Consider the following 44,339-nt stretch of genomic DNA (forward strand, 5'->3'; position numbering starts at 1 on the left):
AACGCATCTTCTTTTATGATACCTAAAAAAACTTACACACTTAACTTGACAAACCCTTTGCCTCATTCATGTTTCATATGTCTTTCATTTAAAACATTTTATTTCATTAGTTTCACACATCTGAATTAACATTTTTCATTTTTTTATCGTCTGCAAGTCTAATAAAAAAATTATAGAGCGAATTCCAAGTTAACTTTTTCTATACTTGAAGTTCGCTCTATAAGATAAATCCTTCACAATATAATAGTATGGATAAAGAGATTTACATGAATGTATCCCCGCCTATAGAAGCGGAGGCTTTTTCCTGTTACGAGAACAGTACAGTAACATGAACCTACGACGGCTTACGTGCTCTCATCAGGCATATATTCTCATACACCCCATTTTATTTTTACGAGATTGCCTAGGCAAATTCCATCTAGTTTCTTCTCAACTATTTACAATCATCACTTAAACTGTTTCATCTTCCGCCACAACGTCGTCCGGCTCATGCCCAGGAGTTCCGCCGCTTTGCCATAATGATAATGCGTTTTTTCCAGGGCTGCCCGAATGCGTTCGTATTCATCCATGCCTGAGCCGGGAGGCGCTGCTTCTGATTCAGGCATAGCAGCTTCTGCCTTAGTATCTGTTTCTACGGATACGGGTTTGTCTGCACTGCCGTATACGCCGCCCGTGAGGGCTACGCGCAGGTCGCTTTCCTGCAATTCCCGTCCTTCTGTGAATACGGCGACGCGTTCGGCTACGTTGTACAGTTCTCTAATGTTGCCGGCCCAGGGCTGCTGCAGGAGGCATTGTTCTGCCTGGGCTGTCATCCCTTTCCAAATGATGCCATTCCGGTTATAAATGGTCGTAAGAAAGCGTTTAAACAGAGTCACTACGTCAGCTCCCCGTTCACGCAAGGGTGGCAGGACCAGGTGCAGTGTATTGAGGCGATAATAGAGATCCAGGCGGAACAGGCCTGCCCGGCTCATTTCGGCTAAATCGCGGTTCGTCGCGGCGATGACCCGTACGTTGACGGGAATAATCTGATCGTCGCCGACACGCATGATTTCGTGTTCCTGCAAAACGCGCAGGAGCAGGCCCTGCATGCGCGGCGAAATTTCAGCAATTTCATCCAAAAAGAGGGTGCCGTTGTGGGCTGCTTCAAAGAGGCCGAGTTTCCCGCCCTTACGAGCATCCGTAAAGGCCCCTTCCACGTAGACAAAGAGTTCACTTTCCAGGAGGTTTTCCGACAAGACGGCGCAGTTGATGGCCACAAAAGGTTCATTTCGTCTGCGGCTGGCGTTATGAATACTCTGGGCGAACAGTTCTTTCCCAGTCCCTGTTTCCCCATTGACGAGGACATTGGCATCGGACTTGCTGTATTGTTGTGCCAAGTGAATCGTATCCTTTAACGCAGGACTATCGCCAAAAATATCGGCAAACGTCGCCTTGGCTACATGGCCTTTTTTATTTTTCTTACGCCGTATTTCGTTGCCCAGATTTTGTACCTTCAGGACCGGCTGAAAAGCCGCCACGGCACCAATGGTCTGTTCACCTGCCTGCATAGGGACGCAGTTCAGGTTAATATCCTGGTCGTTCACGCGCACGATGTGGTTGAGCACGGGCTGGCCTGTTTCCAAGACCATTTGCAGTGGCAGTTGGGGCAATAGGGAGACGAGGCGCTGTCCGCCGCATTGTGGCGAAAGGCCTGTAATATTGGCGGCTTCCCTGTTGATCATGAGGATTTCACCATTGCGGTCGACGGCAATCATACCGTCACTCGTATAGTTCAAAATAACCTGAAACAGTTCGGCCCGCCGCCGTTCCTGCAGGGAAAGGTGATAGGCCCGCTTGGCTTCTACCAGTGCCTGATAGACTGCTTCTTTACCGGAGCTGATGCGCACGACAGAAAAGCCCAGCTGGCGGGCAATGATCGTCGCCGTTACGCCGCCTATGACAGCGCGGATGCCTTGGTCGCGCATGCGTACTAATTGCGCGTGAATTTCTTTTTCTTCATCGGCTTCTGCCGTTACCAGCTCTACCGGGATCAGCTGGGAAATATTTTGGGTGCCATAAATCATTTCCTTGGTGCCAATAAAACCGATACGCCCGTCACCATATTCTTTTTTACAGGCCAGCGCCGCCCGCATGATGTCATAGCCACTGATTTTTAGTTCCGTTACCGGCACGTGATGCAGTATTTTCTTTAGTTTGCGGTACGTCGCGCCGCGGGCAATGACGACATCACCGGATACGGAAATGTCGCCTAAAATCTGCGTGCCTAATTTTAAAATTGTTTCCAGCTGCCACGCTTCTGTATCCTGCTTTTGCTGTTCCACAAAGGTCTGGGAGACGACATCCTTCATTTCCATATATGGCAAGAAAAAGGTGATTTTCATGCGTTTTTCTCCTTACTTACACGTTTCCTGCCAGCCTGCGCTTAGCGGCAAAGATTATTCCGTACATTGACGACGAAATCCTGTACATTCGTCACGATGGAGCTGACACTGAGACTGCCCCGGTCGCGCAGCTTGTTGACGGCAAATTCCGAAATATCGACACAATAGAAATACGTTGGCCGTACGTGTCCGTCGACGACCCGATAGGACGGGAACATGTTGCCCGTAGCAATGGAGTGCAGCATCGTTGCCATGCAGATGACCGTCGTGGCATTGCGGATCATGTCGCGCATAGCATTTTGGGCTTCATACACGTTGCCAATGACTTCCGGCAATGGCCCGTCATCGCGGATGGACCCGGCCAGGACAAAGGGGATGTGGCAGCGGTCCAATGCGGCAATGATGCCGTTATCCAACTTTTCCTTTTCGATAAATGTATGGATGGAGCCATATTGGCGTACCTTGTTGATCGTATCCAAGTGATTATAATGGCCTAAGGGAGCCAGTTTTTGCGTATACACATCCTGTCCTAGGGCAGTACCCAAATAGGCAGCTTCCAGATCGTGTGTTGCCAGGGCATTACCGGCCATGAGGCCGTCGACATAGCCGGCCCGGACGAGATCGGCAAAGGCCGCACGGGCATCGGCATCGAACGCGCAGGCCGGCCCCATGACCCAGACGATTTTCCCATGCTGCTTTTCATACTCGAGCAGTTCATAGACAGAATCGTAATCTTTAGAATATGCCGTTTCCCGCGAGCGGCCGGTCCGGAAGATAAAGGAATCATCCGTGTCTTCCCGGTCTGCCAAAAAGCCTGTATCATGGACGTAGATTCCTTCTTCGCCCCGTTCCTTACGGCCAACGACGACGAGATCGCCTTGTTTCAAATTGCGGAATTCGACGACGGCAATGCGGCCGCCGGCATAAACAGGTACACAATCCATGCGGCTTTCTTCTGCCAATAGCCACGTGCCGTGGACTTTAAAATATTCCGGGAAGATCGACATGGAATGGTACCGGTCCGGCGCCACACCATCCCGTGGTGCCGGTACCAGCGTCGCATCAGGCGCAGCTGTAAATAACGGCAATGTAAAATCTGGTGCTGTATACGAAGGCATAGACCAAGTCATAGTAATTCCCCCTAACGACAATTCCCTATAAAGACGCTGATTATATATGTTCTTTATATATTCTATCATGCTCCGGTAAAATCAACAACGACACGGTGCGCTGACAAAAATATGCCTCTTTACAAGGCTAAGAACGTCTTTTATAATAAGGCGTAATTAGAAAGAAGGAGGTTCTCATGGCCGAAGAACATGTAAAGCGTGGTTTCATTTGTGCTACTGCCGGTGCCCTCAGCTGGGGTATGTCCGGTACGTGTGGCCAATACTTATTTACATACTATACAATAGATGCCCTGCTGCTCACCAATATGCGTATGATCGGTGCCGGTGTCGTACTGCTGGCATTGGTCTTAGGACTGCAGCGCCCGACGCTGGTTCACGTCCTGCACAGCCCGCGCGATATGCTCCATATCGTTATTTTTGCTGTTTTCGGGCTTATTACCTGCCAGGCGACCTATCTTTCCGCTATTGAATACGCCAACGCCGGCACGGCAACGGTATTACAATCACTCAACGTCGTGCTCATGTCGACCATTGCGGCCATCCATCTCCGCCGTCTGCCTAATGCCTGGCACATGCTGGCCATCCTGCTCGCCTTAGGCGGCGTCTTTCTCATCGCTACAGGCGGCGATTTCCACCACTTGATCATTTCACCGCTGGCCCTGGTCTTTGGCTTTGGCTCGGCTGCCTGCTCTGTTTTATATACGATTTTGCCCAGCGCCCAAATCCGCAAATGGGGCACCTTGCCGGTCAACGCTCTGGCCATGCTGATCGGCGGCATGGCCTTAGGCCTGATCATCACGCCGTGGCACGCCTCGCTTAATCTGGATTTCTCCGGCTGGATGGCCATTGCCTTCATCGTCCTCATCGGCACGGTCGCTTCGTTTACCTTATTTTTGCGCGGCGTCGGCGATATTGGCCCCGTAAAGGCCACCTTTATCGGTACCTTAGAGCCTTTATCGGCTACGGTTTGCTCGTTTCTTCTCCTCGGTACGCCCTTTACGGCAACGGATATTACAGGTTTTGCCTGTATTCTGGCTACAGTGTACTTGGTTACCATGAAAACGGCCTGAGGTCATTCTCAATTTTATTTTCAATTTCATTGACACACTCCCAGGGCTGCTATATAATAGCTGTATTGCTTCAAGGGAGTAATCAGTACATACACATGTACAATAGTATCAACATCCTGGTGTATACACCCGGTGCTATTTGAAATGATGAGACTTGGAGACAGTATTCTTGCTGTCTTCAGGTCTTTTTTTTGACAGAAAACGAGGGAGATATTGTGACTACACTGGAATTATTCATCCTGGCTTTGAGCCTCTCTATGGACGCTTTTGCCGTCTCTGTCTGTAAGGGCCTGTCCCTGGGGCAGACAAGAGTCCGGCATATGCTCATTGCCGGCGCCTGGTTTGGCGGCTTTCAGGCCCTCATGCCGACGATAGGCTACTATTTAGGCAGCTTCTTTTCCGCCTATATCATGCGCTACAACAGCTGGATTTCCTGTCTCATTCTCGTTCTCATCGGCGCTAACATGATCCGCGAGGCCGGTGGTGAAGAAGAGGAAAATGCGTCTCTCGCCGCAGGTACTATGTTCTTCCTGGCCATTGCCACGAGCATCGACGCCCTGGCAGTCGGCGTAACGTTTGCCTTTATGGGCGTTTCCATCGTCTACGCCGCTGTCTGTATTGGCCTGACTACCTTTGTCTGTTCGGCTGTGGGCATCAAGGTCGGCAGTCTCTTCGGCCTGCGTTATAAGGCCGGTTCGGAACGGCTGGGCGGTATCGTCCTGATTCTCATTGGCCTGAAGATTCTCTTCCAGGGTCTGGGCCTGATCTGATCCGTATTTCGTGGTAAAAAAAGACCGTATAGGCAACAAAAGCGCTGCCCATACGGTCTTTCGTTATGCTTTTCTAATTGCTGCCTGCTGCGTATCCCAGAGGACGATATGGCCTTTTTCAAGGGACGCCTGCACGTCAATGGTGCGTTGGTTGCGCGAGCCCTTAAAGAGGAGTGTGACATCCTTTTCTGCCAAGATAAATTCGCCGTCTACGAGAACGTCGATGTACGACAGGAGTTCCTTCGTTTCCGGTACGGAATGTGCCATACGGCCCAGGAGATCCCTGTCAAAGAGATAGCCTGTAAAGCACCAAATATCCTTTTGGGGATACTGTGCCTTAACCTGGCGCAAGAGCGGCAAAAGGCCCTTTTGGTTGACCGGTTCCATAGGTTCGCCGCCTAAGAGGGTCAGGCCCTGGTAGCAGTCTTCCCCCAGTTTTTCCAGAAGCTCCCCTGCTACGTCTGCCGTAAATGCCTGGCCGTAATCAAAGTTCCAGGTCATCTCGTTGAAGCAGCCCGGGCAATGGTGGGTGCAGCCTGAGACAAAAAGACTCAGACGCACGCCGGGACCATTGGCTATATCGTATTCTTTAATTTCTGCGTAATTCATAGTTCATCCTTTAGAGATGGAGAACGCGGTCCTTGATTTCCTGGGTCCGGCCCTGATTCCAGAACTGAGTGCCGATGTAGCCGCACGTACGGCGGGCAACGGACATCTTTTCCTGGTCACGGTTGCCGCAGTTCGGGCATTCCCAAATCAATTTTCCCGTTTCATCTTCAATAATCTTGATTTCACCATCGTAGCCGCAAACTTCACAATAGTCGCTCTTCGTGTTCAGTTCGGCATACATGATGTTGTTGTAAATATATTTCATGACCGTCAGGACGGCAGGAATATTATTCTGCATATTCGGCACTTCTACGTAGCTGATGGCGCCGCCTGGCGAAAGGCGCTGGAAGTCGGCTTCAAACTTCAGCTTGTGGAAGGCATCGATCGGTTCCGTTACGTGGACGTGGTAACTATTGGTAATGTAGTTCTTGTCCGTTACACCTTTGATGATGCCAAAGCGTTTCTGCAAGGCCTTGGCAAAGCGGTACGTCGTCGATTCCATGGGGGTGCCATAGACAGAATAACTGATATTTTCGGCATCGCGCCATTCCTTGCACTTGTCATTCAAGTGCTGCATGACCTGGAGGGCAAATTCGCGGCCTTCCGGCGTCGTATGGGATTTGCCGAGCATGCGCATGCACATTTCATAGAGGCCGGCATAGCCCAGGGAAATGGTCGAATAGCCATTAAAGAGCAGGCGGTCGATGGTTTCGCCTTTCTTCAGACGGGCCAGGGCGCCATACTGCCAAAGGATCGGTGCTACGTCAGAAACGGTGCCCAAGAGGCGTTCATGGCGGCAGCGCAGGGCCCGGTGGCAGAGATCCAGGCGTTCATCCAAAATCTGCCAGAATTTTTCCATATCACCATAGGACGAGCAGGCTACGTCAACGAGGTTGATCGTAACGACACCCTGATTGAAGCGGCCGTAGAATTTATGCGTGCCGTCAGCCTTGCGCTGGGAATCTTCTACGGTCAGGAAGGAACGGCAGCCCATGCACGTGTAAACGTTGCCCTGTTTCAGCTGCTTCATGATTTTTGCCGAAATATAGTCCGGCACGAGCCGTTTGGCCGTGCATTCTGCAGCCTGTTTGGTCAGATACCAGTACGGTGCATCTTCTGAGATGTTGTCTTCATCGAGGACATAAATCAGTTTCGGGAAGGCCGGTGTAATCCAGACGCCCTTTTCGTTTTTGACGCCCTGCATGCGCTGGCGCAGGACTTCTTCGATAATGAGGGCCAAGTCGTCCCGCGTCTGTCCTTCCGGTACTTCGTCGAGGTACATGAACATGGTGACGAACGGTGCCTGGCCATTACAGGTCATGAGCGTAATGAGCTGGTACTGGATCGTCTGGATACCGCTCTTTACTTCTTCCCGCAGCCGGCGGGCCACAATTTTATGAATGACTTCCGGATTCATGCTTTCGCCGCAGAGCTTGCGTTCTTCTTCAACCTGGCGGCGGATCTTTTGACGGCTAATGTCGACGAAAGGTGCCAAATGGGCCAGCGTAAAGGACTGGCCGCCATACTGGTTGCTGGCCACCTGGGCGACGATCTGCGTCGTTACGTTGCAGGCCGTAAAGAAGCTGTGCGGTTTTTCGATGAGTGTTTCGCTGATGACCGTGCCGTTTTGGAGCATGTCTTCCAAATTGATGAGGTCGCAGTTGTGTTCCTTCTGGGCGTAGTAATCCATGTCGTGGAAATGGATAATGCCCTGTTCGTGCGCCCGGATGATGTCTTCCGGCAAGAGGACGCGCCGGGTCAGGTCCTTGCTGACTTCACCGGCCATATAGTCGCGCTGTGTCGAATTGATGACCGGGTTTTTATTGGAATTTTCCTGTTTGACTTCTTCATTCATCTGTTCAATGAGGGCCAGGATGCTGTCATCTGTCGTATTCGTCTTACGGGAAATTTCCCGTTTATAGCGATAGCGTACATATTTCTGGGCCACTTCGTAGCCACGCATTTCCATAATGCCCTTTTCTACCATATCTTGTATATCTTCTACGTTGATGGCATGGGGCAGGGAGGAAATATTCTTGGCAATCGTATCGGCAACGGCCCGGATTTGATAGGGGTTCATTTGATGAACATCGTCTACTTCATTATTGGCCTTCGTAATGGCATTGATAATTTTCTTAATATCAAAGCCTACTTCCTGGCCATTCCGCTTGATGACGTTGACCTTTACGTGTACATTTTCCATGGGTTCCATCTGCTCCATTACCAATCTCCTCATTTCCTTTAAAAATTCATAATCTTCTTATCTTATACCAAATATGGTTATTATCTTTATCCGTACATACAACATATAGTGTTTGGTGACGTGTTCTATGATACTACAAAATAGAGGAAATGGGAATACCCTAATTTTTGAATTGCCAAATCGTCATAGACAGGTCCTCTTTGATGCCGTTGCTTTTCGTACAGACAAGGGCCAATTTTTTCGTGTATACTATGATAAAACTTGTTATTATAAAAAGAAAGGACTCGCCATGACCCTGATCAACCAAAAAATGAAAGACCTGTTATTACAGCTTGTCCCGAAATACCGCCAGCTTAGTGATGATTTTTTTAGCGGCCGTATTTCGCCGATACAATATATGGGCGCTTCCGGCAGTTTCGGCAGCTATGCCGAACGGGGCGGCCAGACAGCCATGCTGCGCCTGCGCTTTATTGCCGGTGCCATAAGCCATGACCAGCTGGCCTACCTGGCAGACTGCATCGAAACCCATGCGATCCAAAAGATTCACTTCACGAGTGGCCAGGCCCTGCAGTTTCATCACTTGAGCGGGCCGGAGGTTCTCGACATTTATGCTGAAGCCCTGGAGCACGACGTCTTTGGCACGGCCAGCGGCGGCAGCCATTTCAGCAGCATTGCGGCAGACCCGTTGCGCGGCATCGACCCGGCAGAAACGTTCGACATCAGTCCCTACGTACGGGCCGCCGCTGCCTACAGGCTGGCCGTGTTTCCGACGCTGCGCCTGCCCCGTAAGTTTAAGATCGCCTTTACGGCTAGCCGGCGCAACGAAACGCATGCGACCTTTAAGGATCTGGGCTTTGTCTGGGATGGTAACGGCGGCTTTGACGTCTATGCTGCCGGCGGCTTAGGGCCGCGTCCGCAAATGGGCCTTTGCCTCGCCCGTCATACGGAGCCGTCCCAATGCCTGTATTACCTGGATGCTATGCTGCAGCTCTTCAGTGAACACGGCAATTACGAAGCCCACGCCCGGGCCCGCAGCCGCTATTTGCTCCTGACCCTGGGCGAAGAGGAATTTCGCCGCCTCTTTGCAGAGTACCTGGAAAAAGCCCGGAAAAAAGAGCTGGACATCGTGCCGGAGCCAGGTGTCGCTGCGCCCGGGGCGATGCCGCCGGTCGTACAGGCTGACAGCCGCATACAGCCACAAAAGCAAGACGGCCTCTATTATATCCACTATCAGCCCCGCGGTGGTCTGCCTAAAAAAGAAGTCTTTACGGCCCTCCTGCGCTATGTATCCACCTGCCCTGAAGCAGCAGGACGCCTCGGCATGGACAGCTCCTTTTACGCCATCAACCTGCGGCCTGACGAAGCAGCCCGGGCCCTCGCCATCATAGACGGCGATACGGCCAAAGATGCCTTCCACGCTTCGGTCGCCTGCATTGGCGCTACGACCTGCCAAATGGGGATCCGCGACGCCCAGGCCTGCCTGACAGCGTTGCTGCAAGCCCTGGATGCATCCGGCGTGGCAACGCGCTATTTGCCGCAGCTGCATATTTCCGGCTGCCATTTCTCCTGTGGCGGCCATCAGGCAGGCCGCATCGGCCTGCGCGGCGCCTTAAAGATTGTCGATAAGCATCCCTACCCGGCGTACGTCGTCAGTGCCGGCGGCAACAGCCACCTCGGCCAGGAAGCCTTCGGCGAGGAAGTTGCCACCTTGAAGGAAGAAACGCTGCCCCCCTTCTTTACGGCTCTCGCAGCCGTCCTGGAAGAAGCCAGGCAGCCTTTTACCGACTGGTATCCCCGGCATATAGCAGAATTTACAGCGTTGGCCCGGTCGTTTGAGTAAAAAGAATCCGGTTTCTCCCGCGGAGAAACCGGATTTTTATTACGCTTTCGTGTTGGTTGTCTGCGCCATCGGTGTCAGCGTACCACCACCGGGCAGTTTTTTTGTCTGGCCCTGAAGCCAGGCATTGGCTTCATTAGCCGCATCATAATATACGGTATGGCCATTACTGTGAATATTAGCCAGGCTTGTATCCGTATCGGTAAGAGCCGTCACGTACGAATCTTCCGTTACGTCCCATACGGAGTCCTGATCCAGGCTGAGTGCTGCTGCGTGTGCCTTTTGGCCGGCGTTAAAGGCGCCTTTAAAATGCGTGCCATTCTGTAAGGATAAGGTAAGTGTGCTGCCCTGATCAGCCGTTACATCACCCGTCAGATTTTGCCCGCTAATGGCATAGGCTACATTCGCCTGGGCCGGTGTGCCTGTACCCCACGAGCGGCTCGTCACTTCTACGCCGCCGGCGTCACCAGCACCGCTGGTCAAACGCAGACTGCTGCCTATACCGTTACCGGCCAGGGCATTTTTCCCAAAGGCTGCCTGCAGATTTTCCAGATTCTGCTGCTGATCCCGCCACATATTGGCAAACGGATCGGGAGCCGTCAGGGACTGATTCATCCAGTTTGAAAAGAAACGGCGCTGCGTCTGCCAGTCCTGGTCAATCCGTTGTTCCATCCGGTTCATTTGGCGCAAAAGCGCTGCATTGGAAGCAGCCAAATCATTGCTGCTGGCCTGGGAAACACTAGGATTATGAACCAAGGTCAGGGATAAAGCAAAGACGACAGCAAGAAATTTACAGGTTTTGTCTTGCATTGGCATCATCTCCTAGTATTGATTGTACTATATCTATGTCACGGTTTTGTCACAATCTGCACCGGTGTGTTCCCGGCCGTCCCGTTCTGGGCTCTGCCTGCCAAGCCTTTGAGATTCCCCTTTTTTTCTGCCTCAGCCGATGTTTCCCGTACAGCCTGGACCTGCTTTTGTACAGGCGGCGCCGCAATGGACGCCTCATCGATGACCGTACCATCATTCTTATAGGCAGTGACGACAAACGTGTCTGGTTTGACCTGCAGTGTCAGGTACATGGGCATATCGACGGGATTATAATAGACGGCATCACAATAGCGCTGCACCGTATCGGTATACGATTCCGTACCGGACCGGCCTGTCGTCACATAGGTCGTGCCGCCGGCAGCAGGCTTACCGTCCTGGAAGGGCTCTGTCCGGGCATAGCAGTGCTCATGGGCCGTAAAGACCAGGGGCACATGGTACTTATCAAAAAGGGGCATGAACCACGTCCCATTGAGATCCGGTATAGCCCAGGAGGTCGCCGTAATAGCCGGCCGGTGCATGAGGACGATGAGGCGTTTAGCCCGTTTTTGTGCTGCCGCCAGATCCTGATCGAGCCACTGGGCTTCCTCTTCCATCATCTGCGGATAGTCCGTATGGAGTTCTTCATAATCCGTATTCAGGGACACGTAATGAACGTCGCCGTAATCAAAGGAATAGGCCAGGCGGTTTTGCCCCTTCGGTGCATCATAGGGTACAGGAAAGAGTGCTTTATACGTATAAGGTTCACAAAAGGTCCAGTTCAGGGAATAGGCTTCATGATTGCCTAGTACGGGCGCAATGGGCATATGGGATGTCAGGATGTCGGCATTTTCATACCACTGGCGCCATTGATACCAGGACTGGCCGTTATCGCTGAGGTCTCCCATCATGATAAAAAAAGCAGCCTCCGGATGATGCTCATACGCTGTTCTGGCCGTACTGCCCCAGACGCCGTAATCGGTCGACTGGGAATCACCGAAGATGAGGACCTTGTAGGCATTGAGCTGTTCCGTCGTCGTATGGAAGGGAAACCAGCCGCTTTCCCCATCAGCCGTGGCGATTTTATATTCATATGCCGTATCGGGCTTAAGGCCCTGCATATAGGCACCATATGTATAGGGCGGCACCCAGTCTGCATCGTACACAGGCGGCCGCTTCGGGCTGGTAACGAAGGCCCGCTGTGTATCCGTATTTCCTTGCTGGCGGTATACGACGGTATAGTCACGGCGGCCGCTGTCGTCCTGCCAGGCTACCGTCTTTGCCGTAGCTGCATCACTGGCAACGATTTGTACCAGATTCGTAATGGGAATGGCTGCACTGCTGGCCAGGCCGGGCAAACAGGCAGCCACGAGGGACAGGAGCGTGCCTGTCCATTTTTTTATATCTATCATGGTATTGTCATCCTTTCTGTCGCAAAAGTAATTCTAGCACGAAAACAGAAAGTGGCAAGTTTTTTTCCTGTTGCCTGCCTATTAATGATATAATAAATGGTACATACAGCACGGATCGTGCAACATAACGTATTCTCATGCAAAGGAGCTTTACTATGACTGATATGACCTTGATGAACCAGCAATTGCGGGCCCTCGCAGACGCTGATGCCACATGGCTGCCCGTTTTTGCGAACGCTTCGGCCTTGCTCATGGATCACTTGCCGTCCATTAATTGGGCCGGCTTTTATCTGATACAGAAGGATCACCTCTTACTGGGGCCCTTTCAAGGAAAAGTCGCCTGCATCCATATTCCTATGGGAAAAGGCGTCTGCGGCACGGCAGCTGCAGAAGACAAGACACAGCGTATCGACAATGTCCACCTGTTTCCCGGCCACATTGCCTGTGACAGTTCGTCTAACTCGGAAATCGTCATCCCTATCCATAATGGAGACCACATCGTAGCCGTCCTCGATATAGACAGTCCTATTTATAACCGGTTTACACAGACCGATCAGGATAACCTGGAAGCCTTCGTGGCCACACTGGAAGAGATTACAGACTTTTCCCCGCTCGCGCTATAAGCTCGCTACAGCAATAATACAACGTAAGAGATTACGCTTGTTATTATATATTTTCCATCAAAAAAGAGGGATGTCCTATGAAACTGTTCAATTTCTATGTAAATGGTCACATTCATCTGGGGGTCTTACAAGACGGTACTGCCCATGATGCCACAGCCGGCGGGTATCCGGCTATTCCAGCAACGATGGAGCATGCCTTAAACGGGACTTTGTCCTTGCAGGCACTGGAAACAGCGGCTGCAAACGGTCCGGTCGTCGACGTGGAAACCATTCATTTTGCACCGGCCGTTACGGCACCAGAAAAAATTCTTTGCGTCGGCTTAAACTATGCCGCTCATGCCAAGGAATCCCACATGGAATTGCCAAAATATCCGACCTTGTTCAGCAAATTCAGCAACGCCCTGCTCGGCCATAAAGAAGCCATCCGCTTGCCGGAAACTGCCGAAAAATACGATTACGAAGCAGAACTGGTCATCGTCATCGGCAAGGAAGCACGACAGGTATCCAAGGAAGAAGCGCCTGACTATATCTTTGGCTATACGGCAGGCAACGATTTTTCCGCCCGGGACCTGCAGCTGCGCACAACCCAGTGGATTATGGGCAAGAGCTTCGACGGCTTTGCTCCCTTGGGACCGTATATCGTACCGGCCCAGGAAATCAACGCCAATCAGTTACAAATACAGAGCTACGTCAACGGCACGCTTCGTCAAAACTCTAATACGAGTGATTTGATCTTCGATCCCGCTACGATCGTCAGCTATATTTCTCAATACATGACCCTTAAACCGGGCGACGTCATTTACACAGGTACGCCTTCCGGTGTTATTCTCGGCTATCCGGAAGATAAGCAGGTATGGCTCAAGCCGGGTGATACAGTAACCATAAAGATTGAAGGCATTGGCGAACTGACCAATACGCTGACGCGGTAAGACCGGTCATTTCAGGGACAAAAAAAGTGCGGCAAGAGCAGAAACACCTGCTTTGCCGCACGCCCGCGGATTTCATTCTTCATGAACGGCTGCTTCGTCCTTTCCCAGGATTGCCGTGATATATGCCCGCGTATCGAGGACACGCCCCAGGCTTTTATCATAGTGCTTGACACCGAGAACGCCGATGAGCACACCTATAGCAGCGCCGATAACGCCCCAGAGGACGGTCGTCGTCAGCATGTAGCCTGCGAAACCGCCTACAGCTGCCAAAATCAACGGCATGATAAAACAGATAAAGGAACTGAGTACCAAGTGTGAGTCATCTACTTCGTAACGTACATAATTTCCTTCTTCTGCCCCTACGGTGTTGTAAGCTGTTATTATCACGTGTTCTGCTGCGGCACAGGCACTGCAAGCAACGTATAAGTGATCACGGTTTACTTTGATTTTTACCAAACCATCTTCATTTACTTCTTCGATGGTCCCTTCACCAATCCGCATAAGAATCACTCCCTTGTTTCTAATCAATAATAGTTATTGTTTATATCTATAGTATATCATGTATTGTCAACATGTGCAACGGAACGCCCGAAAAAAGGCACGTTCTTAGCGTTCCCTTAAGGAGAGGTTATCATGAGTTTAATCAAAGGTATTCATCACGCAGCCATCAAATGTTCCTGCCCGGCAGAATTCAAAGAAGTCCTTCACTTTTACACGGAAGTTCTCGGTTTGACCGTACTCCGTTCCTGGGGTGAAGGCAGCAAGGCCGGTGCCATGATCGACACAGGCTGTGGCGTCGTCGAAGTGTTTGCAGCCGGCAATGTATCTCATGCTACCGGTTCGATCCACCATCTGGCCTTGGCGACCGATGATCCCGATGCCTGCATTGCTGCCGTACGGCAGGCAGGCTATACCATTACGGTTGAACCGAAAGACGTCGTCATCGCTTCGGAACCGCCGTTCCCCATCCGCGTGGCCTTTGCTATCGGCCCGTGCGGAGAAGAAATCGAATTCTTCCACGAAAAATAATACACCTATGGCAAAGCCCGGACTTTTTCAGGTCCGGGCTTTTTTCTTACTGATTCACGACATTAATGGGTTTCCCCTGTAAAAACTGTCTTAAGTTATCTACAGCAATATCCATCAGACGCTGTCTGGCTTCCTTAGGTGCCCACGAAATGTGAGGCGTAATCAGGCAGTTAGGGAGCCCCAAAAGGGGATTGTCTTCCCTAATGGGTTCTGTAGAGACAACGTCTAAAGCAGCCGCAGCTACTTTACCAGACTTCAGGGCCTGTGCCAGATCTGCTTCTACGATCAACGGGCCGCGGGAATTGTTGATGAGGATGACGCCATCCTTCATCTTAGCAATTGTTTCCGCATTGACCAGTCCCTGCGTATCAGGGAATAAGGGACAATGGAGAACGATAACATCAGACTGGGCAAAGAGCGTATCCTGGTCTACGTACGTTGCTACAGCCTGCCCGGCTTCACTAACGAAGGCATCGTTCGCTATGACGCGCATGTTCAGGGCCCGGGCAATTTGTGCCGTCCGCTGGCCAATACGTCCCAGACCGATGATGCCCATCGTTTTTCCAGCCAGCTCAATCAAGGGATATTTCCAAAAGCTCCAATCGGCATTATGAGCCCATTCGCCACGCTGTACGGCCTCGTTGTGAGCACCTACGTGATGGCACACTTCCAGTAACAGGGCAATCGCCATCTGTGCTACAGAATCGGTTCCATACGTAGGAATATTGGTGACTACAATGCCACTTTCTTTCGCCGCTTCTACGTCTACGACATTGTATCCTGTTGCCAGAACGCCAATAAACTTCAGTGTCTGGCTCCCTTCCAGTACCGTCCGGGAAAGGGGCGTCTTATTCGTAAACACAGCGGTTGCCTCACGTATACGTTCAGCAATGACAGCGTCATTAGCGGGCGTTCTGTCATAGACAACCAACTCATCGCCTAGTTCCTGCAAGGCCTGCCAGCTAAGATCACCGGGATTTTCACAATATCCATCTAAGACAACAATTTTCATCCTATGCTTCCTCCTCAATTTGCAGTCAACAGCTGTTTCCAAATAGTAATAGAACGGCGAATAGCCGCATGGGCCTTTTGTGGATCCTTTTCCTTAATAGCCTGGATAATCGCATCGTGCGGGTAGCCCGCTTCTTCTATGACCGTAGCCGGGTTCTCTATGCCCCTCTGGATATAAGGCTTAAAATAATCCAGCACAAAGATATATATTTTTTCAATCAGCTTATTTTGCGCGATCCGCACTAACAGCCAGTGAAACTGCAAATCATAATGAAGAATTTCCTCTGCATGCTGCGGGTGTCTTTCTTTGCACTGCTTAAGCTGATTATTACAGGCCTCCAAGATTTGCAGATCGTTCACACTATACCGCTGCAGGACGAGCTGCAAAATATAGTCCTCCAGCATAAAGCGCAGTTCCTGCAATTCCCGAAAATCCGGCTGCGTAAGAATAAAGCTGAACAGGAGCGGCTTAAAGACAAAGGTATCATTCGCTTCCTTGGCAACGTACGTACCGTCGCCCCGTTTGCTCTCTACGACACCAAAGGCCGACAAAATCTTTATGGCTTCACGAATCGAGCTGCGGCTGACAGAAAACCGCCGCGCCAGTTCTGTTTCCGAAGGAAGCTTATCGCCTGGTGCAATCCGTTTCGCAATAAGAGCATCCTTTAAGATTGCAATGACATAATCAGCTGACGAGTGCACCTCCTGCGGCCCATACAAGAGCTTATCTTCGGTCTTATCAAATAAAGCCATGGGAACCCCCTCCTCTGCCACGTTGTACCCTCATTATACAATACAGACGTAGTTTAGGACAGCACCTGCATCATTCTGTTTTAAAAAAACTGCGCAGCCTCAATCATAAAAGACGCTACGCAGTACATTGCCCCAGTGGCGTACTTTTTCCGGATCACCCGGCCAGTACTCCGACAGGAGAGGCATAATTTCGTAATCTACAATTTCCATGAGCCATTCTTCCGAATATTCGGTCTGGCCACAGAAGTAGCCATGACCAATGCGATAGCCCCGGCCCAAATGGGGGTCTTCGGCAATTTCCTTATTCAAGTCTTTCACGCGCTCGATGAGGGCATGAAAGGTGTCGCTGTCAAAGTGCCGTTCATAGGCCCGGAAGCCGTCAGAGTCGAATTCCGGAATCAGTTCAAAGAAGCCAAAGCGGCGGCGCAGGACGTAATCGCGGATCGGTACGGTATCGGCCATACTCATCATACCGATAATATAAATATTCTTAGGTACAGAAAAGGGCATGCCGTTACAGGAAAGGGTTATCAGGGTGCCCCGGTACGCTTTTTCCACGAGCAGCATGAGTTCGCCAAAAATCTGGCCTACGTTGCCGCGGTTAATGTCATCAATGATAAAAAAGAACGATTTATTAGGCATGTTCGCTGCGCGCTGGCAAAACCGATAAAAAATACCGTATTGCAGCTCATAGCCTGCGCCTTGCGGTTTATAGCCGGCAACGAAGTCTTCGTATGTATAGTTTTCATGGAAATGGACAAATTCTATACGGCTATCATCCTGCTCCCGCATCATGGCGTAGGCAATACGCTTTGCCGTATAGGTTTTGCCAACACCCGGCGCCCCTTGAAGGATAATATTTTGCTTATGCTTTAAAAGGGAAATGAGCGTATCGAAGTGTCCCCGCGTCATGTAGACTTCCCGGATAAAATCATCCCGTGTATAGGGCTTGATGATCCGTTTATGATCTACCGGATTTTCTTCCCGTATGAGATCCATAATACACGTATACTCATTGCGCGATAACTTAAAGAGGTTCCCCTGGGGATTGGCAAAATATTCCATGTCCTTTAGTTCCGGTATATTTTCCAGGGTATGGAAATCGACAGGATGGACAAGGCCTTCAATTTTCTCCAGGTACAGGTTTTCCCCATCGCTTTCCTTGACAATTTTACCGATAGCCACGATTTTGCGCACAGGTATGGCTTCATAGCAGATGAGGAAGTCACCGCTTCGGGCTTCCAGGAAGTGATCGAAGATCCGCCGCTTATTCCCGTTTTCATTATATAGGGAAAAGCTCAGCGTTTCCCCTACATCGAGGGACGAAAAGCTCCAAATGACCGGATTGACACTAAACCACCAGGCCGCATGAGGGCCCTTGAGGACAGATACGTAAGCATAGAGGCTGACGCGGGACAGGTCGGTCTGTTGCAGGGCTTCTTCCAGCTCTGGCCGCAGCTTCCAAATATAGCCGCCTTCATGATCCTTTTCATCCCGTTTGCCCATGTAGAGAATCGGCCACCATTTAGCCTCTTCGTCGTCTGTATTGAGGACGTTGCAATCGGTCTTTTCTGCTACCCGTTTGGCCAGGGCTACAGAGCAGAAATTATAGAAATTTCTCGGTTCACCGTATTTATTGGATAATTGCCGACACGTTGCCATACCGCCATAATCGAGGAGACGGCGCATAACTTCCAGGCTGCTTTCTGTAAAAACGGCATCGTCCTGCAAGAGATCCAGCCAGTCTGCTACGGTCAATTCCGGCGAATAATCGATAGGCAGCCAGTCGCTGTCACTGCGGCCAATGCCTTTTTTCGAGTACACCCGGCTGATATAGCGGCAAAAATCGATGGTCAGCGTCCGTGCTTTCTTATCGGGCCAGCACTTATCCTGCAGCTGGCTGTGAAAGAGCTGCTGTAATTCCAGGTCGGCGCCTACGACGTCGCAAATTTCATCATACAGAGCGTAAGCGCCGATTAAATTACCGGCATGGGCGCCGCGGCGGGGAATAAAGGAGCTCCCCAATTCCTTAGCGACGACACGGCATTCGGAATAGTCGTAAATATAATACGTATCGGGATAGCGCAGCCAAAGGTAGATACTGATGGCGTTGAGTTTTTGGTAATGCTGTTTCCAAATACCTTCGCCGTATTCCCGGCGGATCTGTTCGGCAGCCTCCTGGAACTGCTCAACCCGTTCCGTCAGGTCCTTCTTTTCATCATAGAGACGGGAAAACATAGCCCGCGTAGCATCGCGGTTAACGGCGGCAAAGCCCCGCATGACGCCGCGGGGATAATAATTGACCGATGTGAGCAGGTCTTTGGTCTGCGCCGTAGCAGCGATGAACATTTCTTCAAAGTCCCGGGCCATAAAATCCCAATTGGTCTGAAAGCAATATACGGCCTCCCATTTGTATCGTTCGGCAGGCCAGCGCTGCTCAAAATCCCGCTTGTATTCTTTTAATATCGTTTGCAGTTTCTCCAGATCAATCATGGCTATCCTTCTTCCCCCAAGTGCCTTGGCAACGTATCTTTCTATGGGCTATTGTAGCATGTTTACAGGTAAAATTGAACGCTTTTTACAACACCCGGACCTTTAGCATTCTTTCAGCCTGTAGCCGGCACCCCAGACGGTTTCAATATAGATAGGATGCGACGGATCGGGCTCAATTTTTTCCCTGATGCGGTTGATGTGGACCATGACCGTCGCCGTATCACCTTCAGCATCATAGCCCCAAACCTTTTCAAAAAGACGCTCGCGGCTAAAGACGATGCCCTGATTGCGGGCCAGAAAGACGAGGAGTTCAAATTCCTTATGTGTCAGCGTGACCTCCTTAGGGCCGACAAAGACGCGATGCTTATCCGTTTCAATAGTAAGCTCCCCACAATGAATGACCGCCGCGTTGGCTGTCTGGGCACCGGCCGTCAGCCGTTCATACCGGGCTATGTGGGCCTTCACGCGGGCTACGAGCTCCATCGGACTAAAGGGCTTAATGATGTAATCATCGGCACCCAGTCCCAGGCCGCGGATCTTGTCGATGTCTTCCCGTTTGGCCGACACCATGAGGATGGGCACATCCTTCTCCGCCCGCAGACGGCGGCAGACTTCAAAGCCATCCAGACCGGGCAGCATAATATCCAACAGGACCAGGTCATAGTCCTGATGCAGGGCCCGGTCCAGTCCGTCCGTACCCGTTTCGGCAATATCGGCAGTAATGCCGGCAGCTTCAAGGAAATCCCGTTCCAGTTCGGCAATTTCCTGGTTATCTTCAATGATCAGTATCGTTTTCACTGTTTTTCGTCTCCTTTGCAAGGGGCAGGGTCATGCGAATCGTAAGGCCCCCTCCCGGTGTGGCTTCGGCCTTAATCGTACCCCCTAAGGCTTCCACAATCTGCTTGGTAATAGCCAGTCCCAGACCGCTGCCTTGTTTCACATCCGTCCGGGCCTTATCGGTACGATAAAAGCTGTCAAAGAGCAGGGGCAAGGCCTCGTCCGGTACGCCCCGGCCGTGATCGGCAAAGGCCAGGCTGGCCTGGCCGCCGCACTGCGTCAGGACAATGTCTACAGCCACGCGTTCACCTTCTTTATACTTCAGGCTGTTTTCCAAAAGATTTTCCACCACCCGTTGAAACTGCATCCGGTCCAGGGCTACCCAAAAGCCCCGGCCCGTATGGGACAGGCGGAGGTCTAAGCCGCGTTTTTCATAGTCGCCTGCACATTCACCCAGGAAATCTGCGAAGTACTCCTGTAAATCGACGACTTCTGTATGGAAGGGCACGCGGCCCAGTTCCAGTTTGGAAAAGAGAAAAAGACTGTCTACGAGCCGTTCCAGGGTGCAGGCACTACGGTACATGAGCTCCACGTAATGATGTTTCTTTTCCGGTGTCGCTGCAATACCTTCCAAAATGCCACAGGCATAGCCTTTAAGGAGCGTCAGCGGCGTCGACAAATCGTGGGAAATACCGGCAATGAGCTCGCGCCGGTTTTGTTCGTAGCGTTCCCGTTCTGCCCGGGAGCGCTGCAATTCCTGCCGCATGGCATCAAAGTCACGGCACGCTTCACCCAGTTCGTCGCCGGCCGTAACCTGCAGGGGTTCATCGAGATTGCCATTGCGAATGGCTGCCGAGGCCTGACGCAGCGCCGACAACGGTTCCAGAATCTGTCGTGATAAGAGGCGGGACAAATAAATGCCAAAGCCGAGAATCAATACCAGGGCCAGGCCTACCATAAAGAAAAGCACGCCGTGCAAAAGTCCCTTGGCTGTGCCCGGCCGGATACCGCCACGAGCCAGGAAGGGCACGTCACCGGCAGCGAAAATAGCCGTCCCCTGTGGTGCCGTATAGGTGAAATAAAAGCCTTCGTCGTTCCAAACCATGGCCGACGACTGACCGCCGCCTTTGCGGTATACCGCTTCCTGCAGGCGCAGGGCATTGGCGCCAGGCGTGCAATAAAGAACGTGTCCCTGGCGGACAATGGCTGTTTCAATGCCCAGGCTCTCGAGAACATGACAGTCATCCATGAGATCCTTGACTTTAGGTTTATCCATGTGGTCCAATTTATCAATATTGACTTTTAGTGAACTCACAGTGTACTGAATGGACATGGCCGGCCCTTTTTCGGGCCAGAGGGTCACCAGATTGCCATCAGGTCCGGCGGAAAAACGCAGGCCCTGCAAAATCAGGCCGGCGATCCCCATGAGGATACAGACAGGGATCACCACCATCATGACGTTGGCAAAAAGGAGCCGTTTACGCAGAGATATATCACGAATACGCATGGGCACCGCCTTCTTTCTTTTTCTTGTATATGCCTAGTATAGGCGATAGTTCTTAAGATTTCCTAAACAAAAGGTACCTTTCCTAAAGCGAAAAAAACGCATAATTTCGCGAATCTTATGCCCTCTGTTAGGTTCTGTTTAGATTTTACCGCTATACTGCAGGTGTAGTCAAAAAAAGTCTTCATTCACATACAGGAGGTACCATGATGGAACAGAAAAAATTAGACTCTCTCAAAGACACATTGCAACAGAAAGTATTTACCAAGAAACACCTGAAACAAGCCACGGCTGTCGTGGTGGTCTGTGCCATTATCGGCGGCGGTGCCGGCTGGTACCACGTACAGCAAAAGAAGGCCCACCATGCTGAAGTCGCCGCAGCACGCACGTCCATGATTGAAGCAGAAGCAACCAAAAATGGCCTGGCACTGCTCGACCCTGATACGATCAAGGAACGGGCAGCACAGGCCATTGGTAAAGACAGCTCTACCTTAACGTTTGCTGAAGTAAATCTGGAACTGCCCCGTCAGGGCGGTCCCGATCAGAAAGACCCTAAAGAAGGAAAGGAACACAAGGGACGCGAAAGAGATAGAAAAGGATCGCCGGACCAGGGCGGTCAGCAGGACCGTAAGGACGGCACGGCCGGCGCTTCGACACAGGCCAAACAGCCACAGGCTCCGGCTCAGAATACAGCCCAGACACCGGCAGCGCAGGCCGGCCAGCCACAAGCTCAGGCACAGCTTATGCATCCCCTCTACGCCGTACGCTGTAAAGATGGCAGCGTGACCTACCATATTCTTCTCGACGCCGTCACAGGCGACCCCGTCCGCGTCAGCATGAGCTAACCTATTAAGACTGTGACCCCTGATGATTGACTAGGATGTAGTAATCTTCTACGTGCAGGCACTGCGCTTCCGGCGTACCTAAGACGCGGCGCGCTTCGTCGAGATAGAGCGGCTGCACGACGACGATGACGCGCTGCGGGCTTTCCCAAAGTTCGCGCAATTCCTTACTGCCGTAATACATGCCCGTCCGGTCCGTATGGTACAGGCCATATTCCAGTTCGCCCATAAAGTTAGCCGCTGCAATGGGCCGGTCCAGGTAATAGACCAAGCCCGGCATAAATTTGCCGTACATGATAATCGGCGTTTTTTGATCCGGATCGAGTTCCTTCAAATCCTGGCTGACATAGTACGCCGTCTGGTGGTCGTGGATCTGGCCTTGTACCTGATGAGCACCGACGCCAAAGCCATAGGCCATACAGGAAAGAACCAGGAAGACAGCCAAAAAGCTGCGCCGCGAGCGCCAGATCCAGGCAGCTGCGATAGTCCCGAGCAAAAGCGAGGCGATGAGCAAACCGCCGTGCGTCACGAAGCCGGAAACGGTGAGGAAGTCCGTTCGCATAATATACGCGATGCCCGCAACGGTAAAGAGCAGGCACAGGATGCTGTTTGCCAGGAAGGAGTGGCAGAGCCAGCTGCCGGCGTGGCGGCACCGTTCCAGCGAGGCTGCTACGAGTATGGACAAGGGCAGCCAGCAGGGCATAATGTACGTCGGTAATTTCGAATCAGAAATGCTGTAGAAAAGATAAATCAGGCCTGCCCACAAGGCCAGAAGGCACAGGGCCTGCTTTTCCTTAGGGGACGACGGGCTGCGGAAAATACCGCGTTTGCTGAAAAAGGTAAGTAAGAAGCCTGTCCACGGCATGAAGCCCGCCAAAAGTACCGGTACGAAATAATACCACGGATGGAACCGTTCGTGCATGGTCGTAGCAAAACGCAGGAAATGTTCGCGAATAAAGAAGAAATAAAAAAATTCCGGATTACGCTGGCAGACGAGATAATACCAGGGCACAGCAATGACCAGAAAGAGCAAGATTCCCGGCAGGTAGAACAGGCGCAAAAAGAGGCGCGGCCGCCGCGTAAGCAGGACATACCAAAAGAGAATACCAAAGGGAAAGACGATGGCAATCAGCCCCTTCGTCAGCATGCCAAAGCCCATAGAGGCATAGAAAAGGAGCAAATACTTCTTCTTTTCTGTCCGTTCGAAGACATAGAACGAGGCCAGGCACGTGTTGACAAAGAACGTCAGGGCCATATCGAGAACGCCAATAGAAGAAACGATTAATTGCAAGGCCGTCGTTGCCAGGATGATACCGGCCATAATCCCTGTACGGCGGTTAAACATATAGCGGCCCAGCCAGGCTGCCACGAGGACATTACCGATGCCCGTTAAGGCCGGCAACACGCGGCCTGTAAATTCCTGAAAGCCAAAGAGCTTCATGGCCAGGGCCGTGATCCAATACTGGAAAATCGGCTTTTCAAAATACGGCATATAATCAAAATGGGGCGTCACATAATCGCCGGATAAAACCATTTCCATGGCTACCCGGTGATAGCGGCCTTCATCGAGCTCGATAAGATGATACGAACCCAAGTGTGCCACATACAACAAGATCAATGCCAGACACAACAAACCCAGTGTTGCCCGGCGGTGATGTCTAATAAAAGTTACCATTACCCTATCCTCCCACTGTACTAAAATGCAGTGGTTACAGTATACACAAAAGTTATAAACAAAAAATTAACAACTCCCAGTTACGCATCTTTTTTTCAAAAAATTACAAAGGGGGATCTGCCCATAGAGCAGGTCCCCCTCTTCTTTTTTCAATAAAACGCTGTCGCAGCGCCTATAGCTGCAGACCTTATTGTGCCCCTACCTTCTTATTCATGTTAATCCAGATGGGGAACAGGCAAACGCCCAAGGCAAAGGCCAGGAACAGGATAATGGCCCAATAATAGCTGCCCGTAAAGGTAACGATAAGCCCTACGAGGATTGGCACGATCGTACCGCCAATATTGCCCATGAAGTTCATGGCACCGGCTACGATGCCGACATCATCCTTCTGGGAAATGGCAGCCGGCATCATCCAAAAGGTGGCGCCAACCCATTTTTCACAGAACATGGCGAAGGACATGTAGACAATAGCCAGGGTAATCGTCGCAGCCGTGCTCAAAAGGTACATGGAAAGAGCCATGGCAATACCCAAGCCGGCCAGGGCGTATTTGACGACCTTGTTGGAATCATAGCCCTTGATGCGCAGCATATCGATCATGTAGCCGCCAAAGAAGGAGCCAATGACGCCACAGCCAAAGATGATGAATATCGAGCCGCCGACGGTCATGATATTAACCTTGAATACCTGGGATAAATACATAGGGCCCCAGGTCATGAGGCCATACCAGAAGCAGTCGTAGCAGACAAAGCCTAAGACCATGCCCCAGAAGGTCAGGCTGCGCAAATACCGCGGTAAGCCTAATGACGTACGGCCGCCGCTGGCCATCTGTTCACTTTCATATTCTTCCTTTAAGGCCTTGTCAATGTATTCCCGTTCGGCTGCATTGATCATGGTATTCGTATCCGGTGTCGTATGTACAAATTTATAACATACTAAGACAACAGCCATGGTTACAACACCGGCACCCATCAATGCGCCACGCCAGCCACCAAACCACGCCAGGAAGGCAATGATCAGCGGCCCGCCAATCGACGTCCCTAAGGCTGACCCGGCATCGACGATAGCCGCCCCGCGGGTCCGTTCATTTTTCGTCAGCCACACGGACTGCAGCTTGCTGCTGGCCGGATAGATCGGCGCTTCCGACGCACCTAACAAGGCGCGGACAATCATGAAGCCCGTACTGCCATTGAGGAAGCCCGTAATGATCTGAAAAATCCCCCAGAGCAGGCCAGATCCGAGAATCGTTTTCCCTGGTCCCAGGCGGTCAGCAATCCAGCCGGCCGGAATCTGCATGAGCGTATAGCCCCAGAAAAAAGCACTCAGAATAACGCCGACCATGGCAGGTCCAAATTGTAAATCTGCTTCGATGGCAGGCATACAAATCGAAATAACCGCCCGGTCTACATAGTTAACCGTACATAATGCGAGCAGAGAGCCAAAAACCATCCAGCGGACTTTCGTTGGCTTACTACCATACAAATCGTGTGTCATAATGCACACCCCCTATTTAAATTAGCCTGCAGGCTTACACGGCCACGTGCACACGCCCCCTTTCCCCGTTTTCTGCAAGCGTGAAACCCCATATCACTACATTAACTCTACATTCATTATAGACACCGGCCCCTATTCTGTCAACGAATATTTTACTTATTTATTCCCATTCTCTGCATAAAAAAGCAGGCCTCTTACGAGGCCTGCCAAAGGTACTGATTATTCTTCGATGTGTGCAATTGCTTTTGCCAGGTTTTTCTTCATTTCCAAGTTGCCCTGACGGGAAATCATGATGCGCTGTGCCTGCGGAGAACCTGCACCGTGCATGGATTCCGTACGGTAGCCAACAGCAGCTGTGCCGAGGCAGAGGTTTTCAATGAGGCGTAATACTTTCAGGCGGTTTTCTGTCGAAACGGCAGAGATGCCTTTCAGGTATTTATCAACATACGGCCCAATCTTGGAGTCGCGCAGGTCGATTTCAGACGGTGCTGTTACTACGAGACCGCCGGCAATATCTTCAGCCAGACGAACGATTTCATAGGGGAAACGCGTAACGTTCTGTTTGCAAACGTTAGCCAGCAGCATGTCGATGAGGTAGTTACCGGCTTTCGTCTTGGTGCCCAAAGCGGAGCAAGCAATGCCGCAGCCAAAGAGGGTTTCATTGAGGTGCTGCATTTCAATGATCTTGTCTTTGATGTGGGATGCGGAAGAGCAGCCGTTGTAATCAGCAGCCAGAGCAGCTGCGCCGATCAATACGTCACCTACGCCAACTTTACAGCCGCCGTAAGACTGACGATGGTAACCGGCAAAGCGTTCTACCATCATGCCGGCAAATTCAACTTCGCCGTTCAGGAAGATCTGGTCATTCGGGATGAATACGTTATCGAAAATAACCAGGGCTTCTGTGCCGCCGAATTCCGGGTTGCCCGTATCCATCGGTGCACCTTCCAGTTTACGCGTATCGCAGGACTGACGGCCAACGATCATGAAGATGCCTTCAGCATCGGTAGGACAGCAGAAGGAAATAGCGTAATCTTTATCAGCTTCACGCATGGAAATCGTCGGCATGACGATAACTTCGTGGGAGTTGATGAAGCCCGTCTGATGTGCTTTGGCACCACGAACAACGACGCCATCAGGACGACGTTCTACAACGTGCAGGTACATATCCGGATCATCCTGTGCATGCGGTGCTTTGCTGCGGTCACCCTTCGGGTCCGTCATAGCGCCGTCGACAGTGAAGTCGTTCTGCTGTACGCGCGTTAAGAACTTCTTGAAGTTTTCATGATAATGCGTACCATATTTCTGGTCGATTTCATAGGTTGTAGAGAATACGGCGTTCGAAGCATCCATACCTACACAACGCTGGAAGCAGGCTGCCGTCTTCTGGCCGAGGAGACGCTGCATTTTAACTTTGTTCATCAGATCCTGTGTGCTCTGATGGATATGGGTGAAACGGTTGATTTTTTCACCGGTAAGAGAGGACGTAGCCGTCATGAGATCTTCATATTCCGGTTTCTGAGCCAGATCATAGGTCATACGTACAGAGTTCAGAGACGGACGAAGAATCGGATCATCAACGACGTTTTCAACTTTCTTACCGAACATATATACCTGCAGGTTTAATTTACGCATGCTTTCGATATACTGTTCGCCAGTCATAAGTGCCATAATAGTAACCTCCTGTGGTCAACATGGTACGGGCGGACACAGAACCTGTGCCCGCTGCACCAACAACTGATTTAGAATTTGAGAATCATAGCCTTGCCGTCCGTTACAACGACGCCATCCTGATTCGTAACAACTGTACTATAAATGAGACGATGTTTTTCCGGAACCTTTTCAATCAGTTCGGCTGTACAGGTGATGGTATCTCCGATATGTACAGGAGCCTTAAACTTGAGTTCCTGCGAGCAATAAATTGGCGTGCCACCGTGAGCGGCCTTCGTCATCGTTGTAGAAATAATACCAGCACTGAGCATACCATGGGCAATACGGCCTTTAAACATGGTCTTCGATGCTTCTACTTCATTAACATGCATGGGGTTGAAGTCCCCTGTTACGCCGGCAAAGGCATAGACGTCACATTCACCGATGGTCTTGCCGAACGTGGTCTTGTCGCCAACTTTCATTTCATCATACGTTAATACATCACTCATCGTTTTTTACCTCTCTTTTTATGCTGCGTTTACTGTAAAAGTTGTCCAGAAATGATCAGTCTCTGAATCTGGTTAGAACCTTCATAAATCTGTGTGATCTTCGCATCACGCATGAGGCGTTCTACAGGGTATTCGCGAGTGTAGCCATAGCCGCCGAGAATCTGGACTGCATCCGTAGCGATGGACATAGCAGCATCTGTAGCATACATTTTAGCCATGCAGGATTCTTTCGTGCAAGGAAGTCCTTTTTCTTTGAGGGCAGCAGCGCGATATACCAGGAGACGGGCAGCATCGAGTTTCGTAGCCATGTCAGCGAGCATGAAAGCGATGGACTGGAATTTGCCAATCGTCTTGCCGAACTGTTCACGTTCTTTCGAATACTTGATAGCAGCTTCTAAGGCAGCGCCGGCAATACCGAGGCCCTGAGCAGCTACGCCGATACGGCCGCCGTCGAGACCCTGCATTGCAATTTTGAAGCCTTTGCCTTCTTCGCCGAGAAGATTTTCAACCGGAACTTTAACGTCCTGGAAAATCAGTTCCCGCGTTGCCGATGCGTGGATACCCATTTTATGTTCTTCTTTACCGAAGCTGAAACCTTCCATTCCCTTTTCAAGAATGAATGCGGAAATTCCTTTGGTTCCTTTGGATTTATCTGTCATAGCGAATACAACATAGATATCCGCTTCGCCACCATTGGTGATGAAGATTTTGGAACCGTTCAGGATGTAATGATCACCCTGTTTTACAGCGACGCTCTGCTGGCGGGCTGCATCGGAACCAGCATTCGGTTCCGTCAGGCCGAATGCACCGAGTTTCGTGCCTTCTGCTAACGGTGTAAGGTACTTTTTCTTCTGTTCTTCTGTACCGAATTTCCAGATAGGCCAAGCACAGAGGGAAATGCTGGAAGCATAACCGGCTGCTACTGCATCATCTACCTTGGAAAGTTCTTCGTTGGCAATAATGTAGCTCGTATAGCTGCCTTCACTGCCACCGTATTCTTCCGGGAAGAAAATGCCGCATAAGCCTAATTCCCCGATTTTGTCAAAAAGTTCACGAGAAAATTCTTCCTTTTCGTCCCGTTCATGGACGGTAGGTGCAATTTCCTTTTCCGCAAATTCACGTACTAACTTCTGAATGGCCTGTTGTTCTTCAGAAAATTCGAAATCCATAAAAAATACCTCCCCTAATTATACGCCTCATCAGGCATTTATTCAAAACTATTTTACTAGTTTTAACCTAGTATATACAAATTTCCCTTTACATAACGTTCGTATATGAGTTATAATTTGTATATACGTTTTTCAGCTATATTTTATCATTTTTTTGTGGAAATGGCAACACTCAGATACAAATTCATGCTATAATGCTAAGGTCTTAGTTTTACGTTATTTTTTATGCCTTACCACCAGTTCATTAGTTTTAATTTTCACGTAGTCTGCCATTTTTCCATAGATTTGCTAATCCGGACGACTCGGGGTGACACAAATTTATGGTATATTGCTGAACGTAATCATCTATTTTCTAGTACCAAAAAGGAGGTCCGTCAATAATGCCTTACGCGACACACAGGCCGACAGCCCGTGTCCTGGACATTCTTCAGTTGCTCGCAACGGCCAAAGATGGCTGCACGCTGACGGAAATTGCGACGGCTATTTCCGTACCGAAGAGCACGATTGTCCCCATCATCCGTACGCTATGTGAGCGCCGCTTTATTGCCCATCACGGTACCAACAAATATATCATCGGAATCAATTCTTTGATCGTTGGCTCCGCCTGCCTGCAAGATATGGACGTACTGGAATTGTTCAAGACGCAAATGAAGCGTATCGTCGCCGCTACGTCAGAAGCATCCCAGCTGGGTGTGCTGATCAACGGGGACGTACTTTACCTGGCCAAGGAAGAATCGCCGGAACCGATCCGCCTGATCTCGTTCGTTGGCAAGCGCCTGCCGGCGTATAGCACTGCCATTGGCAAGGCCCTGCTAAGTGAGTACCCCTTGGAAAGCATCAAAAAGCTCTATCCCCAAGGCCTGCAGCCTGTAACGGAACGTACCTGCACCGACTTTGACGCGTTATACGCCCAATGCCAGGCCGGCCGGGAACGCGGCTATTTTATGGATCAGGAAGAAATTTCTCCGGGCATCAATTGTTTTTCTGTTCCCTTGCAGTATAACGGCCACTATATTGCCGCCATGAGCGTCAGCATCCCGTCTTTCCGCTTAGACGACGCCAAGAAAGAACGCTGTATTGCCGCACTCAAGGACGCAAAAGAAAAAGTAGAACAGGCCTTTACGGAAATTAACGTCAGCGATATTGATTTCTTCGCCAAATCCTTCCAGGCCCAACCTTTATAAGGATACTAAAAGAAGCTGTACAAAAAAACGGGAAGCGTTTTTTTGTACAGCTTCTTTTAGCAAAAAATCCCCGGCTCATTGCGAACCGGGGATTTTCATATAATACATTATATAGCTTTTTGTCCTTCCCTGGCGTAGGGAGACTCCTTACCGGAGATAGCCACCGGACATAGCCGACGTAGCATATTTGCTGTAACGGGCCAGGTAGCCTTTCTTTTTCGGGAAGTCCGGCATCTTCCAGTTCTTCTTGCGTTCAGCAAGAATAGCTGCTACTTCTTCTGCCGTCTTCTTTTCGCCGCCAATACCGATCATGTTGATCTTACGGTTCGGAATGTCGATTTCGATCATATCGCCGTCTTCGAGCAGGGCGATCGGACCGCCTTCTACAGCTTCCGGAGATACGTGGCCAATAGCCGGGCCCTGTGTAGCGCCGGAGAAACGGCCGTCCGTAACCAAAGCAACCGTACCATCCAAACGTTCATCAAAAGCGATAGCGTCGGTCGTCATGAGGCTTTCAGGCATACCGGAGCCCTTAGGACCTTCGTAACGGATGAAGAGGATATCGCCCTGGTTGATTTTGCCTGTAATAATAGCCTGCTGACAGTCTTCTTCCGAGTTGAAGACGCGGGCCGGGCCAATGTGATGGAGCATATCCGGATTCTTAATAGCCGAGAATTTAACAACGCTGCCATCAGGAGCAATGTTGCCGTCGAGTACGGCCAAAGAACCGTATTTCTTCGAATTTTCCGGTTTATGGATAATGTCTTCCGGATCGATACCATAGGTCTTCAGATAGCCCAGGCCGCGTTCGAAGAAGTCGCTCTTCTGGATCATTTCCAGGTTTTCGCCCAACGTACGGCCGGTTACGGTCATAACGTTGAGATCCAGTTCGTCCTTCAGGTACATCTGGATCATGGGGATACCACCGGCATACCAGAGGAATTCCGTAATGTATTTGCCGCTCGGCTGTACATTCGTCAGATACTTAATGTTTTTGCCGATTTCGTCGAACATGCGCGGATGAATATCGATGCCTAATTCATGGGCAATGGCCGGAATGTGAATCGTCGCATTCGTGGAACCGCTGATTGCCTGGTGAACTTTAATGGCATTGATAAAAGCAGCCTTGGTCATGATTTTGGACGTCGTAATGCCTTTAGCTGCCAATTCCATGATCTTCTGGCCTGCCATACGGGCATAGCGCTGGCTTTCCATGAGCGTAGCCGGAACGACGGCGTTGCCCGGCAAAGCCATACCGAGGGCTTCCGACATGCACTGCATCGTGCTGGCTGTACCCATGAACTGGCAGGAACCACACGTCGGGCAACCGGTCAGTTTATAATCTCGCATTTCATCATGGCTGACGAGACCGCGTTTGTCACGGGCCGTAATCGGGCCAGCCAGGTCAGACGTGGTGCACCCCGGGCCGCTACGCATAGAACCGCCAGGAATGTGAATAACCGGCAGATCCAAACGGGCTGCTACTTCAAGGTGTGCAGGAACAGCCTTATCGCAGCTGGAAATCAGGACTACGCCATCCCAAGGGATAACATTGGCGTGAACTTCTACCATATCGGCAATGAGTTCACGGCTCGGCAGGATGTAGTTCATGCCGTCGTGACCCTGTGCCCAGCCATCGCACAAGTCGGTTACGTGGAAGTTTGCCGGTTTGCCACCGCTTTCAAATACACCGATGGCTGCCTGCTTTGCATATTTGTCCAAATGGACACTGCCAGGATGGCTTTCACCCCAGACATCGTCAATCAGAATCTGCGGTTTGCCAAGATCACCTTCAGAAAATTCGGTACCGAGCTTCAGCGCATCAGACTGAGCCCATACCTTACGTACATCTTTACATCTCTGTTCCATAGAATTTCCTCCTGTTTCCGTGGATAGGGAACTATATAAGTATCCGGGGATTGCTCTATTCAACCCCCGGATGCAGACAAAAGATTACAGGATCTTAGAACAAATCACCTTTTGCGTCAAAGGCCATCGGTTCCGGACCGCTGATTACTTCCATGTTCGGATTAGCTTCTACTTCAGGAAGGAGTGCTTCGGAAACATAGATTTCCTGTACTTCCATCGTGTTCTTAATACGAACGATCTTCGGAGCGTTTTTATCAGCTTTTGTAGCTGTCTTCAGGGCAACCTGAATAGCCAGTTTATCATTTTCTGTCCAGAGCGGAATCTTAACCATTTCCAAAATCGTGGACGTGACAGCGTTCGGATAAGCAGCAGCGTTGACGATCTTATCGACGCAGCGCTGTGTCGTTACGTCAGCCAGGCCGAGGCCGTTCGCGTTGCCGTGTGTTTCTTCCGTCAGGTCGAGGATGATGTTGCGGTCTGCACGGAATTCGCACTTCGACGGGAATTCACCATTCGGGCCAAAGGGAACGCCTGTTTCACGGGGCAGCATGTTGGATACGTTAGGATCCTGGCCGTCACCGCTGATGTTTTTGCCGATCTTATCGATGATCAGGAGGTCAGCATGTTTGATCATAATATGACCCATCAATTCTTTTGCTTTTTTCAGGTATTCCGGTTCTTTTTCGATGATTTCATCCGGTGTCAAAGCAACGATGGTGTGTGTCTGGTCAGCTGCATTTTCGAGCAAGCCTACGCCGCAGATGATCGGAGCGTTTTTCAGGATAACTTTACCATAGCGCTGAATGTTGGCAGCCATGTTGACGAAGCCCTGTTCGTGTACGCCTTCGGCACCATGCTGTTTGCCCATGCCTATAACAGCCATCTTCATGAGGCCGCTTTCATAAGGGCCAACGAACTGCGTATGTGCTTTAATACGGCCGAGCATGATAATGCCATCCGATTCAGCAGCGTATTTATCGATGAAAACAGGACGGCCATCGTCTGTCGTGCCGATCTGTTTTGTTTCCATCGTAGCGCGGATCGGGCAATCAATATAGTCTTCTACAACGCCATAGCCGTTAACCAGTTCCGTCTGGCCTTCAGCAGTAGCACCGCCGTGGCTGCCCATAGCCGGGAAAACGAACGGTTTGCCGCCCTTTTCTTTGACATAGGCAACGATGGTCTTGATGATCAATGCCGTATTGGATACGCCGCGGCTGCCGCAGGTAATGGCAATGGACATGCCCGGTTTAATCTTGGAAGCGATGACGTCGCGGTCGAGCTGTGCCCGGACAGCAGCAGGAATGTCTTCCACCTTAATATACGAAAGGTCAAAATTCTGACGTACCTTCGCCATCTTAGGGATGAATACATCTTTACACAAATTTGCAACTACGCCTGTTCCTTGTTTCATAACTAAACTCCTCCTATTCACTATAAACAGCGATATATTAACAATATTCTGCTTCACTGTTCTTCGCTAATTCGTATATGCATATTAGTATACATAAGCGAATTTCACATACTTTAATTTTACTAGTCTGTTCTATTATGTCAAGTAATTCACGTATAGTTTTTGCGCTTTTTACCGCAAGTATTTACTCTTTTTCCAGGCCTGGCAAAAACTCTGACTAGGCCCATAGCGCCGCTCTTGGCCGCGGCTGCTGAAAACGATTTCTCTTACTGTTATTTTATCACATTCTAGTGTCCCAGTCTATGAAAAAAGAGATATTTTTTTTAGCGTCATACAACCGCATAAAATAGGGATTTATCAAAAGTTTGTAATCATTTTTCACATATATTTCCGCCTTAACCAGTTGCAAAAAAAACAGAAAACAGATATATTAAACAGAGGAATATTACTTATGTTAAATATGTATTATTTAATTTTATTATACTCTGAGGTAAAGAAAGGATGACTCTCATGTACAGAAGTAAAGAAATACTCGGCCGGCCGGAATGGTCGTTCAACCGTAGCGTCTTCAAATCCATTGGCTACTCCGACGATGATTTGGAACGTCCCTTAATCGGCATTGCCAATTCATGGAACGAACTGGTCCCGGGCCACTACAATCTCCGCCAGATTTCCGAAGCCGTAAAAAAGGGGATTTACCGTGCCGGCGGCACAGCCTGTGAATTTGGCGTTATCGCCGGCTGCGACGGCACAGCCCAAGGCCATGCAGGCATGCACTACATCCTGCCTTCGCGTGATCTCATTGCCAACGATATCGAAACGATGGTAGAAATCCACCGCCTCGACGCCGTTGTCCTGCTCGGTTCGTGCGATAAGATCGTTCCAGGCATGCTCCTGGCAGCAGCCCGTCTCGACATTCCCGTAATCTTCATGGGCGGCGGCCCTATGCTCGGCGGGAAAAAGTTCGACGGCCGTAAATCGGATTTAACTTCTATGTCCGAAGGCCTGGGCATGCTCAAAGCCGGCAAGATCGATGAAACCACATTTAACAGCATGGAAGAAGTTTGCGGCCCTACGTGCGGTTCCTGTTCCTTCTATGGCTCTGCCAATACGATGAACTGCGTAGCCGAAGCCATGGGCCTTTCCCTGCCCGGTGTCGCTCTCATTCCGGCTGTCTACGCCGACCGTACGCGGGCGGCTGAACAGACTGGTGAAGCCATCGTAAACTTAACGCGCCAAGGCATTACGAGCCATAAGATTCTCACGAAGGAAGCTATCGAAAACGGCATCCGCGTTCTCATGGCCACAGGCGGTTCGACCAATGGTGTCCTGCACCTGACGGCTATGGCCCACGAACTGGGCATTGGCCACGAAGAAATGCTCAAGACCTTTGACACGCTCAGCGCTTCGACGCCGCTCGTAGCCAAAGTAAATCCTGCTTCCGAATACGATATGGAAGATTTCTACAAAGCCGGCGGCATCCCCAAGGTCATGACGGAAATCCTGCCGCTTCTCCACGAAGACTGCATTACCGTTACAGGCGGCACAGTAAAAGAAAATCTGGAACACTATATCTATAAATACGAATTCGATCCCAACGTCATCAAAACCATGGCGGATCCCTTCGAATCGCGCAAGGGCCTGGCCATTTTGCGTGGCAACCTGGCACCGGAAACGGGCGTTACCAAGCCGGCAGCCATCGATCCTTCCATTATGACCTTTACGGGCAGCGCTAAGTGCTACGACTCGGAAGAAGCCGCGGAAGAAGCCATTTTGAACGGCGAAATCGTCGCCGGTGACGTCGTCGTCATCCGCTACGAAGGCCCGAAAGGCGGCCCGGGTATGCGGGAAATGTTCAAAGCCATGAAGTACTTATATGGCCGCGGCCTGGCCAAGTCGACGGCCCTCGTCACAGACGGCCGCTTCTCCGGCACGAATAACGGCTGCTTTGTCGGCCACGTCTCGCCGGAAGCCGCTGACGGCGGACCGATCGCCCTGGTAGAAAATGGCGATAAGATCACGATCGATATTCCCAACAACCAGCTGACGCTCCACGTCTCTGATGAAGAATTACAGAAACGCCGGGAAAAATGGGTACGGCCTACACCGAAGTTTACCCACGGCTGGCTCGGCCTCTACTCCCGCATTGCCAAGTCGGCAGCTACAGGGGCCATTCTCGATTTAAACGACAGCGATAACTAAATACAGGTCTTTAAGACCGGGAAAGGGCAGGTGCGTTACAGTGCACCTGCCCTTTTACTATAAAAATAAGAGCGGCATCCGGTGGCTAACGGATACCGCTCTATGCGCGTGTTGTGTTGGGAACTACTAGTATCTGACAGGATATATCAGCTGTTTGCTTATTCCTGTACGCCTTCCGTTTTCTTCGGCAGGGTAAGCGTCAGGATAAAGCCAAAGGCCAGCATAGCAGCCAGGAAATATACACCGGCAAAGACGGACATGAACTGTGTCGTCAGCCAGCCAACGATGAACGGGCCAACGAAACCGCCCAGGTTACCTAAGGCGTTGATAACACCGACGCTGTCACCGGCAACCTTAGCCGGGAAGAGCATTGTCGGAATCGTCCAGAAAATACCGGATGCGCACTGCAGGAAGAGACCGCAGCCGCAGAGGAATGCAAAGGATACCCATGTGTTTTCTCTCAGGAACGCTGCTGCCAGGAAGCAAAGGGCAAAACCGAGCAACGGCAAGGCAACGTATTTTTTACGGTTGCCGCTCTTATCGGAAAGATGGCCGAATACATAGAGGCCGATCATGCAAGCGAAATAAGGAATCGTCGAAAGGAAGCCGATGCTGGTCATACCGGTCTGCGTGAGGTCACGCAGGATCGTCGGCAGCCACATAGCAAAGCCATAAATACCGGTCTGGTATGCGAAATAAATGAGAATCAGTTTCCACATGTTGACACTGCCGAGAATAGCAGAGAGCGTAGACGGTGTGTTGTCTTCACCGCTGATTTCGTTCTGTTCAGCAGCCAGGGTCGTTTCCAAATATTCCCGTTCTTCTTTGGAAATCCATTTAGCTTCCGACGGACGGTTGCTGATGAGCGGCCACCAAACGAAGATGAGGAGGAAGGAAACAGCACCTTCAACGAGGAATACAGAACGCCAGCCATAGGTCGTAACCAGCCAGCCGGAAACCGGTCCGGTAATGATGGACGCAATGGCGATGTTCATAATGAAGTACGAGTTAGCACGGCCACGTTCAGACTGGGGGAACCAATGGGCGATGATAACCAGAATAGCCGGCCAAACACCACCTTCGGCAACGCCGATGAGGAAACGCAGGACTAAAAGCTGCGTCGAGGTCTGAACGAACCCGAGGCTCGTACACATAATACTCCAGGCCAGGATAGAAATAGCAATGAACTTTTTCGCATTGCCCGTTTCCGCAATATGACCACCTGGTACCTGAAGAACCATATAACCAATAAAGAAAATGCCTGCAGCTAAACCGGAAAGAGTAGCTGTCATCTGCAGGGCTTCATTCATGCCACCAGCCATAGCGAAGCCAATGTTCGTGCGATCCATAAAGCCAAAAATATAAACCAGGATCGTCGGCGGAATAATACGGATCCAGCGTTTAGCCGGAATGTTTTGTAAATCTGCCATTTAAAACACATCCTTTGAAATAATAAATTGCATGACATGTTTCATCATACAGTACATCATAAAAAGTATAAAAGCATGTTATTCTAAATTAGAATTGATTATACTGTAGATTAGTAGCCACAAAGCATGCCCTTAGCGTCTACATTGTACTATACCAAGAAAATTTATCAACTAAATCTTTCCGAAAGATTTTAACAATCGCCTAGGTATAACGTTATATTTACGTTATATTTTATATAACAAATAAAAATAAAAAGAGCGATTGCTCTGTGACCGCAATCGCTCTCAACGCCTGTAATAGGCAAAATTATAGTACTATATTTTTTTCTTTGATTAATTCGTATATGGGAATGTCTTCCTATATTAGAACTATTTTGTAAATTTTCTTACTGCATGGTCCAGCCGCCATCTAAGACGATCTGCTGGCCCGTCATATAATCAGACGCAGGTGACGCGAGGAAAACGGCGGCACCGGCAATGTCACCTACTTCACCGAAGCGGCGCATAGGAATTTTACCGGTAATATGCTTATATACTTTTTCTTCACTCAAGGCGTCTTTATTAATATCCGTAATGACGTAGCCCGGACAAATAGCGTTGACCTGAATATTGTACCGGGCCCATTCCAATGCCAGCGCCTTGGTCATTTGCAGTACACCACCCTTGGCTACACAATAGGGCAATACCTGTTTTTCAGCTACCAGGCCCAGCATCGAGGCCAAATTGATGATTTTGCCGGACTTCTGCTGGATCATGTACTTGCCGGCTGCCTGGGTCACGAAGAACACGGATTTCATATCCATATCGATGACGCGGTCCCAATCGGCTTCTGTTAAATCTTCAGCTTTTTTGGTAATAGCACTGCCGGCGTTGTTGACCAGAATATCAATGCGGCCAAAGGCAGCTATTGTTTTTTCCATGAGCTGTGCTACTTCAGCGGCAACGGTGACATCCGTTTTTACGCCCAAACCCTTGACGCCATATTTTTCCATTTCTTTGGCTACAGCATCGCATTCATCCTGATGGCGGCTGACGACGACGACGTTGGCGCCGCTCTGGGCCAAGCCTTCGACGATTCCCTTGCCAATCCCTTTCGTACCACCTGTTACAATAGCCGTTTTACCGTTAAGCTGTAATTTATCAAACATGAAAATCACCTCTTCTGTTAGTCACAATACGCTGCGCCGTTGACATCCAGTATTTCACCGGAAATATATTTTGCTTTGTCGCTGGCTAAGAAAATAATGGCTTCACTAATGTCATTCGGTTCGCCGAACTTTCTGCCCAAGGGAATGGTCTTGACTAATTTGGCACACATTTTAGGATCCCATACATCGGTCATCTTCGTCGCAATCGGTCCCGGTGCGACAGCATTGACACGAATGCCATAGCGGGCCGCATACGTAGCGGCAGACACAGTAATATTGACAATAGCCGCTTTGCTGGCCGAATAGTCGACGCCGACAGCACCGGCACCGGTTTTGGCAGCAATCGAAGTCACGTTGACTACGTTCCCCTTCGTACCCGTGCGAATCATGGATTCAATGGCTTTCTGGTTCGTATATAGCGTACCAAAGGCGTTGATTTTCATGACGCGGTCCCAGCTTTCCGGCGTGACGCCGAGGAAGTTCATACCGCTCGTGCAGATACCGGCAATGTTGGCAAAAATGTCAATGTGACCGTATTCTTTTTCCGTAGCAGCGATCAGGGCATCTACATCAGCCGGCTTGCTGACATCACAGGCCATGACGCTGGCAGAAAAGCCATCCTTTTTCAAGGCGTCAGCACATTCTTCACATTCCGAAAGGACATTGCTGGAAATAACGCAATGAGCCCCTTCTTCACAGAATCTGCGGGCTGTCATGGCACCAATGCCACGGCCGCCGCCTGTTACTACTACAATTTTGTCTTTAAATTCATTCATCGTTATATACCCTCTTTTCCTTAATATCAGCAAATCCCGGCCATCATATAAAACTGAGATCCTGCTGTAAACCGGCTGTTTGATCGGCAATTTCGTGCTTGTGCTGCTGCAGCAGGGCCAATATTTCTGCCTGCTTTTCTTGCGTCGAACGGTAGATAGGCAGGCTGACGCTAATAGCCATAGTCTGCCGCGCTACCTGGACGGGCACGGAAATGCACTCAATATCCTTATTCACTTCTCCATTTTCTAAGGCATAGCCCTGCGTACGGATCGTGTCCAGCTGCGCCAGGAGCTCATCAATATTTTTCACCGTTTTCGGCGTGTATTGAATGAACGTGGCCGGACAAATGCGCCGCACTTCGTCATCACTGTAGCAGCTCAGCAGGCTTTTGCCCAGGCTCGTCGCATAGGCCCCCAGTGTCGCGCCAACAGAAGAATTGACGCAAATGGCCTGCTGTGGCTCCATCTTCGCAATATAGAGGACATCGGTTCCTTCGAGAATGCCTAACTGGCAAATCTCGTTGCAGGCATCGACGATCTCTTCCATATGAGCCTTTACAATATCGAGACAGCGCAGCGTACGCGTGTAGGCATAGCCCAGGCGAAAACAGCTTTTTCCCAATGTAAACAGGGAGTCTGTACACTGCAGGTAATCCTTTGCTGCCAAGGTCATGACGATCGGATGCAGGGTCCCTTTAGAAATCCCCGTTTGGCGCGATAAGTCTGTAAAAGAAATACCCCCTTCATACTTATATGCCGTTTCCAGTATATTCAGTACGCGCAGGGTGGGATTGTGTAATTTATCAGGATCCATAGGCTGTCCTCTTTCGTTCGAATACTCAATTTAAGTTCGTATATGTTAACTATAGGATTAGATTATCATAATCATTGCATAAAGTCAATTAAAATCAAGTATGTGACGATTTTAACATACGTTAGAGCCCACCTATATAAAATATGCATAAAAGCCGGCCTGGCTTAGGTCCAGACCGGCTCGTGTAACGTGCTTATGCTTCTGAATAATCGAATATCTTGCCAGGGTTCAAAATCAGTTTCGGATCGAGAGCCTTTTTGATGGCCTTCATCATACCTAATTCTACAGGGTCTGTAAATTTCTTCATTTCCTGTATCTTGCGGCAGCCAATACCATGTTCGCCGGATAAACAACCGCCTAAGCTGTACACGAAGCTGTACAGTGTATCATGGTACTTGGGAGTGATTTCATTCCATTTTTCCAAGGGCATATCCATCTTCAAGGCATTGACGTGAATATTGCCGTCACCAATATGGGCCGACGTCGTCGTAGCAATGCCGTATTGCTTTTCAATTTCCGGCAGCTTGGCCATCAGTTCCCCAATCTTATCGACCGGAACGACGATATCTTCTGCCAGGAAGACAAGGCTGTCATTACGGGCCGCTTCGCCAATATTATAGCGGGCGCCCCAAATGCGGTCGTCTGCTACGAGGGATTCAACAGCACCGTTCTTTTCGCAGATTTCGTCAGCCGTAGCTACGCGGTTATCCAGGTCATCCTGATCATACGAATCGATTGTGACGATAATGTAGTTGCCCTGATCCTTAGAATATGGCAAATCGATCTTCATGTACCGTTCTTCGCTTTGAATCCCCTTATTATCGAGGAATTCAATAGCTGTCGGCTGTACGCCGGCCTTCAAGAGCTGATTAGGAACAGCCAGGGCTTTCATTTCATCCTGGAAAATAGCGACCATGTCGAAATGATACGGAGCAACAGGACGCAGCTTCAAGCAAAGCATGGTAATAATGCCGAGTGTCCCTTCAGAGCCGCAAATGAGTTTTTCCAGTGCATACCCTGTCGTATTCTTTTGCAGCCGTTTGCCAACCTTTGTGATTTCACCAGTCGGCGTAACCATTTCGATCCAGTAGACCTGATCCCGTGTTGTCCCGTATTTGACAACGCGGCTGCCGCCGGCGTTCGTCGCTACGTTACCGCCGATTTCACTAGACGCCTTCGAGCTGGGATCGCCGGCATAATATAAGCCCGCTTCTTTGGCCGCTGCCTGGACGGCTGTCGTAACAGCACCGGCTTCGACGATCATGTAAAGGGCATCTTTATTGACTTCAATAATCTTATTCATCTTTTCCAGGCAAAGGACAATACCATTGTATACGGGAATGGCCTGGGCCGCCAGGCTGCTGCCGCCACCGCGCGGCGTAACAGGCACGACGTATTCATTGGCCAGCTTCATAATACCGGCAACCTGTTCCGTCGTTTCCGGAAAAACGACTACTTCCGGCGTATGAAAATAAATGGGATTTGTTTCTTCGTCCGTCTTATACGTATCCAGTTTTTCCGGATCCGTCGTCATGTTGTGCTTGCCTAACAAAGCATATAACTTTTCAATCAATTCCGGTGTAACTTTGTTGTACTTTGGCATACTCATACCCTCCTGACTCGTACAGTCCCGGCACGCCGGAGCTGCGCAAACAACCTGCAACTGTATCACTTCCGATTAATTCTTACATACTAATATATTAGTATTCTCAGTATAGGTTGTCAATATGATATGAATTTATCGTATGGCTGATGGCTAGGCTATGACTTTATCGTGCCATCCAGCCGCCGTCGACGAGCATGACGCTGCCATGTACATAAGACGCTGCCGGCGAGGCGAGAAAGACCGTCATACCGCCGATTTCATCGGGATCGCCATACCGTTTGGCCGGAATGCGGTCCAAAATCTGGCTGTTGCGTACAGGATTCTGCTGCAGGGCCGTATTCATATCCGTATCGAAGTAGCCCGGTGCAATGGCGTTGACGTTGACATTTTTTTCTGCCCATTCGTTGGCCAGCGCTTTTGTCAGCTGGGCAATACCGCCTTTAGCTGCTGCATAGGCCGGAATCGTATAGCCGCCGGAAAAAGCCAACAGAGACGCCACATTGATGATTTTACCGCCGCCGCGGGCGATCATGCGCTTGCCAAAAGCCTGGCACATGAGGAACGTAGCCCGAGGTGTACCTGCAGCATGAGATCCCAGTCTTCAATGGGAAATTCCGTACACGGATGGCGCCGCTGAATACCGGCGTTGTTGACGAGAATATCTACAGGGCCATAGGTGTTTTCCAGTGTTTCTGCCAGCTCTTCTACTGAATTGAGCGTTGCCAGATCGAGTCCATAAGGATAGCATTTCCGGCCCCATGCTTCTACGCGGCGCTTGGTTTCTGCGCATTCATTTTTCCGCTGAATAGAAATGATGTCTGCACCGGCCCTGGCCAATGCAACGGCCATAGCCTGGCCTAAGCCGCGGCTGCCACCGGTGACGAGGGCCAGCTTGCCCTCTAAAGAAAAGTTTGAAAGATCCATATTACCTGCCTCCTTATAAAAAACAAACGGCCCTATCCAGATGGACAGAGCCGTTTGCCTATGTTACAGCCCTACAGACATCACTCTGTCAAGCTGTATGTAATTTAACTTATTTTGCTTCGTTTTCAATAGCGCTGTAGTCAACTTTCTTGCCATAGATGTTGTTGAGAACATGGCAGATAACAGCACCAATGAATACGCTGACACCGATGAGGAGAAGACCATACTGGAATTCGCCTGTAGCGTCACGAACCATACCAACAGCCGTCGGGCCAAAGAAACCGCCGAGGTTACCAATGGAGTTGATAACAGCGATACCTGTAGCAGCAGCCGTACCGGTAAGGAACTGAGCAGGAATTGTCCAGAACAGAGGAATAGCCGAGAACATGCCGCCGCAGCCTAAGCATACGCAGATCATGGTCGGGATCGTACCTGTTACGAACAAGCTGGAGCAAAGAGCGATAGCGCCAACCATCAGGGCGAAGGTAAGATGCCATTTACGTTCCTGATGTTTCTGGGAGCTCCAACCAAGGAGAAGGATGCAGCAGAAAGCTGTTACGAACGGTAATGCGCCGATGAAACCGATTTCGACCGGAGTCATGCCGGACCACTGTTTGAGCATCTGCGGGATCCACATGTTGATACCATAAACGCCTTCGCAAATAGCGAGGAAGTAAGCAATACCAAGGGCCAATACAGCCGGATGTGTCAGAGCCTTGCCAATCGTGTAGTCTTCGTTAGCGCCTTTAATAGCAGCAGCTTCCGTAGCCAGACGATTCATGAGCCATGTACGTTCTTCTTCTGTCAGCCACTGTGCATCGGCCGGTTTGTCTGTCAGGTAGTAGAGGGTTACGATACCAAAGATAATGGTCGGAACACCTTCTACGAGGAACAGCCAACGCCAACCGGAATACCCCATAACGCCGTCGAGGGCGGAAATGAGGAAGCCAGAGAGCAAGGAACCGAAGATCAAAGCAACAGGCTGAGCGAGGTTGAAGCGGGAAAGAGCGCCTGCACGATATTTGTTCGGGAACCATTCGCCGATGAAGTAAATAACGCCAGGATAGAAACCAGCTTCAGAAGCACCAAGTAAGAAACGCATTACGAGGAAGCTTGTAGTACCGTTGATGAGGCACATGAGAGCTGCTACAGCACCCCAGGTAACCATGATACGGGCAATCCAGCGACGGGCACCGAATTTAGCCAAGCACAGGTTGGAAGGAACTTCGAAAATAAAATAGCCGATAAAGAACAGGCCTGCACCAAAGCCGAAGGTCGATGCTGTGAGCCCTAATTCAGGAGACATCTGAAGACCGGCAAAGCCCAAGTTCGTTCTATCAATGTAGCAAAGGACGAACATGAAGAGCAAATACGGTAAAAGTCGCCACGAGCATTTGCTCATACAAGATTTTTCAATAGCCAATTCGTTAGACAAAATAGCCACCTCCACAAAATTCGAACAATTTCTATTGGAACGGCAACCACAGCCATTCCGATATGCACATTGCTGAATCAGAAGGTTCAGAGTAAGTATTCGTTTTTAATCGAATAATAAGGTCATGAACAGATGTACCACTTTCACCTCTCTTTCTGTCATACGTACTCTGCTTCTGACGCTCTGTGTGATCCACGATATGTACGATAACATATCGCATGACACTAGTATCCCAAACTATGCAACCAACACGCGTCTTTTTTCACTTTCTTGCTTTCTCTTATACGTTCATCAGGACTCATTGTATCGCCACGAAGTAATGAGTTCTCATATAAGAAACACGTTGCATATTCGAATGCTCTAGTGACTTAATTATACGTTTTTCCTTATACAACGTCAATATTCACAAGGCATATTTCCTGTGCATTTTAGTAATTCGCAACGTCAGTAGACTAACTATGCGTTTTAAACATCCATGTTCTTCGCGGAACGTTCTTTTTGCACGACAGCCCATTTACTGCGGATGGCCTGGAGGATCCGAGCCACCAGATCCTCCGGGTCTACATCCCAGTAATCAACGTTAAATCCCGAAACAACGACAGAATTCGGGAATTCTTTAGCCTTCAGGCAGCCGGCCGGACAGGCGTTGAGTAGCAGCGACACATCCCACTTAGGCAAGGTCCTGCTGATCAGACGAAACTCCATATCCGGCGCAGCGGCAATAAGCTTCTTAAACAGGGTTGGCGTTTCAATAAAGGGATTACAGTTACCGCAAAATTTTACACCAACAATCATGATAGACCTCAGTCTTCCGTTTTCACACCGGCAATGGCCAGGGCAGCTTTCTTCTTAGCGTCCAGGT

General features: G+C 50.1%; 37 protein-coding genes. 9 read left to right on the forward strand and 28 right to left on the reverse strand.

Translation table 11 applies throughout. From position 1 onward, the window contains the following. Positions 1 to 446: 446 nt before the first annotated feature. Positions 447 to 2,381 carry a sigma 54-interacting transcriptional regulator gene (locus tag PGX44_RS08855; protein WP_498855095.1) on the reverse strand — a complete coding sequence of 645 codons (1,935 nt, stop codon included), beginning with the start codon at positions 2,379 to 2,381 and terminating at the stop codon, positions 447 to 449. Positions 2,382 to 2,422: 41 nt separating this feature from the next. Continuing rightward, positions 2,423 to 3,511 (reverse strand): putative NPN-dependent ornithine cyclodeaminase, encoded by a 1,089-nt coding sequence (locus PGX44_RS08860; protein WP_498855096.1) that lies wholly within the window; start codon positions 3,509 to 3,511, stop codon positions 2,423 to 2,425. A gap of 176 nt (positions 3,512 to 3,687) precedes the next feature. Between PGX44_RS08860 and PGX44_RS08865 the strand changes: the two genes are divergently transcribed. Then, positions 3,688 to 4,581, forward strand: coding sequence for a DMT family transporter (locus tag PGX44_RS08865; protein ID WP_498855097.1), 894 nt, complete (start codon positions 3,688 to 3,690; stop codon positions 4,579 to 4,581). Between the two features lie 215 nt (positions 4,582 to 4,796). After that, on the forward strand, positions 4,797 to 5,351 hold the full coding sequence (locus PGX44_RS08870; RefSeq protein WP_498855098.1) for a manganese efflux pump MntP: 555 nt from the start codon (positions 4,797 to 4,799) through the stop codon (positions 5,349 to 5,351). Between the two features lie 63 nt (positions 5,352 to 5,414). On the opposite strand, the gene nrdG is transcribed toward PGX44_RS08870, so the two are convergent. Both nrdG and nrdD read right to left on the reverse strand, forming a co-directional pair. Next, entirely contained in the window at positions 5,415 to 5,960 is a 546-nt protein-coding gene (gene nrdG, locus PGX44_RS08875) for an anaerobic ribonucleoside-triphosphate reductase activating protein (protein WP_498855099.1), read from the reverse strand. Between the two features lie 10 nt (positions 5,961 to 5,970). Continuing rightward, the gene (gene nrdD, locus PGX44_RS08880; RefSeq protein WP_498855100.1) at positions 5,971 to 8,181 is read right to left on the reverse strand and encodes an anaerobic ribonucleoside-triphosphate reductase; all 2,211 of its coding nucleotides are present in this window, start codon (positions 8,179 to 8,181) and stop codon (positions 5,971 to 5,973) included. A 271-nt stretch (positions 8,182 to 8,452) separates the two neighbouring features. Here nrdD and PGX44_RS08885 point away from each other — a divergent pair, with 271 nt between their 5' ends. After that, on the forward strand, positions 8,453 to 10,003 hold the full coding sequence (locus PGX44_RS08885; protein WP_498855101.1) for a ferredoxin-like domain-containing protein: 1,551 nt from the start codon (positions 8,453 to 8,455) through the stop codon (positions 10,001 to 10,003). Positions 10,004 to 10,042: 39 nt separating this feature from the next. Here PGX44_RS08885 and PGX44_RS08890 read toward each other — a convergent pair whose 3' ends face one another. Further along, complete coding sequence (locus PGX44_RS08890; protein ID WP_498855102.1) at positions 10,043 to 10,810, reverse strand: hypothetical protein; 768 nt, start codon at positions 10,808 to 10,810, stop codon at positions 10,043 to 10,045. A 38-nt stretch (positions 10,811 to 10,848) separates the two neighbouring features. Beyond that, positions 10,849 to 12,219, reverse strand: a complete 1,371-nt coding sequence (locus PGX44_RS08895; RefSeq protein ID WP_498855103.1) for a purple acid phosphatase family protein — start codon at positions 12,217 to 12,219, stop codon at positions 10,849 to 10,851. Positions 12,220 to 12,374: 155 nt separating this feature from the next. Here PGX44_RS08895 and PGX44_RS08900 point away from each other — a divergent pair, with 155 nt between their 5' ends. Both PGX44_RS08900 and PGX44_RS08905 read left to right on the forward strand, forming a co-directional pair. Continuing rightward, positions 12,375 to 12,842, forward strand: a complete 468-nt coding sequence (locus PGX44_RS08900) for a GAF domain-containing protein (protein WP_498855104.1) — start codon at positions 12,375 to 12,377, stop codon at positions 12,840 to 12,842. A 77-nt stretch (positions 12,843 to 12,919) separates the two neighbouring features. Further along, complete coding sequence (locus tag PGX44_RS08905; RefSeq protein WP_498855105.1) at positions 12,920 to 13,771, forward strand: fumarylacetoacetate hydrolase family protein; 852 nt, start codon at positions 12,920 to 12,922, stop codon at positions 13,769 to 13,771. 72 nt (positions 13,772 to 13,843) lie between these two features. On the opposite strand, the gene PGX44_RS08910 is transcribed toward PGX44_RS08905, so the two are convergent. Further along, a complete protein-coding gene (locus PGX44_RS08910; RefSeq protein ID WP_498855106.1) occupies positions 13,844 to 14,272 on the reverse strand; it encodes a SoxR reducing system RseC family protein in 429 nt (142 codons plus the stop codon). A 132-nt stretch (positions 14,273 to 14,404) separates the two neighbouring features. On the opposite strand from PGX44_RS08910, the gene PGX44_RS08915 reads away from it, so the two are divergent. Further along, the gene (locus PGX44_RS08915) at positions 14,405 to 14,800 is read left to right on the forward strand and encodes a VOC family protein (RefSeq protein ID WP_498855107.1); all 396 of its coding nucleotides are present in this window, start codon (positions 14,405 to 14,407) and stop codon (positions 14,798 to 14,800) included. Positions 14,801 to 14,846: 46 nt separating this feature from the next. Here the strand turns inward: PGX44_RS08915 and PGX44_RS08920 are convergent, their stop codons facing one another. The 5 genes from PGX44_RS08920 to PGX44_RS08940 all read right to left on the reverse strand — a co-directional run bounded on the left by PGX44_RS08920 (position 14,847) and on the right by PGX44_RS08940 (position 21,341). Then, entirely contained in the window at positions 14,847 to 15,812 is a 966-nt protein-coding gene (locus PGX44_RS08920) for a D-2-hydroxyacid dehydrogenase (RefSeq protein WP_498855108.1), read from the reverse strand. Between the two features lie 14 nt (positions 15,813 to 15,826). Beyond that, positions 15,827 to 16,564 (reverse strand): FadR/GntR family transcriptional regulator, encoded by a 738-nt coding sequence (locus tag PGX44_RS08925; protein WP_498855109.1) that lies wholly within the window; start codon positions 16,562 to 16,564, stop codon positions 15,827 to 15,829. 99 nt (positions 16,565 to 16,663) lie between these two features. Then, complete coding sequence (locus PGX44_RS08930) at positions 16,664 to 19,057, reverse strand: AAA family ATPase (protein WP_498855110.1); 2,394 nt, start codon at positions 19,055 to 19,057, stop codon at positions 16,664 to 16,666. 102 nt (positions 19,058 to 19,159) lie between these two features. Next, positions 19,160 to 19,855 (reverse strand): response regulator transcription factor, encoded by a 696-nt coding sequence (locus tag PGX44_RS08935; RefSeq protein ID WP_498855111.1) that lies wholly within the window; start codon positions 19,853 to 19,855, stop codon positions 19,160 to 19,162. Then, the gene (locus PGX44_RS08940; protein WP_498855112.1) at positions 19,833 to 21,341 is read right to left on the reverse strand and encodes a sensor histidine kinase; all 1,509 of its coding nucleotides are present in this window, start codon (positions 21,339 to 21,341) and stop codon (positions 19,833 to 19,835) included. Before PGX44_RS08940 ends, PGX44_RS08935 begins: the two co-directional genes overlap by 23 nt. Positions 21,342 to 21,544: 203 nt before the next feature. On the opposite strand from PGX44_RS08940, the gene PGX44_RS08945 reads away from it, so the two are divergent. Beyond that, entirely contained in the window at positions 21,545 to 22,183 is a 639-nt protein-coding gene (locus tag PGX44_RS08945) for a hypothetical protein (protein WP_498855113.1), read from the forward strand. 4 nt (positions 22,184 to 22,187) lie between these two features. On the opposite strand, the gene PGX44_RS08950 is transcribed toward PGX44_RS08945, so the two are convergent. The 5 genes from PGX44_RS08950 to PGX44_RS08970 all read right to left on the reverse strand — a co-directional run bounded on the left by PGX44_RS08950 (position 22,188) and on the right by PGX44_RS08970 (position 28,675). Continuing rightward, entirely contained in the window at positions 22,188 to 23,855 is a 1,668-nt protein-coding gene (locus tag PGX44_RS08950; protein ID WP_498855114.1) for a glycosyltransferase family 39 protein, read from the reverse strand. Between the two features lie 187 nt (positions 23,856 to 24,042). Further along, positions 24,043 to 25,347, reverse strand: a complete 1,305-nt coding sequence (locus PGX44_RS08955; protein ID WP_186502995.1) for an MFS transporter — start codon at positions 25,345 to 25,347, stop codon at positions 24,043 to 24,045. A 219-nt stretch (positions 25,348 to 25,566) separates the two neighbouring features. Then, positions 25,567 to 27,018 (reverse strand): 4-hydroxyphenylacetate 3-hydroxylase family protein, encoded by a 1,452-nt coding sequence (locus PGX44_RS08960; RefSeq protein WP_186502994.1) that lies wholly within the window; start codon positions 27,016 to 27,018, stop codon positions 25,567 to 25,569. Positions 27,019 to 27,089: 71 nt separating this feature from the next. Next, positions 27,090 to 27,506 (reverse strand): MaoC family dehydratase, encoded by a 417-nt coding sequence (locus PGX44_RS08965; RefSeq protein ID WP_186502993.1) that lies wholly within the window; start codon positions 27,504 to 27,506, stop codon positions 27,090 to 27,092. A 29-nt stretch (positions 27,507 to 27,535) separates the two neighbouring features. Then, positions 27,536 to 28,675 carry an acyl-CoA dehydrogenase gene (locus tag PGX44_RS08970; RefSeq protein ID WP_498855115.1) on the reverse strand — a complete coding sequence of 380 codons (1,140 nt, stop codon included), beginning with the start codon at positions 28,673 to 28,675 and terminating at the stop codon, positions 27,536 to 27,538. Positions 28,676 to 29,055: 380 nt separating this feature from the next. On the opposite strand from PGX44_RS08970, the gene PGX44_RS08975 reads away from it, so the two are divergent. After that, positions 29,056 to 29,859, forward strand: a complete 804-nt coding sequence (locus PGX44_RS08975) for an IclR family transcriptional regulator (protein WP_186502991.1) — start codon at positions 29,056 to 29,058, stop codon at positions 29,857 to 29,859. Between the two features lie 147 nt (positions 29,860 to 30,006). Here the strand turns inward: PGX44_RS08975 and ilvD (PGX44_RS08980) are convergent, their stop codons facing one another. Beyond that, entirely contained in the window at positions 30,007 to 31,728 is a 1,722-nt protein-coding gene (ilvD, locus tag PGX44_RS08980; RefSeq protein WP_498855116.1) for a dihydroxy-acid dehydratase, read from the reverse strand. A gap of 94 nt (positions 31,729 to 31,822) precedes the next feature. Continuing rightward, on the reverse strand, positions 31,823 to 33,142 hold the full coding sequence (locus PGX44_RS08985; protein WP_498855117.1) for a nickel pincer cofactor-dependent isomerase, group 22: 1,320 nt from the start codon (positions 33,140 to 33,142) through the stop codon (positions 31,823 to 31,825). A gap of 510 nt (positions 33,143 to 33,652) precedes the next feature. Between PGX44_RS08985 and ilvD (PGX44_RS08990) the strand changes: the two genes are divergently transcribed. Then, the gene (gene ilvD / locus PGX44_RS08990; RefSeq protein WP_498855118.1) at positions 33,653 to 35,344 is read left to right on the forward strand and encodes a dihydroxy-acid dehydratase; all 1,692 of its coding nucleotides are present in this window, start codon (positions 33,653 to 33,655) and stop codon (positions 35,342 to 35,344) included. A gap of 158 nt (positions 35,345 to 35,502) precedes the next feature. On the opposite strand, the gene PGX44_RS08995 is transcribed toward ilvD (PGX44_RS08990), so the two are convergent. The 9 genes from PGX44_RS08995 to PGX44_RS09035 all read right to left on the reverse strand — a co-directional run bounded on the left by PGX44_RS08995 (position 35,503) and on the right by PGX44_RS09035 (position 44,272). Beyond that, on the reverse strand, positions 35,503 to 36,774 hold the full coding sequence (locus PGX44_RS08995; protein WP_186502987.1) for an MFS transporter: 1,272 nt from the start codon (positions 36,772 to 36,774) through the stop codon (positions 35,503 to 35,505). Between the two features lie 386 nt (positions 36,775 to 37,160). Then, positions 37,161 to 37,922, reverse strand: a complete 762-nt coding sequence (locus PGX44_RS09000) for an SDR family NAD(P)-dependent oxidoreductase (protein WP_498855119.1) — start codon at positions 37,920 to 37,922, stop codon at positions 37,161 to 37,163. A gap of 17 nt (positions 37,923 to 37,939) precedes the next feature. Further along, positions 37,940 to 38,698 carry an SDR family NAD(P)-dependent oxidoreductase gene (locus PGX44_RS09005; RefSeq protein ID WP_498855120.1) on the reverse strand — a complete coding sequence of 253 codons (759 nt, stop codon included), beginning with the start codon at positions 38,696 to 38,698 and terminating at the stop codon, positions 37,940 to 37,942. Between the two features lie 43 nt (positions 38,699 to 38,741). Beyond that, the gene (locus PGX44_RS09010; protein ID WP_186502984.1) at positions 38,742 to 39,512 is read right to left on the reverse strand and encodes an IclR family transcriptional regulator; all 771 of its coding nucleotides are present in this window, start codon (positions 39,510 to 39,512) and stop codon (positions 38,742 to 38,744) included. A gap of 193 nt (positions 39,513 to 39,705) precedes the next feature. Continuing rightward, positions 39,706 to 41,115 carry an FAD-binding oxidoreductase gene (locus PGX44_RS09015; RefSeq protein ID WP_498855121.1) on the reverse strand — a complete coding sequence of 470 codons (1,410 nt, stop codon included), beginning with the start codon at positions 41,113 to 41,115 and terminating at the stop codon, positions 39,706 to 39,708. Positions 41,116 to 41,281: 166 nt separating this feature from the next. Beyond that, entirely contained in the window at positions 41,282 to 41,674 is a 393-nt protein-coding gene (locus PGX44_RS09020) for an SDR family oxidoreductase (RefSeq protein ID WP_498855122.1), read from the reverse strand. Beyond that, the gene (locus PGX44_RS09025) at positions 41,647 to 42,042 is read right to left on the reverse strand and encodes an SDR family NAD(P)-dependent oxidoreductase (protein WP_498855123.1); all 396 of its coding nucleotides are present in this window, start codon (positions 42,040 to 42,042) and stop codon (positions 41,647 to 41,649) included. The genes PGX44_RS09020 and PGX44_RS09025 overlap by 28 nt, the downstream gene beginning before the upstream one ends. Positions 42,043 to 42,151: 109 nt before the next feature. Then, positions 42,152 to 43,477, reverse strand: coding sequence for an MFS transporter (locus tag PGX44_RS09030; RefSeq protein ID WP_498855124.1), 1,326 nt, complete (start codon positions 43,475 to 43,477; stop codon positions 42,152 to 42,154). Positions 43,478 to 43,942: 465 nt separating this feature from the next. Continuing rightward, complete coding sequence (locus PGX44_RS09035; RefSeq protein WP_186502980.1) at positions 43,943 to 44,272, reverse strand: hypothetical protein; 330 nt, start codon at positions 44,270 to 44,272, stop codon at positions 43,943 to 43,945. Positions 44,273 to 44,339: the final 67 nt, after the last annotated feature.

The organism is Caecibacter sp. AF58-12pH5A (assembly GCF_027681725.1).
GTDB classification, from domain to species: domain Bacteria; phylum Bacillota; class Negativicutes; order Veillonellales; family Megasphaeraceae; genus Megasphaera; species Megasphaera hominis.

Excerpts from the sequence above, each read along its gene's own strand:
- PGX44_RS08855 (WP_498855095.1), bottom strand. The coding sequence starts at position 2,381 with ATGAAAATCACCTTTTTCTTGCCATATATGGAAATGAAGGATGTCGTC.
- PGX44_RS08860 (WP_498855096.1), bottom strand. The coding sequence starts at position 3,511 with ATGACTTGGTCTATGCCTTCGTATACAGCACCAGATTTTACATTGCCG.
- PGX44_RS08865 (WP_498855097.1), top strand. The coding sequence starts at position 3,688 with ATGGCCGAAGAACATGTAAAGCGTGGTTTCATTTGTGCTACTGCCGGT.
- nrdG (WP_498855099.1), bottom strand. The coding sequence starts at position 5,960 with ATGAATTACGCAGAAATTAAAGAATACGATATAGCCAATGGTCCCGGC.
- nrdD (WP_498855100.1), bottom strand. The coding sequence starts at position 8,181 with ATGGAGCAGATGGAACCCATGGAAAATGTACACGTAAAGGTCAACGTC.
- PGX44_RS08885 (WP_498855101.1), top strand. The coding sequence starts at position 8,453 with ATGACCCTGATCAACCAAAAAATGAAAGACCTGTTATTACAGCTTGTC.
- PGX44_RS08890 (WP_498855102.1), bottom strand. The coding sequence starts at position 10,810 with ATGCAAGACAAAACCTGTAAATTTCTTGCTGTCGTCTTTGCTTTATCC.
- PGX44_RS08895 (WP_498855103.1), bottom strand. The coding sequence starts at position 12,219 with ATGATAGATATAAAAAAATGGACAGGCACGCTCCTGTCCCTCGTGGCT.
- PGX44_RS08900 (WP_498855104.1), top strand. The coding sequence starts at position 12,375 with ATGACTGATATGACCTTGATGAACCAGCAATTGCGGGCCCTCGCAGAC.
- PGX44_RS08905 (WP_498855105.1), top strand. The coding sequence starts at position 12,920 with ATGAAACTGTTCAATTTCTATGTAAATGGTCACATTCATCTGGGGGTC.
- PGX44_RS08910 (WP_498855106.1), bottom strand. The coding sequence starts at position 14,272 with ATGCGGATTGGTGAAGGGACCATCGAAGAAGTAAATGAAGATGGTTTG.
- PGX44_RS08915 (WP_498855107.1), top strand. The coding sequence starts at position 14,405 with ATGAGTTTAATCAAAGGTATTCATCACGCAGCCATCAAATGTTCCTGC.
- PGX44_RS08920 (WP_498855108.1), bottom strand. The coding sequence starts at position 15,812 with ATGAAAATTGTTGTCTTAGATGGATATTGTGAAAATCCCGGTGATCTT.
- PGX44_RS08925 (WP_498855109.1), bottom strand. The coding sequence starts at position 16,564 with ATGGCTTTATTTGATAAGACCGAAGATAAGCTCTTGTATGGGCCGCAG.
- PGX44_RS08930 (WP_498855110.1), bottom strand. The coding sequence starts at position 19,057 with ATGATTGATCTGGAGAAACTGCAAACGATATTAAAAGAATACAAGCGG.
- PGX44_RS08940 (WP_498855112.1), bottom strand. The coding sequence starts at position 21,341 with ATGCGTATTCGTGATATATCTCTGCGTAAACGGCTCCTTTTTGCCAAC.
- PGX44_RS08945 (WP_498855113.1), top strand. The coding sequence starts at position 21,545 with ATGATGGAACAGAAAAAATTAGACTCTCTCAAAGACACATTGCAACAG.
- PGX44_RS08950 (WP_498855114.1), bottom strand. The coding sequence starts at position 23,855 with ATGGTAACTTTTATTAGACATCACCGCCGGGCAACACTGGGTTTGTTG.
- PGX44_RS08955 (WP_186502995.1), bottom strand. The coding sequence starts at position 25,347 with ATGACACACGATTTGTATGGTAGTAAGCCAACGAAAGTCCGCTGGATG.
- PGX44_RS08960 (WP_186502994.1), bottom strand. The coding sequence starts at position 27,018 with ATGGCACTTATGACTGGCGAACAGTATATCGAAAGCATGCGTAAATTA.
- PGX44_RS08965 (WP_186502993.1), bottom strand. The coding sequence starts at position 27,506 with ATGAGTGATGTATTAACGTATGATGAAATGAAAGTTGGCGACAAGACC.
- PGX44_RS08970 (WP_498855115.1), bottom strand. The coding sequence starts at position 28,675 with ATGGATTTCGAATTTTCTGAAGAACAACAGGCCATTCAGAAGTTAGTA.
- PGX44_RS08975 (WP_186502991.1), top strand. The coding sequence starts at position 29,056 with ATGCCTTACGCGACACACAGGCCGACAGCCCGTGTCCTGGACATTCTT.
- ilvD (WP_498855116.1), bottom strand. The coding sequence starts at position 31,728 with ATGGAACAGAGATGTAAAGATGTACGTAAGGTATGGGCTCAGTCTGAT.
- PGX44_RS08985 (WP_498855117.1), bottom strand. The coding sequence starts at position 33,142 with ATGAAACAAGGAACAGGCGTAGTTGCAAATTTGTGTAAAGATGTATTC.
- ilvD (WP_498855118.1), top strand. The coding sequence starts at position 33,653 with ATGTACAGAAGTAAAGAAATACTCGGCCGGCCGGAATGGTCGTTCAAC.
- PGX44_RS08995 (WP_186502987.1), bottom strand. The coding sequence starts at position 36,774 with ATGGCAGATTTACAAAACATTCCGGCTAAACGCTGGATCCGTATTATT.
- PGX44_RS09000 (WP_498855119.1), bottom strand. The coding sequence starts at position 37,922 with ATGTTTGATAAATTACAGCTTAACGGTAAAACGGCTATTGTAACAGGT.
- PGX44_RS09005 (WP_498855120.1), bottom strand. The coding sequence starts at position 38,698 with ATGAATGAATTTAAAGACAAAATTGTAGTAGTAACAGGCGGCGGCCGT.
- PGX44_RS09010 (WP_186502984.1), bottom strand. The coding sequence starts at position 39,512 with ATGGATCCTGATAAATTACACAATCCCACCCTGCGCGTACTGAATATA.
- PGX44_RS09015 (WP_498855121.1), bottom strand. The coding sequence starts at position 41,115 with ATGCCAAAGTACAACAAAGTTACACCGGAATTGATTGAAAAGTTATAT.
- PGX44_RS09020 (WP_498855122.1), bottom strand. The coding sequence starts at position 41,674 with ATGTGCCAGGCTTTTGGCAAGCGCATGATCGCCCGCGGCGGCGGTAAA.
- PGX44_RS09025 (WP_498855123.1), bottom strand. The coding sequence starts at position 42,042 with ATGGATCTTTCAAACTTTTCTTTAGAGGGCAAGCTGGCCCTCGTCACC.
- PGX44_RS09035 (WP_186502980.1), bottom strand. The coding sequence starts at position 44,272 with ATGATTGTTGGTGTAAAATTTTGCGGTAACTGTAATCCCTTTATTGAA.